This window comes from Polaromonas sp. (genome assembly GCF_030682935.1).
Classification (GTDB): Bacteria; Pseudomonadota; Gammaproteobacteria; order Burkholderiales; family Burkholderiaceae_C; genus Polaromonas.
In genome coordinates this window covers 1-40,795 of record NZ_JAUXNA010000400.1, presented here as the reverse complement: position 1 = coordinate 40,795, position 40,795 = coordinate 1, and the positions used below count along the sequence as shown (strand labels likewise).

The following is a 40,795-nucleotide window of genomic DNA, read 5'->3' as shown; positions in this document are numbered from 1 at the left end:
GTGACCGGCGCCTATGTGCGCGACACGGCCGAAATTTTTGACCACTTTGCATTTGACGATGAAGCCGTGACCGACCAGGCGCGCGCCGCGCTGGAAGACATGCCGGTCTCGGCCATCAAGGTCGGTTTTGTCGGCAACCCGGAAAACATCAGCGCCATTGCCGAAATCGCATCGGATTACGCCGACGTTCCGCTGGTCGCTTACATGCCCAGCCTGTCCTGGTGGGATGAAAGCGAGATTGACAGCTACCTCGACGCCTTTCGCGAACTGCTGCTGCCGCAGACCACCGTGCTGGTGGGCAACCACAGCAGCCTGTGGCGCTGGTTGCTGCCCGACTGGTCCGGCGAGCGTAACCCTTCGGCCCGCGACATTGCCAAGGCCGCCGCCGATCTCGGCGTTTCCTACACGCTGGTCACCGGCATTCCGCTGCCTGACCAGTTCATTGACAACGTGCTGGCCACCCCGCAAGCGGTGCTGTACAGCGAAAAATTCGAGCGTTTTGAAGCTGTTTTTTCCGGCGCTGGCGAGACGCTGTCAGCAGCGCTGACCGCCTTGCTGGCCAACGGCCACGACCTGCAGGCGGCCACCGCGGAGGCACTGACCTACCTGGACCACAGCCTGGACGCCGGTTTCCACCCCGGCATGGGCCACATCGTGCCGGACCGCCTGTTTTGGGCACAAGCCGACGACGATGAAGCGCCTGACGCCGACAGCAGCGACGCACTGACTTCGAATCCCCCTTTTGAACTGCCCCCCCATGGAACCATCAAGCACTAAACCCGACACCTCCCGCAATACCGCGCTGTTTGAGCGCGCCAAACAACTGATTCCCGGCGGCGTCAATTCGCCGGTCCGGGCCTTCAAGGCCGTGGGGGGCACACCACGCTTTGTGCAGCGCGCCCAGGGCGCCTACTTTTGGGATGCCGACGGTCAGCGCTACATCGACTACATCGGTTCCTGGGGCCCGATGATCCTGGGCCACGGCCATCCGGCGGTGGTTGAAGCGGTTCAAAAAGCCGTTCTCGAAGGTTTCTCTTATGGCGCGCCGACCGAGCGCGAAGTGGAACTGGCCGAAGAAATCGTCAAGCTCGTTCCGTCCATCGAGATGGTGCGGCTGGTGAGCTCGGGCACCGAGGCGACGATGAGCGTGATCAGGCTGGCGCGCGGCGCCACCGGGCGCAGCAAGATCATCAAGTTTGAAGGCTGCTACCACGGCCATTCCGATGCGCTGCTGGTCAAGGCCGGCTCGGGTCTGGCGACCTTTGGCAGCCCGACCAGCGCAGGCGTGCCGCCCGAAGTGGTGCAGCACACGCTGGTGCTGGAATACAACCACATCGCCCAGCTGGAAGAAGCCTTTTCCCTGCACGGCAAAGACATTGCCTGCCTGATGATTGAGCCGATTGCCGGCAACATGAACTTTGTGCGGGCCAGCGTTCCGTTCATGAAACGCTGCCGCGAGCTCTGCACGCAATACGGCGCGCTGCTGGTGTTTGACGAAGTGATGACGGGTTTTCGCGTGGCGCTGGGCGGCGCGCAAAGCGTCTATGCGCAAAGCATTCCCGGCTTCAAACCCGACATGACCGCGCTGGGCAAGGTGATTGGCGGCGGCATGCCGATGGCGGCATTTGGCGGAACGCGCGCCGTCATGGAACACCTGGCGCCCCTGGGCGCGGTCTACCAGGCCGGCACGCTCTCGGGCAACCCGGTCGCCACCGCCTGCGGCCTGGCCACGCTGCGCGAAATCCAGAAACCCGGTTTCTATGACGCGCTCGGCGCACGCACGCGCAGCCTTGTTGAAGGACTGACACAAGCCGCCACGCAGGCCGGCGTGCCGTTTTGCGGCGACAGCGAAGGCGGCATGTTCGGCTTTTTCCTGCTTGCTGAATTGCCGCAGAACTATGCCCGCGTGATGACCACCGACAGCCCGTCCTTCAACCGCTTCTTTCACGCCATGCTGGACAGCGGCGTGTACTACGCCCCGGCGCTGTATGAAGCCGGCTTTGTCAGCGCGGCGCACACGGCCGAAGACATCGCCGCCACGGTGGAGGCGGCGGCCCGTTTCTTTGCAGGTAGATAAACCGGGGTTCAGGCGCCTGAATTTGCTATCAATAAAATAGCTTATGGCGCCTAACCCGTAATGGCTAGAGGCTGTTTTAATCAAAAACAGCTGCTAGCCCGCTCAATGCCTGAAATGCCTAACGCCGGTCAGCACCATGACCACTTCGCGTTCGTTGGCAGCGTCAATCACTTCCTGGTCGCGCATGGAACCGCCCGGCTGGATCACGCAGCTCGCGCCCGCATCCACCACCACGTCGAGTCCATCGCGGAACGGGAAGAAGGCATCGCTGGCCACGGCCGTGCCCTTGAGCGACAGACCCGCGTGCTCGGCCTTGATGCTGGCAATGCGGGCAGAATCCAGGCGACTCATCTGGCCGGCGCCCACGCCCATGGTCATGCCATTGGCGCAAAACACGATGGCGTTGGACTTGACGTACTTGGCGACGGTCCAGGCAAACAGCAGATCCTGCAGCTGGGCCGGCGTGGGCTGCAGCTTGCTGACCACCTTCAGGTCGGCCAGCGCGAGTTCGTGGATGTCTGCGGTCTGCATCAGCAGGCCCGAACCGACGCGCTTGATGTCGATCAGGTTGCGGCCCTGCTGCCAGGCAGTGTCGCCACCGGGCGGCAGGTCGATCTGCAGAATCCGCACATTGACCTTGCTCTTGAACACTTCCAGCGCCTCGGGCGTGAACGCCGGGGCCATCAGCACTTCGACGAACTGCTTTGAAATCTGCAGCGCCGCACGCTCGTCCAGCGGGCAGTTCAGGGCAATAATGCCGCCAAAGGCCGAGGTTGGATCGGTCTTGAAGGCCTTGCTGTAGGCTTCAAGCGCATCGACGCCGACGGCCACGCCGCAGGGGTTGGCATGCTTGACGATGACGCAAGCCGCTTCGCTAAAGCTCTTGACGCATTCCCAGGCGGCGTCGGCATCGGCGATGTTGTTGTACGAGAGTTCCTTGCCCTGCAACTGCTTGGCCGTGACCAGCGAGCCCGGTGCGGGGTGCAGGTCGCGGTAGAGCGCAGCCTGCTGGTGCGCGTTTTCGCCGTAGCGCAGATCCTGCACCTTGATGAAGCGGCCGTTGGCCTGGCCGGCAAACAGGCTGTGCGTGCCGTCTGGCTGGATGCTGGAGAGGTAGTCGCTGATCGCGCCGTCGTACTGGCTGATGCGGTTGAAGGCGGCCACCGACAGGGCGAATTTGGTCTTGTCCGTCAGTTTTCCGTCGGCCTTGAGTTCAGCCAGCACGCCCGCGTACTGCGACGCATCGGTCAGCACGCCGACATCTTTCCAGTTCTTGGCGGCCGAGCGCACCATGGCCGGGCCGCCGATGTCGATGTTTTCAATCGCGTCTTCGAGCGTGCAGCCGGGCTTGGCCACCGTCGCCTCAAACGGGTAGAGGTTGACCACCAGCAGGTCGATGGTGTCGATGTCGTGGGTTTTGAGGGCCGCCATGTGCTCGGGCAGGTCGCGCCGGGCCAGCAGCCCGCCATGCACCTTGGGGTGCAGGGTCTTGACGCGGCCATCGAGCATTTCCGGAAAACCGGTATGGTCAGCCACTTCGGTCACGGGCAAACCCGCGTCGGCCAGCAGTTTGGCCGTGCCGCCGGTGGACAGCAGCTTGATGCCGAGCGCGTGCAGCGCCTGGGAAAATTCGAGGATGCCGGTTTTGTCGGAAACGGAAATCAGTGCGTTCATGGTTGTCTTTGTGAGGGAATGCGGGTTCGGGGAGACCGACCCGTCGGGGATTACTTGATGAGCTTGTGCTCGACCAGCTTTTTGCGCAGGGTGTTGCGGTTCAGCCCCAGCCATTCGGCCGCGCGCGACTGGTTTTGTTCGGCATGCCGCATGACCACTTCCAGCAGGGGTTTTTCAACCACGCGGACCATCATGTCGTACATGCCATCGGGTTCGGTACCGTCCAGATCCTGGAAATAGCTTTCCAGACTGGTGCGTACGCACTCTTCTATATGTTGCTTGCTCATGCAGCCGCTTCCTCCTGATTTTTATCGTTGTGTGTTCTGGCCTGCGCCGGGATACGGTCCCTCTGATCGCCCAGGCTGTCAAAAAAGCCGCCGACCGCCGCAAGCTGCGCTGGACAGTCTTCCAGCAGGTTCATCCGGGCGCGGAATGCTTCGCCGCCCGGCAAGGTCTTCACATACCAGCCGATGTGCTTGCGCGCTGTGCGCACGCCGGTAAATTCGCCATACAGGGCGTAGTGGTCGAGCAAATGATCAAGCAGCAGGCGTTTGACTTCCGCCACCAGCGGCGGCGCCAGGTGGGTGCCAGTGGCCAGAAAATGCGCCACCTCGCGGAAAATCCAGGGCCGGCCCTGGGCCACACGGCCCATCATCACGGCATCGGCGCCGGTGTAGGCCAGCACATCTCTCGCCTTTTCGGGGCTGTTGATGTCGCCATTGGCCACCACCGGAATGCGCAGCGCCGCCTTCACTTCAGCGATCGTGTCGTATTCGGCAAAGCCCTTGTAGCCCTGCTCGCGCGTGCGGCCATGCACGGCAATCATCTGCACACCGGCGCTTTCGGCGGCGCGCGCAATCGTCAGGGCATTTTTGTGCGACTGGCACCAGCCGGTGCGCATCTTGAGCGTGACCGGCACGTTGCGCGGCGCGCAGGCGGCCACCACGGCTTCGATGATCTGCAGCGCCAGCGTTTCGTCCTGCATCAGGGCCGATCCGGCCCACTTGTTGCAGACTTTCTTGGCCGGGCAGCCCATGTTGATGTCGATGATTTGCGCGCCGCGGTCCACGTTGTAGGCGGCCGCCTCGGCCATCATCTGCGCATCGGTGCCGGCAATCTGCACCGCAATCGGCGCCGCTTCGCCCTCGTGGTTGGCGCGGCGCGAGGTTTTGAGCGTGTCCCACAGGTCGCGGCGCGAGGTCACCATCTCGCTGACCGCATAGCCGGCGCCCAGCTTTTTACACAGCTGGCGAAACGGCCGATCCGTCACACCGGCCATGGGCGCGACAAACAGGTTGTTCGCCAAAGCGTAAGGGCCGATGTTCATGGAAAGTGGGGGGATTCTGGTTGCGAAAAAAACGAGGTGTGATTGTAACTGCCCAAAATTTCAGCAATTGAAATGTGCGCCCGACGGGCCTGCGTTTGCTTTTGGGGCGCGGCCGCCTGCGCTGCCTATACTCAGGCTTTTTACCTGGATGCCCATGGAAGCCTGGATTCACCACCTGATTGAACTGCTGGCCTTGCCCCAATTTGGCCTGAGCACGGTGTTTGTGGTGTCCTTCATCTCCGCCACGCTGCTACCGCTGGGCTCGGAGCCTGTGGTGTTTGGCCTCGTCAAGCTCAACCCGGACATGTTCTGGCCCGCCATACTGGTCGCCACGGCGGGCAATACGCTGGGCGGCGCGCTGGACTGGTGGCTGGGTTTTGGCGCGCACAGGGTGGTCGACAAGTACTCGCATTCGTCCCATCATGGCCGCGCCGTCCGTTGGCTGGAAAAGCTCGGGCCCAAGGCCTGCCTGCTGGCCTGGCTGCCGATTGTGGGCGACCCGCTGTGCGCCGTGGCGGGCTGGCTCAAGTTTCCGTTCTGGCCCTGTGTGGCTTACATGGCCGTGGGCAAGTTTGCGCGCTACTTTTTGATGACCGGCAGCTTGATCTGGGCTTTTCCGGGCATTTTCGCCAGTTAAAACCGCTCGTACGGCATCAGATAGCGCCACTGCCCGGGCTGCAGCTGGCTCAGCGACATACGGCCGACGCGCAGGCGCTTCATCGCCTCGATCTTGAGCCCCACGCTGTCGCACATGTAGGCAATCTGGCCGGGCACCTCGCCCTTGAGCGCAAAGCGCAGCCGCGCCTCGCTCTGCCAGCTGACTTTAGCTGGCGGCAGCAGCGCGCCCTTGAAGGTAAAGCCGTGGTCAATGCGGTTCAGGCGCTCCAGCCCGCCGGGCTTGATCTCGCCGCTGACCTCGACAATCACCTCATGCTCCAGCACCCGGGCGTCTTCCTGGAGCTTGCGCAGCACGCGCCAGTCCTGGGTGAACACGACCAGGCCGCTGGCCGGCGTGGCCAGCGGCGTGGCCAGTTCCGAGGCGGTGAAATGTTTTTTGAGCGGCCGGATGCCCGAGCGGTCATCGGGTGACCGATTGGCAGCCGTCAGCAGCTGGGCGGCGGTTTTGCCTGCAGACGCATTGCTGGCGCCCGGCGTGTCGCTGGCCCAGTAGCCCGCCGGCTTGTGCAGCAGCAGGGTCACCGGCGTCAGCGCCAGCAGACTGGCGTCGGGCGACAGCGTGATGGTCTGGTGGTGAACCCGGAACTGGGGTTCTTCGACCACCACGCCATCGACGCTGACCCAGCCGCCTTCAATGTACTGCTCGGCTTCACTGCGTGAGCAGCCCCGCATCTCGGCGAGGCGTTTGGCAAGGCGTACCGGTTCGGTCATCGCGGAAACGCTCAAGAGCTGAACAGGAAGTTCATCACATCGCCATCCTTGACGACGTAGTCCTTGCCTTCGGCGCGCATCTTGCCCGCGTCCTTGGCACCCTGCTCGCCCTTGAAGGCGATGAAGTCTTCATACGCGATGGTCTGGGCGCGGATGTAGCCCTTTTCGAAGTCGGTATGAATCACGCCCGCCGCCTGCGGGCCGGTGTCGCCGACATGGATGGTCCAGGCGCGCACCTCTTTCACGCCGGCGGTGAAGTAGGTTTGCAGCCCCAGCAGCTTGTAGGCGGCACGAATCAGCCGGTTCAGGCCCGGCTCGGTCTGGCCCAGTTCTTCGAGGAACATCTGGCGGTCTTCATCGCTCATCTCGGACATTTCGGCTTCCATCTTGGCGCTGATGGCGACCACCGGCGCGTTTTGCGACGCGGCGAAAGTCTTCAGGCGATCCAGGAAGGGATTGTTCTCGAAACCGTCTTCGGCCACGTTGGCCACAAACATCGCGGGCTTGGCGGTGATCAGGAAAAACTGCTGCAGCAGCGGCCGCTCTTCCTTGCTGAATTCCAGCGTGCGCACCGGCTTGGCTTCATTGAGCGCGGCCTGGCATTTCTCCAGAATCGCCACCAGCTTGATCGACTCCTTGTCGCCCGAGCGCGCCAGCTTGGTCACCCGGTGCAGGGCTTTTTCAACCGCGGTCAGGTCGGCCAGGCAGAGTTCGGTCTGGATCACTTCGATGTCGGAAATCGGATCGACCTTGCCGGCGACGTGGATCACGTTGTCGTCTTCAAAGCAGCGCACCACATTGACGATGGCGTCGGTTTCGCGGATATGGGCCAGAAACTTGTTGCCCAGGCCCTCGCCGGTGCTGGCGCCGGCCACCAGGCCCGCGATGTCGACAAACTCGACAATCGCGCGTTGCACCTTTTGCGGGTTGACGATGCCAGAGAGCGCATCGAGCCGCGCGTCAGGCACTTCCACGATGCCCACGTTGGGCTCAATGGTGCAAAAAGGATAGTTTTCCGCCGCGATGCCCGCTTTGGTCAACGCGTTAAACAGGGTGGATTTTCCGACGTTGGGCAAGCCAACAATGCCGCACTTCAAACTCATGACAAACCTTCAAAAACAGGGGGAGAAGTGTATTCCATAGCGCCCGGGCGGGCCAGATCACGCAAACCGGTAGCGGGCGCCGACGGTCTGGCCGACTTTGAGCAGATGGTCCACGCCGTCCAGCACGATGGCATTCATGCCAAAGGTCACCGCGCCATCGACGCGCGCATCCTGGCGATAGGCTTGCAGCATGTCGCCGACTTCCGGGCTGCTGAGGGCGGTGGCCGGGTCGATATTGGGAATCGGGCAGCGCGGGCAGGGCTTGACGGGCTTGAGCTGCACCGGGCCCTGTTCGGTGGCGACCTGCAAGCCATCGAGCCGGTCTTCATCGTGCGGTGCCAGCTCGGGGCCGCCCACCGGGTGGCCCAGCACGATGTTGGGACGAAAGCGTTCCATGCCGACCGCTGCCATCCCGTTAGCGGCCAGCTTGCCGTTGAGCTGCGCCAGCGAAGCCTCGCTGATCAGCAGCAGCGCAAAGCCGTCACTGAACTGGTTGAGCGCTTCGATGCCGCCGGTCCACTGCGGGCTACTGAGGCGTTGGTGCTCGGGGTCAAAGCGCACCAGGCGCGCCGTGGTGCCCAGAAAATCGCTGAACCACTGCGCCGCAAGGGGTCCCATGTCGTAGGCCGGCACCTGGTCACCCCAGATCTGCACGCGCCCAGGGGCCTCGACCCGGTCCAGCGCAATGTGCAGGGCCAGCATGCCGGGGGCGCGCAGCACCATCTCGGTGTGCTTGAGCTGCGGCCGGACCAGCGCCAGGCGCGGCAGTTCGCGCTGCGTGAGGAACTCACCGTGCGCGTTCACCACCATCCAGGCGCGGTCAAATTCCAGGCCGGTCTCGGTCAGGAGGGCTTCCTGCACCTGCACCCCGGCGCAGGACTTCACCGGGTACACCACCAGCTGGGTGATGGGCGCGCTCAAGTCCCAGGGCGCCTCAAAAACGGTTTGCGTTGATGGGTTGTTCAATGAATCGTTCACGGTGCGTCAAGTCCTTGTGAATGCAGAAAATGGAGCGGCGACGGCCTGGTTGCGTGGTCAAAACACCCGCCAGGCACCGATTTTGCACTGCCTCCTAAAATGAGGCATGTCCAAACCCTTTGATGTCTGTATTCGCGGCGACGGCGTGGTGGGCCGCACGCTGGCTTTGCTGCTGGCGCGCGAGCGCTTGCGCGTGGCCCTGGTCAGCCAGCCTGTCATCACGCCGGCGGGGCCAACGGCGGCCGAGGTTCGCACGGATGTGCGGGCCTACGCCCTGAACAGCGCCTCGCGGGACCTGCTGGAAACCCTGAGGGCCTGGCCCGACGCGCCCCTGGCCACCCCCGTGCGGGCCATGCGGGTCTGGGGCGACGACGGCGGCCAGCTCGACTTCACGGCGCAAAGCGTGGACCAGGAGGCGCTGGCCTGGATTGTGGACGTGCCCGCGCTGGAGCAGCAACTGACCCAGGCGGTGCGCTACCAGCCCCAGATTGAAACCGTGCAGGCCCCGGTCAAGGCCGCGCTCACCGTGGTCTGCGAAGGCCAGAAAAGCCGCAGCCGCGATGAATTTGGCGCGCAGTGGAGCGTCAAGCCCTATCCGCAAAAAGCCGTTGCCGCCCGGCTCGAGTCCAGCACGCCCCACGGCGGCATCGCCCGCCAGTGGTTTACCAAAGGCGAGATTCTGGCGCTTTTGCCGATGTCTGGCGCGGACGGGAACTCCTTCGCGCTGGTCTGGTCTGTCTCCGTGGCGCGCGCCAGCGCACTGCAAGCGCTGGCGCCCGAAGAATTTTGTGCCGAACTGCAGGCGGTGGCGGGCCAGGAAGTGGGCCACTTGCGCTTGAGCAGCGAGCGGGCCAGCTGGCCGCTGGCGCTGTCTACGGCCGAGCACTGGGTCGGAGCCGGCTGGGCGCTGGCCGGAGATGCGGCGCATGCCGTGCACCCGCTGGCCGGACAGGGGCTGAACCTGGGCCTGGCCGATGCGGCCTGCCTGGCTGAGGTGATTGCGCAACGTGAATACTGGCGTGCGCTGGGCGACGAAAAACTGCTGCGCCGCTATGAGCGGGCGCGCAAGGCTGACGTGGCCACCATGGGCGCCGTGACCGATGGCCTGCACGGCCTGTTTGCACAGAACGATGGCCCGTGGCGGGCGTTGCGCAACTGGGGCATGAAGGGGTTTGCGCGCAGCGACCTGCTCAAGCGCTGGGTGGCGCGCCAGGCGGCGGGCTTGTGAGCTATTGAATCAACGAATTTTTTTGAACATACCAGGAATGACCATGAAACCAGTGAAATCGATCGTCCGTGCCGGCTTGATGGGCCTGCTGGCCTGCAGCCTGGGTGCCGCGTTTGCGCAGGAAGCCGCCATACGCAAAAACCTGGCCGAACGCCTGCCCAGCTTGGCCAAAATCGATGAAGTCAGCAAGACGCCGATGAACGGCCTGTACGAAATCCGGGTCAACGACAGCGACATTTTCTACACCGATGCCGAGGGCAACTTTCTGATCCAGGGCAACCTGATTGACACCAAGGCCAAGCGCAATCTAACCGAAGAACGGGTTGAAAAACTCAGCGCCATCGACTTTTCCGCACTGCCGTTGAAAGACGCATTCATCCTGGTGCACGGCAACGGCAAACGCAAGCTGGCCGTGTTTGAAGACCCCAACTGCGTCTATTGCAAGCGCTTTGAACGCGACTTGCAAAAAGTGAACGATGTGACGATTTACACCTTTTTGCTGCCGATCCTGAGCCCCGACTCAGTCGAAAAGTCGAAAAACATCTGGTGCGCCAAAGACAAGGGCAAGGCCTGGCTCGACTGGATGGTGCGCGACCAGACACCCGCCAAGGCCAGCTGCGACACCGCCGCGCTGGAGCGCAACCTCGACTTCAGCAAGAAGCACAAGATCACCGGCACGCCGACCGTGTTTTTTGCCGACGGCACGCGCGTGCCGGGCGCCATCAGCGCCCAGCAGGTCGAGAAGTTGCTGGCCAGCGCCAAACCCCAATAGGGTTATCGGGCTGACAGCCGCCGCAAGCGCTTATTATTGATTAATTAGCCGTCCAGCCCATACAGGACGGGCGCTAGCAGCTACTTTTTTATAGCAAACCCAGGGCACAGACTCGGTCTTTACCGGCCAGCGCCTGGCGTATTCTCTGTTCAAGATGCCAAGCCCTTCCCAAAAAACACCCCACACCCCCGCCCCCGTCCACTACCGCGTCGAAATGGGCGAGCTGCACGCCCACCTGTTTCGCGTCACGCTGACGATTGCGCAGCCTGCGGCGCTGCAGCGGGTGTCATTGCCGGTGTGGATACCGGGCAGCTACCTGGTCCGCGAATTTTCCAAAAACCTGCAGGGCTTGCAGGCCCACCAAGGCGCGCGCACACCGGCGCCTTTTGAGCAACTGGACAAATGCAGCTGGCAAATCCAGTGCAACCCCGCCAAAGCACTGGTGCTGCGCTACGAGGTCCATGCCCACGACAACTCCGTGCGCACCGCCTGGCTGGATGCCCAGCGCGGCTTTTTCAATGGCACCAGCCTGTGCCTGAAGGTGGAGGGGCAGGAAAAAACGCTGCATGCGCTGGAACTGCCGGTGCCCACCGCCGTCACCGGATGGTCAGTGGCCACCGGTTTGACGGCGCAAAAAATCAATCCGCAGGGCTTTGGCAGCTATATGGCGGCCGATTACGACGAGCTGGTCGACTGCCCTGTGGAAATGGGCCCATTCTGGAGCGGCAGCTTCAGCGCACGCGGTGTACCGCATCGTCTGGTGGTGGCAGGCGCCGCCGCCAGCTTTGACGGCGCCCGGCTGCTGGCCGACACCCAGAAGATTTGCGAGACGGAAATCCGCTTCTGGCATGGCAACAAAAAGCCGCCCTTCAAAAACTACCTGTTCATGCTCAACGCCGTGGACGACGGTTACGGCGGGCTGGAGCACCGCAACTCGACCGCGCTGATCTGCCACCGCAAAGACCTGCCGCGCGTCGGTGAGCACAAACCCTCCGAGGGCTACACCACGCTGCGCGGGCTGATCAGCCACGAGTATTTCCACACCTGGAACGTCAAGCGCCTGCGCCCCGCCGAGTTCGAAAGCTACCGTTACGAGCGAGAAAGCTACACCGAACTGCTGTGGTTTTTTGAAGGTTTCACCAGTTATTACGACGACCTGCTGCTGCGCCGCGCCGGACTGCTGGACAACGCGGGCTATTTGAAACTGCTCAACAAAACCATCAACCAGGTCATGCAGACGCCGGGGCGGCTGGTGCAGTCGGTGGCCCAGGCCAGCTTTGACGCCTGGGTCAAATACTACCGGCCCGATGCCAACACGCCCAACGCCACAGTGAGCTACTACACCAAGGGCGCGCTGGTGGCGCTGTGTTTTGACCTGATGCTGCGCGCCGAAGGCCGGACCACGCACGGCAAAACACTGGATGACGTGATGCGCGCCCTCTGGCTGCGCTGCAAGGCCGGGCCGCTGCGCGAAGCGGATGTGGCGCAAACGCTGGCGGCGCTGGGCGGGCGTTCGTTTGCGCCAGAGCTGGCGCGCTGGGTCCATGGCCGGGACGAGCTGCCCCTTAAAGCGCTGCTGCAGCGGCATGGCGTGGCGGTGCTGGAAGACCCGGCGCAACTGGCACACCGGCTGGGCCTGCGCGTCAGCGAAGGCCAGGGTGTTCACATTAAAACCGTGCTGCGCGGCGGCGTGGCCGAGCGCGCCGGCTTTGCGCCGGGCGATGAATGGCTGGGACTGGAGCCGGCCACCAAGGCCGAGGCCAGGCTCTCGGGCAGCGGCTGGCGCATGAGCCGGCTCGATGATCTGACGCTGTACGCGGGCGCGGCCAAAAAAATCACCGCGCTGGTATCGCGCGACAAACGCCTGCTGCGGCTGGCGCTGACCCTGCCGCCGGCACTGACCACCTGGCGTCTGGCGGTGCACGATGCAGCGCTGCTCGATCAGTGGCTGGCCCCCCAAGACTGAATCTGTTCCTCAACCTCCAGAAAAAGGATTTCCCATGCATTACGAAATGATTGAAACCCGCACCGAAGGCCCGGATGCACGCCAGGTCGGCATCGTGACGCTGAACCGGCCCAAGCAGCTCAATGCGCTCAATGACCAGCTGATGGATGAACTGGGCCACGCGCTCCAGGCTTTTGAAGCCGACGACAGCGTGGGCTGCATCATTTTGACGGGCAGCGAAAAAGCCTTTGCCGCTGGCGCCGACATCGCCGCGATGGCGAAATTCGGCTTTGCCGATGTCTACAAAAACGACTTCATCACCCGCAACTGGGAACAGATCCGCAGCATCCGCAAGCCGGTGATTGCCGCGGTCAGTGGTTTTGCGCTGGGTGGCGGCTGCGAGCTGGCCATGATGTGCGACTTCATCATTGCCGCCGACAACGCGAAATTTGGCCAGCCTGAAATCAAGCTCGGCATCATCCCCGGCGCCGGCGGCACGCAGCGCCTGCCCCGCGCCGTCGGCAAGGCCAAGGCCATGGACATGGCGCTGACCGGCCGGATGATGGATGCCGTGGAGGCAGAACGCGCCGGGCTGGTCAGCCGCGTGGTGCCGCTGGACCAGCTGATGGACGAAGCGCTGGGCGCGGCCTTGATGATCTGCAGCTACGGCCAGCCCAGCGTCATGGCGGCCAAGGAAGCCGTCAACCGGGCTTTTGAGAGCGGGCTCAGCGATGGCGTGATGTTCGAGCGCCGCCTGTTTCACGCACTGTTTGCGACCCAGGACCAAAAAGAAGGCATGGATGCCTTTTTGAACAAGCGCAAGGCGGCATTCACGAATCGCTGAACCTGGCGTTTTAACTGGCTATAATATCGGTCGCGAGGTGATATAGCTCAGTTGGTTAGAGCGCAGCATTCATAATGCTGATGTCGGTGGTTCAAGTCCACCTATCACCACCAAATTCCAGAAAAGTCCCTTGGGTCAAGCACCTGAGGGACTTTTTTTTTGGTCTGCCCATCCTGTCGTTCCCCTGCGCGCTTGCGTTCGATTCAGGGTCTGAGTCCTATCCCATTGACCAAGGTCAAAATGCGCCAGCGCCAAGAGGCGTAATCTTCCATGCAGTGCGATAGCTCCGCTTCGGGGCTCGCGTCAAAACCCTAGCCGCATGGAACCTTCCACCCGATTTTCCGAAGCAGCCGCCGCTGCCCCCTTAGAGTTAGTTTGCCCCGCAGGCAGTCTTCCTGCCCTGAAAGCCGCCGTGGACAACGGCGCCAGTTGCGTTTACCTGGGATTGCGCGATGCAACCAACGCCCGCAATTTTGCCGGCCTGAACTTTGACGAAGCGGCCATGGCCACGGGCATCCGCTATGCCCATGAGCGTGGCTGCAAGGTGTTCATGGCGCTCAATACCTACCCGCAGGCGTCCAACCCCGGGCTCTGGCGCACGGCGCTGGACAAGGCCGTCGATTTGGGTGCGGATGCCGTGATCCTGGCCGATCCGGGGCTCATGCACTATGCCGTTTCGCGCTATCCCAAGCTGCGGCTGCATCTGTCTGTGCAGGGATCGGCCACCAACTACGACGCCATCAATTTCTACCGCGAGCAATTCGGCGTGGTGCGCGCGGTGCTGCCGCGCGTGCTGTCGCTCACGCAAGTACAGCAGGTGATTGAGAAGACGCCGGTGGAGATCGAAGTGTTCGGCTTTGGCAGCCTGTGCGTGATGGTCGAAGGACGCTGCGCGCTGTCGTCCTATGTCACCGGCGAGGCGCCCAACACGCACGGCGTGTGTTCGCCACCCAAGGCCGTGCGCTGGCAGCAAACACCCAGGGGGCTGGAGTCGCGCCTGAACGGCGTGCTGATCGACCGCTATGCCGATGGCGAAAACGCTGGCTACCCCACGCTGTGCAAGGGACGTTTCGACGTGGGCAATGACGAAAACTACTACGCCCTCGAGGAACCCACCAGCCTGAACACGCTCGAGCTCTTGCCCCAGCTCATGAAAATGGGCGTGCGCGCCATCAAGATCGAAGGGCGCCAGCGCAGCCCGGCCTATGTCGCCCAGGTCACGAAGGTGTGGCGTGAAGCCATTGACCACTGCATCACCAATCCGCACCGCTACGCGCCCAAACCGGTCTGGATGACCAGCCTCGACAAAGTGGCCGAAGGCCAGCAGCACACGCTAGGCGCTTACCACCGGCCCTGGAAATGATGACTACCCACCCCCTGAAAATTGCCCTCGGTCCGCTGCTGTACTACTGGCCGCGGGATACTGTCTTGAGCTTCTACGAGGCCATGGCCACGACGCCGGTCGATGTGGTCTACCTGGGCGAAACCGTCTGCTCGCGCCGCCACGAGCTGCGCCTGGCCGACTGGCTTGACATCGCCGCGCAATTGCGCGACGCAGGCAAGCAAGTGGTGCTGTCCACGCAGGTGCTGCTCGAATCAGGCGCCGAGGTGGGCACCATGCACAAAATTGCAGCGAATGGCGACTTTCTGGTTGAAGCCAACGACATGGGGGCCGTGCAGTGCCTCGCGGGCAAGGTCCCGTTCGTGGCCGGCCCGCATCTGAACCTTTACAACCTGCCGTCTCTGCAATGGATGGCGTCGCTGGGCGCCAGCCGCTGGGTGATGCCCCTGGAAATGAAAAAAGACGATCTGGCCGTGCTGCAGCAAGGTCGCCCCGACGGGCTGCAGACCGAGGTGTTTGCCTACGGCCGCATGCCGCTGGCCTACTCGGCACGCTGCTTCACGGCGCGGCACCGCAACCTGCCCAAGGACGACTGCCGCTTCAGCTGCCTGGAGCATCCGGATGGCCTGCTGCTCAACACACGAGAGCGCGAAGAATTCCTGGTGCTTAACGGCACGCAAACGCAGTCTTCGCGGGTCTACAACCTGGTGGACACACTGGACGACATGCGCGCCCTGGGCGTTGATGTCGTCCGCCTGAGCCCGCAGGCACAGCACACGGCCGACGTGATCGCGCTGTTCGATGCCGCACGTGCGCAAGCGCTGGCCCCGCAGGAGGCATTGGCACGCATGCAGCCGCTCATGCCCGAGCAGGGCTGCAATGGTTATTGGCACGGCCGCCCCGGGCTGGAGCAGGCCACACCGGCCTGAACACCTGAGCACCATGTACCACGGCGAGCGTTTCAACAGCATCAGTCATCTGGCGGGGGCCGGGCTGGCGTTGGTCGGCTCGGTGCTGCTGATCGTGCTGGCGGCACGCCTGGGCGATGCCTGGAAAATCGTCAGCTTCAGCATCTACGGCGCCATGCTGGTGTCGCTGTATGTCTTCTCCACGCTGTACCACAGTGTGCGTGGCCGCGCCAAAAACGTGCTGCGCAAGCTGGACCACTGCGCCATCTACCTCCTGATTGCAGGCAGCTACACGCCGTTCGCGCTGGTGTCGCTGCGCGGTGCCTGGGGCTGGTCGCTGCTGGGCGTGGTCTGGGGGCTGGCGCTGCTGGGCATCGTGCAGGAAATCTGGTTTGCCAACGGCGCGCGCGTGCTGTCGCTCGTCATTTATGTGCTCATGGGCTGGCTTGCGCTGGTGGCCGTGTCGCCGCTGTGGCAAGCGCTCACGCCTGCCGGTTTTGCCTGGCTGGCGGCGGGCGGCGCCTGCTACACGCTGGGCATTATTTTTTACGCCACCGACCACAAGGTGCGCCACGGTCACGGCCTGTGGCATTTGTTTGTGCTCGGGGGCAGCACCTGCCATTTTTTCACCGTGCTGCTTTATGTAGCATGACCGTAGCCTGACTGGACCACCATGACCGCGCCTTCTTCCTTTGTACTGCCCCAACCCGTGGCATCGCTGCTGTCCAGCCTGCCCGCCTACCCGGGTTCGATGCTGCTGGTGACCGCGCTCAACCTGGGTCTGGCACGCCTGCTTCCCGGCGACGTGCGCCAGTTTTTGCTGAACAAAAAGCTGCGCATTCATGTACGCGATGCAGGCCTGACCTTTGATTTTGCGTGGACAGGCCAGCGCTTTGCCGCCTGCCCCCGGCAGCAGGCCACCGACCTGACCCTCAGCGCCAGCGCCCATGATTTCCTGCGCCTTGCGCAGCGCCAGGAGGACCCCGACACGCTGTTCTTCAGCCGGCGCATGTCCATAGAGGGCGATACCGAATTGGGACTGGTGGTCAAGAACGCGCTCGACGCCCTGGAACTGCCCGTGTTCGATCTGCAGCAGTGGACGCCGCACCAGGTGCTGGCACGCATGGCCCAGTGGCGCTCCGCAAAAACAGGTTCGCCAGCGGGAAGATAAAAATGACGCCTCACGCAACCCATCACCCCTTGGTTTATGCCTGTTCCGGCTGTTCCAGCGCCGCGCAACTGGCCAACCACGTCGCGATTCGGCTGGACCGCAGCGGCGTGGCCGAAATGTCGTGCATTGCCGGCGTAGGCGGCGATGTGCCCAGCCTGCTCAAAACCGCCCACTCGGGCCGGCCCGTCATTGCGCTGGATGGCTGCCCGCTGGTCTGCGTGAAGAGCAGCCTGGCACGACACGGTATTGAAGCCGACCGCCACTACCAGCTACAGCACTACGGCGTGAGAAAGCTTCGACACGAAGACTTTGACCCCGGGCAGGCCGCCACGGTGCTGGAGCGCGTGAAAGCCGACCTGCAGGCCGCATCGCCGGGCGCCTCCGGGAAGACTGCGACGGCCGGATGAACACCCCCGCGCCGCGCCGCATCATCGTCGCCATCTCGGGTGCCAGCGGTGCCGTGTACGGTACGCGCCTGCTGCAGGTGTTGCAGGGCATGGCGGACGTCGAGTCGCACCTTGTCGTGTCCGACGCCGGCTGGCGCAACCTGCAACACGAACTCGACATGGATCGCGCGTTCGTCGAAGCCATGGCCGACCACGTGCACGACGCAGCCAACGTGGGCGCGGCCATTGCCAGCGGCTCCTTCAGGTGCAGCGGCATGGTGATTGCGCCGTGCTCGATGCGCACGCTCGCGGCGGTGGCGCACGGCCTGGGCGACAACCTGCTCACGCGCGCGGCCGACGTCATGCTCAAGGAACGCCGCCGCCTGGTGCTGCTGGTGCGCGAGTCGCCCCTGCACCTCACACACCTGCGCAACATGGTCAGCGTGACCGAAATGGGCGGCATCATCTGCCCGCCGGTGCCCGCGTTTTATTTGCGCCCGCAGTCGGTCGGCGACATCGTGGACTACAGCGTGGCCCGCGCGCTTGACTTGCTCGACATCCCCCACACCCTGGCGCCGCGCTGGGAAGGGCTGACACTTCCCGAGGCGGCTTGACTTGCGCCTTGAGCACCGCCCCCGCCTTCTCTTGCGAAGCAGAGGGCGAAGCAATCACCCCACAAGCCAACCCCATGCCCTACCAAGACCTGCGCGACTTCATTAACCAGCTGGAGCAAGCCGGCGAGCTGCGCCGCATCGCCGTGCCCGTCTCGCCCCACCTCGAAATGACCGCCCTGTGCGACCGCGTGCTGCGCGCCGGCGGCCCGGCCCTGCTGTTCGAGCAGCCAACCGGACACAGCATGCCGGTGCTGGGAAACCTGTTTGGCACCCCGGCGCGCGTGGCGCGTGCCATGGGCGTGGCCGACCTGCAGGGGCTGCGTCCATTTGGCGAACTGCTCGCCGCGCTCAAGGAGCCCGAGGCGCCCAAAGGCCTCAAGGACATGCTGGGCCTGGGCGGCCTGCTCAAAACCTTGTGGCACATGGCGCCCAAAGAGCTGCGCTCGGCGCCATGCCAGGAAGTGATTTGGGAAGGCAACGACGTCGATCTGGCGCGCCTGCCCGTGCAGCACTGCTGGCCCGGCGACGTGGCGCCGCTCGTCACCTGGGGCCTGGTCATCACGCAGGGCCCGCACAAGGCACGGCAGAACCTGGGCATCTACCGCCAGCAGGTGCTGTCCCGCAACCAGCTCATCATGCGCTGGCTCGCGCACCGCGGCGGCGCACAGGATTTCCGCGAGCACTGCGCCGCCCACCCGGGCGAGCCCTACCCCGTGGCCGTGGCGCTGGGGGCTGATCCGGCCACCACCCTGGGCGCCGTCACGCCCGTGCCCGACAGCCTGTCCGAGTACCAGTTCGCCGGCCTGCTGCGCGGTGCGCGCACCGAGGTGGTGAAGGCGCTGGGCGTGCCGCTGCGCGTGCCGGCCTCGGCCGAAATCGTGCTCGAAGGCCACATTTACCCCGACGCCAGCCACGCCAGCGGTTACCAGCACGCACTCGAAGGACCGTATGGCGACCACACCGGCTACTACAACGAGCAGGCCTGGTTTCCGGTGTTCACGGTGGACCGCATCACCATGCGCCAAGACCCGATTTACCACTCCACCTACACCGGAAAACCCCCGGACGAGCCCGCCGTGCTGGGCATGGCCCTGAACGAGCTGTTCATCCCGCTGCTGCAGCGCCAGTTCCCGGAAATCACCGACTTCTATCTGCCGCCCGAAGGCTGCAGCTACCGCATGGCGCTGGTGCAAATCAAAAAAGCCTACCCCGGCCACGCGCGCCGCGTGATGATGGGCGTGTGGAGCCACCTGCGCCAGTTCATGTACACCAAGTTCATCGTCGTGGTCGATGACGACGTGAACGTGCGCGACTGGCGCGAAGTGGTCTGGGCCCTGACCACGCGCATGGATCCGGCGCGCGACACCATGATGGTGGAAAACACGCCCATCGACTACCTCGACTTCGCCTCGCCCGTGAGCGGCCTGGGCAGCAAGATGGGGCTCGACGCGACCAACAAATGGCCCGGCGAAACCCAGCGCGAATGGGGCCGCACCATCACCATGGATGCCGACGTGACCGCGCGCATGGACAGCCTGTTTGAGTCGCTCGGGCTGTAAGCTGCGCCCCTCATGGAACTGTTAAAAAAATAGCTGCATCAGCACGCCAGAAAAGCGCCAGCGCCACTTTCTCCCAATGGCCGTCCGGGGCACAAGCAAAACTGCAAGCCTTGCAATACAGCACCTGTCACCTCCGTTGTGACAGTCCGGCCCGCCGCTTCGACAATAGCGAATGGACTTTGCCCACTCCCCAAAAGCACGAGAGCTCAACCGGCGCCTTGAAGCCTTCCTGCAGCGCTACCTGCTGCCCTACAACGCCGCCTGGCACCGCTCGGTGCAGGACGGCATTTACCCGCCACCGTTTATGGAGGACCTGAAGACCCTCGCCCGTGACGAAGGCCTGTGGAACCTGTTCCTGCCCGGTCTCGAGGACGACGAACCCGGCACCCGCCTGTCCAACCTCGACTACGCGCCATTGGCCGAAACCATGGGCCGCCTGCCCTGGGCCGCCGAGGTCTTCAACTGCAGCGCGCCCGACACCGGCAACATCGAACTGCTGCACCGCTTTGCCACGCCCGGGCAGCGCGCACACTGGCTCACGCCGCTGCTTGAAGGCCGGATCCGCTCGGCCTTCGCCATGTCCGAGCCCGATGTCGCTTCGTCCGACCCGACCAATCTGCAGACCACCGCGCGGCGTGACGGCGATCAGCTCGTGCTGAACGGCCGCAAATGGTTCATCACCGGCGCGGCGCACCCGCACTGCAGGCTACTCATCGTGATGTGCCGCAACGAGGAAGCCGCCCCCCCAACACTGCAGCGCCACCACCAGCACAGCATGGTGCTGGTGCCACTCGACAGCCCCGGCGTGCAGGTGCTGCGCAATATTGCCGTGCTGCACCACCACGCGCCAGAGGGCCACTGCGAAATTTTGCTGCGCGATGTGCGCGTGCCGGCCGAGCACCTGCTGGGCGGCTGGGGCGACGGTTTTGCGATGGCGCAGGCGCGGCTCGGCCCCGGCCGGGTGCACCACTGCATGCGCACCATCGGCCAGTGGGAGCTGGCACTGGCGCTGGCTGCCGAGCGCACGCTGGAGCGCCAGACCTTTGGCAAGTACCTCGCCGACTACTCCAACGTGCAGGACTGGATTGCCGAGTCGCGCATCGAGATCGACCAGGCGCGGCTGCTGGTGCTGCACACCGCCTGGCTGCTCGACCAGTGCGAGGCGGCGGACGCGCCGGCAACGCGGGCGCAGGTTGCCGCCATCAAGGTCGTGGCGGCGCGGCTGCAGACGCGCGTGGTCGACCGCGCCATGCAGGTGTTTGGCGCCATGGGCCTGTCGCCAGACACGCCGCTGGCGCAACTCTGGACCTGGGGCCGCGCGCTGCACCTCATGGACGGCCCGGACGAAGTACACCTGCGCACCGTGGCGCGCCATGAACTGGCGCAGGCGCGCACGCGCATGGGCGCATCGAGCGCCTGGTTCACCACGCCCGAGCAGATGCAGGCGCTGCCGCGCATCCGCTGAGTCCAGCTTCGCCACAAGTCCGGCATGCCCTGATCTGGCGCGGCCAAAGTCCAGCGGGTACACTTGAGGGCTTCACGCCGGAGGAGCACCAACTCCCCCGGACGCGCTCCAAAAGCATTCCCGAGCTCTTGATTTTCAGGGGATTTTCTGGTTTCAGTCGCGCCTTCCGGGCTCCCCGCGAAGCGCCGCCAGAATTTCTGCCCAAGACGATTGCTGATTTTTCTTGCCACAGCCTCTGGACAAACACCATGAACCGCTGCACACCGCACCTGATGGCCGCACTGATATTGCTGGCCGCATCGGCCTCTCTTGTATCCCCGTCTGCCCTTGCTCAGACCAGCCAGGCCGGCGAGAGCCAACCCGGCGTCAGGCAATTCCCCAAGGCCGCCCTTCGCGGCGAAATGATGGTGCTCGCACCCCCCATCATTTCCATGGACGGCAAGCCGGACCGGCTGTCGGTGGGCTCGCGCATTCGCGACGCCAACAACCACCTGGTGCTCTCGGGCGCGCTGGTCGAGCAAAAACTGGTGGTGAACTACCTGCGCGAAAACACGGGCCAGGTGCACCAGGTCTGGATACTCAACAGCGAAGAAATCAGGCAGAAACGACCCAACACCAAGGCCTCCTGGTTCAGCTTTGGCAGCGGCGCCACTGAAGCGCCTGCCGATGACGGCAATACGCCCTACGGGCAGTTGCCGGCCTACGCACGCTGACGCTCGCTGTTTCAAGCACAAAACAGGCCTCTAGCCCTTTATCAACGGGCGCTAGAAGCTATCAATAAAGTAGCAAATCATGAGCAAAAAAGTATTCATCAAAACCTTCGGCTGCCAGATGAACGAGTACGACTCGGACAAAATGTCCGATGTGCTGCACGCCGCAGAGGGTTACGAGCCCACGCAAGACATCGACGAAGCCGACCTGATCCTGTTCAACACCTGCTCGGTGCGCGAGAAGGCGCAGGAAAAAGTATTCAGCGACCTGGGCCGCGTCAAGCATTTGAAGGAAAAAGGCGTGCTGATCGGTGTGGGCGGCTGTGTCGCCAGCCAGGAAGGCGCGGCCATCATCCAGCGCGCGCCCTACGTTGACGTGGTGTTCGGCCCACAGACGCTGCACCGCCTGCCGCAGCTGCTGGCCAGCCGTGCCCGTCTCGGCAAGCCCCAGGTGGACATCAGCTTTCCGGAAATTGAAAAGTTTGACCACCTGCCGCCGGCCCGCGTCGAAGGCGCGAGCGCCTTTGTCAGCATCATGGAGGGTTGCTCCAAATACTGCAGTTACTGCGTCGTGCCCTATACGCGCGGCGAGGAAGTCTCGCGGCCTTTTGAAGACGTGCTGGTCGAAGTGGCCGGCCTGGCCGACCAGGGCGTCAAGGAAGTCACGCTGCTGGGGCAAAACGTCAATGCCTACCGCGGCCCCATGGGCGGCACGGCTGAAATTGCCGATTTCGCCACCTTGCTGGAGTACGTGTCCGACATCCCGGGCATAGAGCGCATCCGCTACGTCACCAGCCACCCCAACGAATTCACGCAAAGCCTGATCGACGCCTATGCCAAGCTGCCCAAGCTGGTCAATCACCTGCATCTGCCGGTGCAGCATGGCTCGGACCGCATCCTCATGGCGATGAAGCGCGGCTATACGGCGATGGAGTACAAGAGCACGATCAAGAAGCTGCGCGCCATCCGGCCCGACCTGGCCATGAGCAGCGACTTCATCGTCGGTTTTCCGGGCGAAACCGAGGATGATTTCCAGAAGATGATGAAGCTGGTCAACGAGGTCGGCTACGACACCTCGTTCAGCTTCATCTTCAGCCCGCGCCCCGGCACGCCGGCCGCCAACCTGGCCGACGACACGCCGCACGAGGTCAAGCTCAAACGCCTGCAGCACCTGCAGGCCACGCTGGACGACAGCGTGCGCGCCATCAGTGCCAGCCGCCTGGGTACGGTGCAGCGCATCCTCGTCGAAGGCGCGGCGCGCAAGGACCCGACCGAGCTGATGGGCCGCACCGAATGCAACCGGGTCGTCGTCATCAAGGGCCAGCCACGCCTGATCGGCCAGATGGTCGATGTGACCATCACCGAAACCAGCCAGCGCTCGCTGCGCGGCGAAGTCCTGACGCGGGACGAAGCAGTTCCTGCCTAAGCCCGCTTCCTTGCTCAAACGCCCCAAGCCCATGCTGCAGCGATTTTCGTTCCGGCAGCTTCTGGTCATTGCCTTTTTGCTGATTGCCGCCCTGCTGGGCGCCGCGTCGCTGCGCGCCCTGTTCACGCTGGAAGACCTGACGCTGCAAAGCCGCGACAACGCGGCCCACGCGCTCGAACTCAGCCAAGCAGCCCAGTCCTTGAGCGAACGCAGTATCTCCATGGAGCGGACCTCGCGACAGTCGGTGGTGCTCGATGACCGCGTTCTCAGGGGGAACTTTGGCGATGAGGCCCGCGAGGCCAAACAGATCGTGGCCCGCCTGGCCGCAGTCGGCATTCCCGCTGCCCGGGCGCGGCAGTGGAACACTCACCTGCAAAGCATCGGCAACCTGCTGAGCGGCCCGCCCGATACCGCACTTGATCGCGAACGCCAGCTGGCGCAAGAGTTTCGCGAACTGGAAGGCGTCAATGCCGCTATCGCGGTGCAGGTGCAGCAAGCCATCCAACAGCGCAACAAGGCGCTGGAAGGCAAGCTCGAAACCAGCCGCAGGCGTCTGGCGCAGCAGGTGACCTGGGCCATCGTGCTTGCCGTGGCCATGGCGCTGGCGTTCGGCGTCTGGTTCACCCTGCCGCTCAAGCGCCTGGAAAACGCCATTGTGGGCCTGGGCGAAAACCGGCTGGATCAGGTGATTGCGATTCAGGGCCCGGCCGATCTGGCCCTGGTCGGGCAGCGGCTGAACTGGCTGCGCCTGCGGCTGGTCGAGCTGGACGCCGACAAGTCGCGATTTCTGCGCCACATCTCGCACGAGCTCAAGACGCCGCTGGCGTCACTGCGCGAAGGCGTGTCGCTGCTGGAAGATGGCGTGGCCGGCCCCCTGAGCCACGACCAGCGCGAAATTGCGCAAATCCTCAGGCACAACACCGGCGTCTTGCAGGGCCAGATTGAAGACCTGCTGCGCTTCAACACGGCGGCCTTTGAGGCGCGCCAGCTGCACCGCCAGACGGTCGACCTGCTGCAGCTCATGGAAGAACAGGTCGACGCACAGCGGCTGCAATGGCGCGCTCGCGACCTGTCGGTCAGCGTCGTCGGCGAACCGCTCAACATGGAAGTGGACCCGGAAAAAATCGGCACCGCGCTGGCCAACCTGCTGTCCAACGCCATCCGCTATTCACCACTCCAGGGCCTGATCCGGCTGGAGCTGAGCCGGCTGCCAGGCCTGGCGCGCATCGACATTCACGACCAGGGCAGCGGCGTGGCGCTGGCTGACCGCGAACGGATTTTCGAGCCCTTTTACCGGGGCGAGCGCCAGCCCGCCGATGGGGTGCGCGGCAGCGGCATCGGGTTGTCCATCGTGCACGAATACATTGCCGCGCACGGCGGGCGCATCGTGTTGCTGCCAGACCAACCTGGTGCACACTTCAGGATAGAGCTTCCCCATGTTTTTAAAAACTGAATTTTTCTCGCCCCGCACCTGCTGCCTGATGGCGTCGGTGGCCTTGGTTGTGCTGGCGGGCTGCAGCAGCGGGCCGCCAGGCCACGGCGCCGAAGTCACAACGGGCGGCATGGCGACGCCCTCGCCCTCTGCCGCCAATGACACCGTACGCCCCCGCGACCACGATGCTCCGCCTGCAGCGCCAGCCCGTGCAGCGGATGCGTCCGTGCCCGACGCCGCGCTGGGCATGCTGGCCTATGCGGACCGGCTGCGCCTGATGCCGCCTGCGGCGCTGGGTCCGGAGGTGGCGCGCCTCGGCGAGCTATCCAGCCCTGCCGCGCAGCTTCAGCTGGCACTCGCATTGAGCCAGCTGCGCCAGCTTCCGGAGCTGATTCGCGCCCAGGAACTGCTGGCACGCGTGCTCGGCAATGCCAGCGCGGAGGCCCAGCCCCTGCAGCCGCTGGCCCGCCTGCTGGCCGCGCGTTATGGCGAGCAGCGCCGGCTCGAAGAACAGCTTGAAAAGCAGACCCAGCAAGTACGCGAACTGCAGCGCAAGCTGGACCAGAGCAACGAACGGCTGGAGGCGCTCAAGGCGATTGAGCGTAGCCTGACCAGCCGCCCTGCTGCGCCTGCGACGCCCGCCCGGCGCCGCCCCCCCGCCCCATGACCGCCTCCACCTCACCGCCCCATCTGCTGGTGGTGGATGACGACGCCGACATGCTGCGCCTGCTCACCATGCGGCTCGCGGCGGCGGGCTACCGCGTCACGGCGGTCAGCTCGGCCGAAGCGGCGCTGACCCAGCTGCACATCGAGCGGCCCCAGCTGGTGCTGAGCGATGTGCGGCTGCCCGGCAAGGACGGCCTGGCGCTGTTTGATGACATTCGCGCCCAGCACCCTTCGCTGCCGGTTATTTTGCTGACCGCGCACGGCACCATTCCCGATGCGGTGGAAGCGACCGAGCGCGGCGTTTTCACCTACCTGACCAAGCCTTTTGACGGCAAAGGCCTGCTCGAGAAAATTGCGCAGGCGCTGCAGCTGAGCGCGCCCGCCCATTCGGCCCAACGGGGCAGCCCGCAGGCCTGGCAAACGCGCATCATCAGCCGCTCCAGCCGCATGGCCGAGGCCTTGGCCGAAGCGCAGATGGTGGCGCGCTCGGACGCCAGCGTGCTGCTGCGCGGCGAAAGCGGCACCGGCAAGGAGCTGCTGGCCCAGGCGATTCACCAGGCCAGCGCACGAGCGAACAAACCTTTCATTGCGGTGAACTGCGGCGCCATTCCCGAGGCCCTGCTCGAATCGGAACTGTTTGGCCATGTCAAGGGCGCCTTCACCGACGCGGTGAGCAGCCACAAAGGACTGTTTCAGGCCGCCGACGGCGGCACGCTGCTGCTCGACGAGATCGGCGACATGCCGCCCGCGCTGCAGGTCAAGCTGCTGCGGGTGCTGCAGGAGCGCGAAGTCCGGCCAGTCGGCGCCAGCCAGTCGATTCCGGTCGATGTGCGCATCATCTCGGCCACCCACCGCGACCTGGATGCGGCCATGGCTGCGGGCGAATTCCGGGCTGATCTGTACTACAGGCTCAATGTGGTGACACTGACCCTGCCGCCGCTATCGGAACGCCGCGAGGACATTCCCCTGCTGGCCAACCATTTCCTGCACCAGTTGGCCAAAAAATACGACAAGCGCCTGAGCGGCTTTGCCCCGGAAGCGCTCAAAGCCCTGACCACGGCCGCCTGGCCGGGCAATGTGCGCCAGCTCTACAACGTGGTGGAGCAGGTCTGCGCCCTGTCGACCACGCCGCTGATACCGCTGACGCTGGTGCAGCGCGCCCTGCGCTCGCCCACCGTGCAGGTACTGACCTTTGCCGAGGCCAAACAGCGGTTTGAGCGCGACTACCTGGTCGGCCTGCTCAAACTGACGGATGGCAATGTGGCCGACGCCGCCCGGCTGGCCGACCGCAACCGGACCGAGTTTTACCGCCTGATGCAAAAACACGGTTTGACGCCCGGGCACTTCAAGCCCGACAGCGCCCCGCTGCCGGCTTCTTGAGTCGCTCTCAGGCGACAAGGTAAGCCCTTGATTTAAAAGGACTTTTCAACCTGGGTGGAAATTCTGTCGCTGTCTGGCGACAAAACCCAGGGGTTTTGCCCATTTTCCCCGGGTTTCACCGATGAAAAATTCCGCATCGCTTCCAAGCCTATGATTTAAAAAGGTTTTTTCAAGCTGGCACAGGGTTTGCCCTAGTGATGCCATGCAAGCCTTTTTTCGTCTTTCAAAACGCCTCAGCGGATTCGCGCCGCGAGCGCGTTTCGCCGCCCTGGCCTGCGCAGGCGCACTGGCGCTGACCGCCGCCCAGGCCCACGCCTGGAGTCTGGATGATGTCGCCACACTCGCCAGCCAGCGTGCCAAAACCCCTGTCAAGGAAGCGTCGCATGCCGTTCCGGCCGAGTTGGCCAAAATGGAATACGACGACTACCGCGACATCCGCTTTAAACCGGAAAGCACGCTGTGGCGCGCCGACAAACTTCCCTACGAAGCCAATTTTTTCCACGTTGGCCGTCAGGGCGACTCGGTTCGCGTCCATGAAATCACATCTGCTGACGTCAAGCGCGTGCCCTATGACCCGGCCAGCTTCAACTTTGGCAAAAACAAGCTGTCGCCCAAAAGCTGGGGTGATCTGGGCTACGGCGGTGTCCGCGCTTTCAGCAACCTGAACTCGCCCACCTACAAGGACGAGTTGATCGTGTTTTCCGGTGCCAGCTACTTCCGGGCGCTAGGCGCCGGCCAGCGCTATGGCTTGTCGGCACGCGGCTTGGCCGTGGACACGGCCGGTCCGGCCAAGGAAGAGTTTCCGCGCTTCACCGACTTCTGGCTCGAAAAGCCAGGCGCCGAGGGCGGCCCGCTGACCATTTTTGCCTTGATGGATTCGGAGCGCATGACAGGTGCTTACCGCTTCAATATCAAGCCGGGCGAGCAGACCGTCACGGAAGTGCAGGCCCGCATCTTCATGCGTCCAACCGACAAGCCCGTGGCCACGCTGGGACTGGCGCCGCTGACCAGCATGTTTTTCTTTGGCGAAAACCAGCCCCGGCCCGGCGACTTTCGCCCCGAAGTCCACGACTCGGACGGCCTGATGGTGGCCACCGGTGACGGTGAATGGCTCTGGCGCCCGCTGCAAAATCCGGCCTCCAAGCTGGTCACCTCGTTCAGCATGAAAAGCCTGAAGGGCTTTGGCCTGATGCAGCGCGACCGGGCCTTCCACAACTACGAAGATACCGAAGCGCGCTACGAACTCCGGCCCAGCGCCTGGGTCACGCCCGTGGGTGACTGGGGTGCCGGCAAAGTGGAACTGCTGCAGTTCGCCACGCCCGACGAAACCCACGACAACGTCGCCGCTTATTGGGTGCCCGAAAAAATTCCGGCGCCCGGCCAGTCGATCGACATTGCCTATCAGATTGCCTGGCAGGGCAAAAACCAGCAATTGCCGCCCAACGGCTGGGTCACGCAATCGCGCCGCGGCACCGGCTACTCCAAGCACAGCGCCGACGCGCAAGGGCAGCAGATCCAGTTTGTCATCGACTTTGCCGGTCCTGCCCTGGACGCCCTGCCGGAAGATGCCGCCGTCAAGGCCGTCACGACGGCCAGCGCCAACGCCCGCGTGCTGGAAAGCCTGGCCTACAAAAATCCCGCGACCGGCGCCTGGCGCATGACGCTGCGCGTTCAGCGCCTCCCTTCTGACCAGCCGGCCCAGCCCATTGAGCTGCGCGCCTTCCTGCAACACAACACCAACACCCTGACCGAAACATGGACCAACCTGATCACACCCTGACACCACGCAGCCCCTTGCGCGAAGAACGGCATCCCAATGCGGTCACGGCGCCGCCCGTGAACCGCGGCTCCATGGCGCCGCGTCCGTGGCGCGGCTTCTGGAACAGCCTGGGAACGGCCGCCCTGCTGCCCGTCCTTGGACTTGGACTTGGCGGATCGGCAGCACCGAAAAGCACGCATTCAGAAGCGCTGGAGCCCTGGCAGCAGGCCGCCAAACGCCGCCGGGCCGTTTTCATGCTGCTGACCGTGGTCAGCACGGTGCTGGCCACCAGTTTGTTCGCAGACATGCAGCCCCTCTACGACAACGCCTGGCTGCAATACGGCCAGCTGACCCTGTTTGCCCTGCTGTCGGCCTGGGTGGTGACGGGTTTCATGACGGCGATGATGGGTTTTTACGTCACGCTTTTCGGCGATGCCCACACCCTGTCGGCCAAAAAGGTCCAGCACCACGCACTCGACAAATCCACGCGCACCGCCATCATCATGCCGATCTGCAACGAAGATGTGCGCACCGTGTTTGCCGGTCTGCGCGCCACCTGCGAATCCGTCGCCCTGAGCGGTCATGTGCAGAATTTCGACGTGTTCGTGCTGTCCGACAGCCACAATCCGGCCATCATCCAGGCCGAGCGCGCTGCCTGGGAAGACCTGCGCGCCCAGCTGGTCAGCCAGCCGGACCAGCCGCAAATCGAGGTCTATTACCGCCTGCGCACACGCCGCACCGACCGCAAGGCCGGCAACGTGGCCGACTTCTGCCGCCGCTGGGGCAAGGACTACCGCTACATGGTGGTGCTCGATGCCGACAGCGTGATGAGCGGCGACTGCCTGGTGTCCATGGTCAAGCTGATGGAAGCCAACCCCAAAGCCGGCATCATCCAGACCGCCACCCAGGCCATCGGCCATGTGACGCTGCACGCCAGGGCCCAGCAGTTCGGCTCGCGCGTGACCGGCCGCCTCTTCACGCTGGGCATGCAGTTCTGGCAGATGGGCGAGTCGCACTACTGGGGCCACAACGCCATCATCCGCATTGAGCCTTTCATGCAGCACTGCGCACTGGCGCGCATCGAGGGCACGGGCGGCATGGCCGGCAGCATCATGTCGCACGACTTTGTCGAAGCCGCGCTGATGCGCCGCGCCGGTTACCACGTCTGGCTGGTGGCCGACCTGGTGGGCAGCTACGAGCAGCAGCCGCCCGACCTGCTGGCCGAGCTGCAGCGCGACCGCCGCTGGTGCCAGGGCAACCTGCAAAATTCGCGCCTGATTGCCGAGCCCGGCATTCATCCGGTACACCGCTCCATGTTTGCCACCGGCGCCATGGCCTACCTGTCAGCGCCCCTGTGGCTTTGCTTCATGACGATGGGCACGGCGCTGTGGCTGTCGGGCTCCCCGATGGTGAGCGACTGGGCCGTGCTGCCCGGCGAGCTGGTGTCGCTCTGGGCCTGGACGCTCTCCATGCTGTTTTTGCCACGCATTCTGGGCATCGCCGCCGTGCTGCTCAACCGTCAGCAGCAAGCCTATGGCGGTACTGCCAGCCTGCTGCGCAGCGCGCTGCTGGAAACCCTGATTGCCCTGCTGCAGGCGCCCATCCGCATGCTGGCTCATTCGCTGTTTGTCGTCATCGCGCTGACCGGCCTGAAGCTGGAATGGAAATCGCCCCCCCGCGAAGCGGCTGCCGTGCCATGGCGCCATGCGCTGCAGCAGCTTGCCCCCATGAGCGGCGTGATCGTGGCGCTGGCTGCCGGCATTGCGATGATCGACGCCAGCGCGCTGGTCTGGCTGCTGCCCGTCGGGCTGCCGCTGCTGCTGTCGATTCCGATGACGGTGCTGACCAGCAAGGTGGGGGTAGGCACCGCAATGCGCGCCAATAACTACCTGTTGATCCCGGAAGAAACCCGGTCGCCCGCAGTGCTGCGCCGTGCCTGGCTGCATGCCAGCCAGCTGGCCAAGCCGAGGCTGAAAGCGGCCTGAACGGCCACTACCCCTGAAATGCCAACGGGCTCAATCAGCTATCCAAAAGATAGCTGATTGAGCCCGAATCTATTGGGCTGGAGCCTGTTTTTATCTAAAAATTGGCTTTTCAGAACTTCGGCATGCCCTTCATGCCGCCCATGCGCTTCATCATCTTCATCATGCCGCTGCCCTTCATCTTTTTCATCATGGCCTGCATTTGCTCAAACTCCTTGAGCAGGCGGTTGACTTCCTGAACGTGCACGCCTGAGCCCGCCGCAATGCGCCGTTTGCGCGTCGCCTTGATCAGTTCGGGCTTGCGGCGCTCCAGCGGCGTCATGCTCTGGATGATGCCTTCCTTGCGCTTGATGTCTTTTTCGGCCTTGTCCATGTCAATCGATCCGGCCTTGGCCGCCATCTGCGCGGGCAGCTTGTCGAGCAGGCTGGACAGGCCGCCCATGTTTTTCATCTGCTGGAGCTGGCTCAGGAAATCATTGAGATCAAAGCCGTCGCCGGACTTGATTTTGGCCGCCAGCTTTTGCGCGGCCGCCATGTCGACCCCGGCAGCCACCTGCTCGACCAGGGCGACGATGTCGCCCATGCCCAGGATGCGGCCGGCATGACGCTCGGCGTCAAACACTTCCAGGCCGTCGAGTTTTTCACTGGTGCCGGCGAACTTGATCGGTGCGCCGGTAATCTGCCGCACGCTGAGGGCGGCGCCACCGCGCGAGTCGCCGTCGGTCTTGGTCAAAATAATGCCGGTCAGCGGCAGCGCGTCCTTAAAGGCCTTGGCCGTGTTGACGGCATCCTGGCCCTGCATGGCATCGACCACAAACAGGGTCTCGACCGGGTTGAGCACCGCGTGCAGCTCCTTGATCTCATTCATCAAGGCTTCGTCAATGGCGAGGCGGCCAGCCGTGTCAACCAGCAGCACGTCAAAAAAGTGCTTGCGGGCATAGTCGATGGCGGCCCGGGCAATGTCGACCGGCTTTTGATCCGGCGTGCTGGGGAACCATTCAGCCCCCGCCTGCTGCGTGACCACCTTGAGCTGCTCAATCGCGGCCGGCCGGTACACGTCGCCGGACACCGTCAGCACTTTTTTCTTGCGTTTTTCAATCAGGTGCTTGGCCAGCTTGGCGGTGGTCGTGGTTTTACCCGCACCCTGCAGGCCGGCCATCAAAATCACCGCCGGCGGTTGCGCCGCCAGGTTGATGTCGCTGACGCCCTCGCCCATCGTGGCCGCCAGTTCGCGGTTGACAATGCCGACCAGGGCCTGGCCGGGCGAGAGCGAGCCCATTACCTCCTGGCCGAGCGCTTTTTCCTTGACGCGGGCGATGAAGTCGCGCACCACGGGCAGGGCCACGTCGGCATCCAGCAGCGCCAAGCGCACCTCGCGCAGCATGTCCTGCACATTGGATTCGGTAATGCGGGCCTGGCCGCGCATTTCCTTGACGAGGCGGGATAACTTGTCAGTAAGGGCTGTAGCCATCAATAGGGTCCGGAGGAAAACGTGAAAGGGGGCTCCGCGCGGGGAGCAATAAGGTCATGAACGGCCCGACTAAAGGCTAAACTCGAAGCATGATTTTAGCTTTGAACGCTTGGTGGGGGCTTGCGACGGCGGCAGGCGCCGCGCTGGCCTACGCACTGCTTGCACTGGCCACCCCCCGGCTGGGCTCGGGCACCATCCGTGGCCTGCTGCTGGCGGCCTGGTTGCTGCACGCGCTGACCCTGGCCGAAGGCCTGCTGGGAACGCCTCCCCGCTTTGGTTTTGCACCCGCCCTTTCCATGACTGTCTGGCTGGTACTGACTGTCTATGCCATTGAAAGCCGCCTGCTCCCGCAACTTCGCGCCCACTGGGCACTGGCCGGGATGGGCAGCGCAGTGGTTATTTTGTCGCTTGTTTTTCCGGGCACCAGCTACCATGTGATTGCTTCACCCTGGCTGCCGCTGCACTGGGCTTTGGGCATTGCCTCCTACGGGCTGTTTGCCGCCGCAGTCGTGCATGGCTGGCTTATGACCCGGGCTGAGCGCGCCATCCGGCTGGCCACACAGAGCAACGCCGGCGTGCCGCTGCTGACTCTGGAACGCCTGACCTTTCGCTTTGTCGAAGCCGGTTTTGTACTGCTTTCTGCGACCTTGCTGGTAGGCTGGCTGTTTGCGGAAACCCTGCACGGGCCGGGTCTGGCCTGGAAGTGGAACCATAAAACGGTGTTTTCGGTGCTGGCCTGGCTGGTCTTTGCGGGCTTGCTGGCAGGGCGCGCCCGGCTGGGCTGGCGTGGCCTCAAAGCCATTCGCGTGCTGTACCTGGGCGCGGGCCTGTTGCTGCTCGGTTATGCCGGTTCCAGTTTTGTAATTGAAGTCATCTTGAGGCGCACATGAAATACCTGCTCGTCACAGCGCTGGTACTGGTTGTTTTTTGGCTCTGGCGCCACAATCGGCAGGCCGAAAGAAAGGCCGCGCAAAGCGATAGCACGACCCGCCCAAGTCGCGCCGCCAAGAGCGCCCAAGCCACGGAAGTGGTGGCCTGCGACGTCTGCCAGGTGCATCTGCCCCGGTCTGAGGCTGTGACGGGCCGCAAAGGCCTGTACTGCAGCGAGGCGCACCGCCGCCAGGCCGGAGACTGAATGCCGCCCCAAGTCCACGCTTGGCTCGAATCCGAAGAAAAAAATTCCGGCGCCTGGCAGACCGGGCCCGGCTCAGGCTCTTTCGGCCGCCTCTGGCGTGTGTTCATGACGGCCCGCATCGCCATTGCCAGCGTACTGATCCTGCTGCAAGCGTTCATCTATACCTTCGGCAACACCATCAGCCGCTGGTCCATCGCGGTGTGCATTGCCTACCTGTGCGCCACCCTGGCCGTTCGGCTGTGGGCCCGGCCCCGCCCCGCCGGCAGCACGTTCGATGCGCAATGGGTGTTGACCATTGGGGTGGACGTTGTCACGTTCTCCGTGCTGAATTTCCTGCAGTCCAGTGGAATCAACTACACCCCGCTGTTTGCGCTGCCAGTCCTGTTGTCCTCGGTGCTGGGGCCGATTTTGCTGGCATTTGGCACAGCGGCCAGTGTGACACTGCTGCTGCTCGGCGATGCCTGGTGGAATTCGGTGCAATCGATGGGCGACACCAATGCGCGCTTTCTGCAGTCCGGCCTGAGCGGCTCGGGGTTTTTTCTGGTGGCGTTGCTGGCCAACCAGCTGGCCCTGCGGCTGGCGCGCGAAGAACAGCTGGCCAAAACCAGCCAGTCCGCTGCACGCATGCAAACCCAGGTCAATGAACTGGTGATCGATACGCTGGCAGAAGGCCTTTTGGTGGTCGATGGCAACGGCAGGGTGCATTCGGCCAACCCGGCCTCCAGGCGCTTGCTGGCCACGCAGGATGCCGTTGCCAGTACGCCCTTTCTGCTCACCGCAGAAGCCGCCTGGCAAGCGCTGGCGGACCTGACGCATCGCACCTTTGCAACGCAGTCTCCTCAAGAAGCGGACATCGGCCTCGAATATCCGATAGGCCATGCCAGGCGGCTCCGGGTGCGCACGCGGCTGGCGGCGTCACAAAGTAGCACACAAGAAAGCTTATGCGTGATGTTTCTTGAAGACCTGCGTGAGATGGAAGCCCGTGTGCGTACCGAAAAAATGGCGGCCATGGGCCGCATGTCGGCTGCAGTGGCCCACGAAATCAGGAACCCGCTGGCCGCCATTGCGCAGGCCAATGCCCTGCTGGAGGAAGACCTGCACGATGCCAGCCAGCGCCAGCTGACGGCCATGATCGGGCAAAACGCGCAGCGCCTGGCCAAGATTGTGGATGAAGTGCTGGATATTTCACGCGCGCAGGCCGACCTGCCAGCGCCCCAGACAAGTACGCTGCGGCTTGACGACACGGTCCTTCGCATCGCTGCGGACTGGGCCCGTCAAAACACAGCAGTCCAGCGGATGCAGGTACTCACCAACTCGGCCCATGCGGTGGTATGGTTTGAGCCTGAACATTTGCGGCGCCTGATGATCAACCTGCTGGACAACGCTTTGCGCTACGCCAGTGCGTCAGCCCATGCGATTGAAGTGAGCACCCAAATGATGACGCCGGGGCAAGCCCGGCTGGCGGTGTGGAGCGACGGTCTGCCGCTGGAAAAAACGGTACAGACGCATTTATTCGAGCCTTTTTTCTCTTCCGAAAGCCGTTCCAGCGGCCTGGGCCTGTATATCTGCCGGGAACTGTGCGAACGCTACGGCGCCCTGATTGGCTACCAGCGTGTGCACCGCGCAGGCACGGAGGGCAATGAATTTTTTGTCGTATTCAAAGCCGCTTCACAGCCCTTGAGCGCAGACTCTCTCTCTTTTGATACATTGATTGTCTGAACCCATGAGCCTGAAAGCATCAGCCTCCCCCCCGCCCCGCATCCTCATCATTGATGACGAACCGGATTTGCGCACCTTGTACGAGCTGACGCTGCTCAGGGAGGGCTATCAGGTGGACGCGGCGGGCGATCTGTTGCAGGCACGCGCGCAACTCCAGGAACATCGCTTCGATGCGGTCATCACCGACATGCGCCTGCCCGACGGCTTGGGGCTGGAGTTGCTGCGCGAGCTGGGGGCCCAGCAGCGTGCGGAGCGCTGCGTGGTCATCACGGCCTATGGCTCTGCTGAAAATGCGGTGGAAGCGCTCAAGGCCGGGGCATTTGACTACCTTACCAAACCAGTCGATCTCAAGCAGTTTCGCAGCGTGGTCGCGTCAGCCATACAAGGCACAAAAAATGGGGCGCTGCCCGCCCGGGCCGAGCGTAGTGCCCCGGAGGCTGTCAAATCGGCTGCACTGCCCTCCAGCGAGGCTTCCGCCGCCTTGCAAAAGCTGGTGGGCGAATCGTCGGCCATGCGGGGCGTCAAGTCGCGCATCGCCAAAGCGGCCGGCAGCATGGCGCCGATCCTGATCCAGGGCGAATCGGGCACGGGCAAAGAACTGGTTGCGCGCGCCCTCCACGCTTGCAGCCACCGCGGGATGGGCCCGTTTGTGGCCGTCAATTGCAGTGCAATTCCCGAAAATTTGCTCGAAGCCGAATTCTTTGGCGCGCGCAAGGGGGCTTACACCGGCGCGGTACAGGACCGGCTTGGGCTATTTCAGATGGCCAAGGGCGGAACCCTGTTTCTCGACGAGATCGGCGACCTGCCGCTGGCCATGCAATCCAAGCTGCTGCGGGCCATTCAGGAACGAACTGTGCGCCCGCTGGGCGCGCCACACGAAGACGCGGTCGATGTGCGCATCGTCAGCGCAACGCACAAAGACCTGGCGGCGGAGGTTTTGGCGGGCGTTTTTCGCCAGGATTTGTATTACCGGCTCAACGTGATCGAAATTGCGGTGCCCCCGCTGCGCGAGCGGCGCGAAGACTTGCCAGCGCTCTGCAATGCCCTGCTTTCGAAAATTTGCCAGGAGTCCGGGTTCAGCATGCCCGAACTGACGGATCCTGTCATGGCGCAGCTGGGTTCTCGTCCCTTCCATGGCAATGTCAGGGAACTGGAAAACATTTTGCACCGCGCGGTAGCCCTTGGGGAGGGCAGCACGCTGCATTTCGATGCGCCGCCTGAAGACTATGTCGCCATTCCGGAAAATCTGCAGGATTTCCTGGACCAGCATGAGCGCAGCATCCTCTCCAGGGTACTGCAGGAGACCGGCTTCAACCGGACTGCAGCCGCCGCCAAACTGGGCCTGAGCCTGCGCCAGATCCGCTACCGCATTGCCCGCCTGAATATTGTGACGCCGGGCCATGACGACGCACCCGATGCGCTTGATGACCCCGCCTGAGCGCTGCAGCCCTGCTGCTGATTCGGCCTTGTGGCGGCGCGGCTGGTATCGCTATGCACGCGCGCTGGCTTCGCCCAACTTCGGCCCGCGCCCTGCCAGCGCGCAAATTGACTTGATCATCATCCACTCCATCAGCCTGCCGCCCGGTGAGTTTGGAAATGGCAACGTCCAGCGACTCTTTACCAATCAGCTCGACTGGGAGGAAAACGCTTACTTTCAGGGCATTCGCGGCTTGCGGGTGTCATCGCACTTTTTCATCACCCGATCGGGCGCGTTGTGGCAATTTGTGGCCTGCACCGAGCGTGCCTGGCACGCGGGAGAATCAAGCTACCGGGGGCGGAGCAACTGCAATGACGATTCCATCGGCATTGAGCTGGAAGGACTGGAGGGCGGCACATTTGAGGCGCTCCAGTACGAAACCCTGACAGGGCTGTGCGCGGCACTGATGCAGGCCTACCCCATAGCGCACATTGCCGGGCACGAACATATCGCCGCAGGGCGCAAACAGGACCCCGGACCCGGCTTTGACTGGCCCTTGTTGCAAGATTCGCTGGGGTCGCCGCCTAAGTGTTTTCCCGCAATCACCGGATCAGATGAAAATCCATAAGCGCCCCATTCAAGGGATGTCGCGGCGCTCAAAAAATCACTGGTATTTTTACCACGCAAGCATTAACCGGCGTTTGCGGCAGAAAAGGCCCGGGAAGTCGCGCCCAGACTCTGTTTGCCTCGCCAAGGCCTGATGGGGCAAGGCTGATCAGTTGTTTGACTGCTCATCAAATCGGCCGCTTTGCACCTGCCAGACAGGGTAATAAAAGCCCCCGGAACATAACAACGAATTCTGGGCGCGATACACTACGGGTAGTGGCTTGTGTTCCCCTGATACCCTAGGTATAGTGTCTAAGCCCTCATTCAGTTTGATGTCATCCAGGCCAATTCTGGCAAGAAAACGAGGCAGCCGGCGCATTGACCGGACTGGCCTTCAGCAGACTCCGCCAGTTGCCCTGAAGCGCACATCAAACGCCAACCACCAGTCATCCAGCAAAGCAAGAGAGGAAATCATGCAAACAGCACAGCACGCGGCGCCCGTTCCGTCCAGCGTTTCAGCAGGCGGCGATATCACTGCAAAATCCAGCCCGCTCGCCCACTACCAGATCATTCGCCGCAATGGCGCCGTGGTTCCGTTCGAACCCAACAAGATCGCCGTCGCCATGATGAAGGCTTTTCTGGCGGTGCACGGCACGCAGGGGGCGGCTTCGGCCAGCGTGCGCGAAACGGTGGACACCATGACGCAGACCGTCATTCGCGCCCTGATGCGCTCGCGCCCCAGCGGCGGAACATTTCATATAGAAGATGTGCAGGACCAGGTTGAACTCGGCCTGATGCGTGGCGGCCACCATGAGATCGCCCGCGCCTATGTGCTGTACCGTGAAAAACGCAGCCAGGAACGCGCCAGCCAGCCGCAAGCCCAGATGCCTGTTGCGCCCTTGCTGCATGTGATGGATGGCGGCAAAAAGCTTGCTCTCGATCTGCGCAACCTGCAGGCACTGATTGAAGCGTCGTGCGCCAACCTGGGGGCCGACGTCAAGCCCGATCCGATTGTTTCGGAAACCATGCGTAACCTGTACGACGGCGTGCCCATCGAAGAGGTCTACAAAGCGGCCATTCTGGCCGCCCGTACCCTGATTGAAAAAGACCCGGATTACACCTACGCCACCGCGCGTCTGCTGATGCACACCATCCGCAAGGAAGTGCTGGGCGAGGAAGTCAGCCAGGAAGCCATGGCGATCCGCTATGCGACGTATTTTCCGGAGTTCATCGCCAAAGGCATCCAGAACGAGCTGCTCGACGAAAAACTGCAGCAGTTTGATCTGGCCCGCCTGGGTGCGGCGCTCAAGCCGGAGCGTGACCTGAAGTTTGACTACCTTGGCCTGCAGACACTGTTTGACCGCTACTTTCTGCACGTGCGCAAGCAGCGCATCGAATTGCCGCAGGCGTTTTTCATGCGCGTCGCCATGGGACTGTCGCTCAATGAGAGCCAGCGCGAAGAGCGGGCCATCGAGTTCTACGAAATTCTCTCGTCGTTTGACTTCATGTCGAGCACGCCGACGCTGTTCAATGCCGGCACCCTGCGCTCGCAACTGTCGTCCTGCTACCTCACCACGGTGCCCGACGACCTGGGCGGCATTTACGACGCCATCAAGGAAAACGCCCTGCTGTCCAAGTTTGCAGGCGGCCTCGGCAACGACTGGACGCCCGTGCGCGCCATGGGTGCGCACATCAAGGGCACCAACGGCGAATCCCAGGGCGTGGTGCCGTTCCTGAAAGTGGTCAATGACACTGCCGTGGCGGTCAACCAGGGCGGCAAACGCAAGGGCGCGGTCTGCGCCTATCTGGAAACCTGGCACCTCGATATCGAGGAATTCCTGGAACTGCGCAAGAACACCGGCGATGACCGTCGCCGCACGCACGACATGAATACCGCCAACTGGATTCCCGACCTCTTCATGCGCCGCGTGATGGAAAAGGGCAGCTGGACCCTGTTCTCTCCGTCTGACACGCCGGACCTGCACGACAAGTTTGGCAAGGACTTCGAAAAGGCTTACACGGCCTATGAAGCCCAGGCCGAGCGCGGCGAGCTCCAGCCTTCCCGCACGCTGCAGGCGACAGACATGTGGCGCAAGATGCTGTCCATGCTGTTTGAGACCGGCCACCCCTGGATCACCTTCAAGGATGCCTGCAATATCCGCTCCCCGCAGCAGCATGCCGGCGTCGTGCACTCCTCCAACCTGTGCACCGAAATCACGCTCAACACCAGCGAGACCGAAACGGCCGTGTGCAACCTGGGATCGGTCAACCTGGTCCAGCACTTGAAGGATGGCGCGCTTGACCATGAGAAACTTCAAAAAACCATCACGACGGCCATGCGCATGCTGGACAACGTGATCGACATCAACTACTACGCTGTCCAGAAGGCGCGCGACTCCAACATGCGCCATCGCCCGGTCGGGCTGGGCCTCATGGGCTTTCAGGACTGCCTGTACGAGCTGCGTGTGCCCTACGCTTCGCAGGCTGCCGTTGAATTTGCCGACACGTCCATGGAGGCGATCTGCTACCACGCTTACTGGGCTTCCACCGAGCTGGCCAAAGAACGCGGCCGGTACGCCAGCTACAAAGGCTCGCTCTGGGACAAAGGCATACTGCCGCTGGACACGCTGGACATGCTGCTTGAGGCGCGCGGTGGTTATGTTGAAGTCGACCGTTCCGCCACGCTGGACTGGGAAGCCCTGCGCAAAAAGATTGCCCGGGACGGCATGCGCAACTCCAACTGCGTTGCCATTGCGCCTACCGCCACCATCTCCAACATCATTGGGGTAGACGCCTGTATCGAGCCCTGCTTCGGCAACCTCTCGGTGAAATCCAACCTGTCGGGCGAATTCACGGTCATCAATGGCTACCTGGTCAATGACCTGAAACGCCTCGGCCTGTGGGACGAAGTGATGGTGGTGGACCTCAAGCACTTTGACGGATCGCTGCGCCCGATTGACCGCGTCCCGCAGGACATCAAGGCGCTGTATGCGACCGCATTTGAAGTGGAAACGTCGTGGATCGTAGAGGCGGCCGCCCGCCGCCAGAAATGGATTGACCAGGCACAGTCGCTCAACATCTACATGGCGGGCGCTTCAGGCAAGAAGCTCGATGAGACCTACAAGCTGGCCTGGGTGCGCGGACTGAAAACCACCTACTACCTGCGCACCATGAGCGCCACGCACGTCGAGAAATCCACCGTGAAAGCGGGCAAGATGAACGCCGTTTCATCAGGCCCTGAGGCCGCAAGCGGCAGCATGAGCGCGCTTGAAGCTGCGGCCGCTGCGGCGCAAGCCCAGATGGGCGCATCGCCCGCAACCGACATCAAGTTCTGCGCGATTGACGACCCTGGTTGCGAGGCTTGCCAATAAAAAATTGCCGCATCGCGCGCTGGAATTTATCGCGCGATTCGAGGCAAACCCGACGCAATTGAACAACACTAATTTGCAGCGGTATGAATGAACACTTTTCATTTTTTATCGCCGCTTTCATAATCATGCAATATTGGAAATCACTATGCTGACCTGGGACGAAGAAGTCAAACCATCGTTGCAGAAATCTCTCGCCAACGGTTTGCCCGACAGCCGCTCGATGGCGCTTCCGCCACTGTCCCCTGCTCAGGCCCAGGAGCCAGCGCGCATGCCGCACGATGACGCCTCTGCACCTGCGCAAGCCATCGTTGCACCGGCAGCTACGGCCAGCGAAAATCCTGCGGTAGCACCTGGCAAGGCAAAGCGCATCAAAGCGGCCGACAAACGCATCATCAACGGCCAGACGGACGTCAATCAGCTGGTGCCCTTCAAGTACAAATGGGCGTGGGAAAAGTACCTCGCCTCCTGCGCCAATCACTGGATGCCGCAGGAAGTCAACATGACGCGCGATATCGCGCTCTGGAAAGACCCTAACGGCTTGACCGAAGACGAGCGTCGCCTGGTCAAACGCAACCTGGGTTTCTTTGTGACGGCCGATTCACTCGCAGCCAACAACATCGTGCTGGGAACCTACCGCCACATCACAGCCCCTGAGTGCCGCCAGTTCCTGTTGCGCCAGGCTTTCGAAGAAGCCATTCACACCCACGCCTACCAGTACATCACCGAGTCGCTGGGCCTGGACGAGAGCGAGATCTTCAACGCCTACAACGAAGTGCAGTCCATCAGGGACAAGGACCAGTTCCTGATTCCTTTCATTGAAGTGATCTCGGATCCCCACTTCAAGACCGGCACCCTGGAGACCGACCAGACCCTGCTCAAGTCATTGATCGTATTTGCCTGCCTGATGGAAGGCCTGTTCTTCTATGTGGGCTTCACGCA

36 protein-coding genes and 1 tRNA gene are annotated in these 40,795 nt (G+C 63.2%); 30 read left to right on the top strand and 7 right to left on the bottom strand.

The window, feature by feature from the left end:
- Window positions 1-777 (top strand): bifunctional hydroxymethylpyrimidine kinase/phosphomethylpyrimidine kinase (locus Q8K05_RS18765; RefSeq protein WP_305248263.1); only part of this gene is annotated, 777 nt, incomplete at its 5' end.
- Window positions 758-2,077: a glutamate-1-semialdehyde 2,1-aminomutase gene (gene hemL / locus Q8K05_RS18760; protein ID WP_305248261.1), complete on the top strand. Its 1,320-nt coding sequence runs from the start codon at window positions 758-760 to the stop codon at window positions 2,075-2,077. The genes Q8K05_RS18765 and hemL, both read left to right, overlap by 20 nt.
- Window positions 2,078-2,179: 102 nt before the next feature.
- Here the strand turns inward: hemL and purH are convergent, their stop codons facing one another.
- Genes purH through dusB form a run of 3 tightly spaced genes read right to left on the bottom strand, consistent with a single transcriptional unit; the run spans window position 2,180 to window position 5,078 of the window.
- Entirely contained in the window at window positions 2,180-3,751 is a 1,572-nt protein-coding gene (gene purH / locus Q8K05_RS18755; RefSeq protein ID WP_305248259.1) for a bifunctional phosphoribosylaminoimidazolecarboxamide formyltransferase/IMP cyclohydrolase, read from the bottom strand.
- 50 nt (window positions 3,752-3,801) lie between these two features.
- Window positions 3,802-4,038, bottom strand: a complete 237-nt coding sequence (locus tag Q8K05_RS18750; RefSeq protein ID WP_305248257.1) for a Fis family transcriptional regulator — start codon at window positions 4,036-4,038, stop codon at window positions 3,802-3,804.
- Window positions 4,035-5,078, bottom strand: coding sequence for a tRNA dihydrouridine synthase DusB (gene dusB, locus Q8K05_RS18745; protein WP_305248255.1), 1,044 nt, complete (start codon window positions 5,076-5,078; stop codon window positions 4,035-4,037). The genes Q8K05_RS18750 and dusB overlap by 4 nt, the downstream gene beginning before the upstream one ends.
- Window positions 5,079-5,232: 154 nt before the next feature.
- Between dusB and Q8K05_RS18740 the strand changes: the two genes are divergently transcribed.
- Window positions 5,233-5,715, top strand: a complete 483-nt coding sequence (locus Q8K05_RS18740) for a YqaA family protein (RefSeq protein WP_305248253.1) — start codon at window positions 5,233-5,235, stop codon at window positions 5,713-5,715.
- On the opposite strand, the gene Q8K05_RS18735 is transcribed toward Q8K05_RS18740, so the two are convergent.
- The 3 genes from Q8K05_RS18735 to Q8K05_RS18725 are packed head-to-tail and all read right to left on the bottom strand — an operon-like array spanning window position 5,712 to window position 8,548.
- Window positions 5,712-6,467, bottom strand: coding sequence for an rRNA pseudouridine synthase (locus tag Q8K05_RS18735; RefSeq protein ID WP_305248251.1), 756 nt, complete (start codon window positions 6,465-6,467; stop codon window positions 5,712-5,714). The two genes, Q8K05_RS18740 and Q8K05_RS18735, sit on opposite strands and share 4 nt — an antisense overlap.
- Window positions 6,468-6,478: 11 nt before the next feature.
- Window positions 6,479-7,570 carry a redox-regulated ATPase YchF gene (gene ychF, locus Q8K05_RS18730; protein WP_305248249.1) on the bottom strand — a complete coding sequence of 364 codons (1,092 nt, stop codon included), beginning with the start codon at window positions 7,568-7,570 and terminating at the stop codon, window positions 6,479-6,481.
- 57 nt (window positions 7,571-7,627) lie between these two features.
- Complete coding sequence (locus Q8K05_RS18725; RefSeq protein WP_305248246.1) at window positions 7,628-8,548, bottom strand: MOSC domain-containing protein; 921 nt, start codon at window positions 8,546-8,548, stop codon at window positions 7,628-7,630.
- A 106-nt stretch (window positions 8,549-8,654) separates the two neighbouring features.
- On the opposite strand from Q8K05_RS18725, the gene Q8K05_RS18720 reads away from it, so the two are divergent.
- From Q8K05_RS18720 to mdoH, 20 genes are all read left to right on the top strand, one after another.
- Window positions 8,655-9,776, top strand: a complete 1,122-nt coding sequence (locus tag Q8K05_RS18720) for an FAD-dependent monooxygenase (RefSeq protein WP_305248244.1) — start codon at window positions 8,655-8,657, stop codon at window positions 9,774-9,776.
- A 79-nt stretch (window positions 9,777-9,855) separates the two neighbouring features.
- Window positions 9,856-10,548, top strand: a complete 693-nt coding sequence (locus Q8K05_RS18715) for a DsbC family protein (protein ID WP_370868923.1) — start codon at window positions 9,856-9,858, stop codon at window positions 10,546-10,548.
- A gap of 154 nt (window positions 10,549-10,702) precedes the next feature.
- Window positions 10,703-12,514 carry a M61 family metallopeptidase gene (locus tag Q8K05_RS18710; RefSeq protein WP_305248240.1) on the top strand — a complete coding sequence of 604 codons (1,812 nt, stop codon included), beginning with the start codon at window positions 10,703-10,705 and terminating at the stop codon, window positions 12,512-12,514.
- Between the two features lie 34 nt (window positions 12,515-12,548).
- Window positions 12,549-13,337 carry an enoyl-CoA hydratase gene (locus Q8K05_RS18705; RefSeq protein ID WP_305248238.1) on the top strand — a complete coding sequence of 263 codons (789 nt, stop codon included), beginning with the start codon at window positions 12,549-12,551 and terminating at the stop codon, window positions 13,335-13,337.
- Window positions 13,338-13,373: 36 nt separating this feature from the next.
- Window positions 13,374-13,450: transfer RNA gene (locus Q8K05_RS18700), tRNA-Met, on the top strand.
- A 206-nt stretch (window positions 13,451-13,656) separates the two neighbouring features.
- Window positions 13,657-14,700, top strand: a complete 1,044-nt coding sequence (locus Q8K05_RS18695; RefSeq protein WP_305248236.1) for a peptidase U32 family protein — start codon at window positions 13,657-13,659, stop codon at window positions 14,698-14,700.
- A gap of 14 nt (window positions 14,701-14,714) precedes the next feature.
- Entirely contained in the window at window positions 14,715-15,608 is an 894-nt protein-coding gene (locus tag Q8K05_RS18690) for a U32 family peptidase (RefSeq protein ID WP_305248267.1), read from the top strand.
- A 13-nt stretch (window positions 15,609-15,621) separates the two neighbouring features.
- The gene (locus Q8K05_RS18685) at window positions 15,622-16,239 is read left to right on the top strand and encodes a hemolysin III family protein (RefSeq protein WP_305248234.1); all 618 of its coding nucleotides are present in this window, start codon (window positions 15,622-15,624) and stop codon (window positions 16,237-16,239) included.
- 21 nt (window positions 16,240-16,260) lie between these two features.
- Window positions 16,261-16,758 carry an SCP2 domain-containing protein gene (locus Q8K05_RS18680; protein ID WP_305248232.1) on the top strand — a complete coding sequence of 166 codons (498 nt, stop codon included), beginning with the start codon at window positions 16,261-16,263 and terminating at the stop codon, window positions 16,756-16,758.
- Between the two features lie 2 nt (window positions 16,759-16,760).
- Window positions 16,761-17,165 (top strand): putative zinc-binding protein, encoded by a 405-nt coding sequence (locus tag Q8K05_RS18675; protein WP_305248230.1) that lies wholly within the window; start codon window positions 16,761-16,763, stop codon window positions 17,163-17,165.
- On the top strand, window positions 17,162-17,758 hold the full coding sequence (locus Q8K05_RS18670) for a UbiX family flavin prenyltransferase (protein ID WP_305248228.1): 597 nt from the start codon (window positions 17,162-17,164) through the stop codon (window positions 17,756-17,758). Before Q8K05_RS18675 ends, Q8K05_RS18670 begins: the two co-directional genes overlap by 4 nt.
- A gap of 74 nt (window positions 17,759-17,832) precedes the next feature.
- A complete protein-coding gene (ubiD, locus tag Q8K05_RS18665) occupies window positions 17,833-19,317 on the top strand; it encodes a 4-hydroxy-3-polyprenylbenzoate decarboxylase (protein ID WP_305248226.1) in 1,485 nt (494 codons plus the stop codon).
- Window positions 19,318-19,489: 172 nt separating this feature from the next.
- On the top strand, window positions 19,490-20,782 hold the full coding sequence (locus Q8K05_RS18660; protein ID WP_305248224.1) for an acyl-CoA dehydrogenase family protein: 1,293 nt from the start codon (window positions 19,490-19,492) through the stop codon (window positions 20,780-20,782).
- 248 nt (window positions 20,783-21,030) lie between these two features.
- On the top strand, window positions 21,031-21,495 hold the full coding sequence (locus Q8K05_RS18655; protein WP_305248223.1) for a hypothetical protein: 465 nt from the start codon (window positions 21,031-21,033) through the stop codon (window positions 21,493-21,495).
- Window positions 21,496-21,574: 79 nt separating this feature from the next.
- Window positions 21,575-22,918: a tRNA (N6-isopentenyl adenosine(37)-C2)-methylthiotransferase MiaB gene (miaB, locus tag Q8K05_RS18650; protein ID WP_305248221.1), complete on the top strand. Its 1,344-nt coding sequence runs from the start codon at window positions 21,575-21,577 to the stop codon at window positions 22,916-22,918.
- Between the two features lie 31 nt (window positions 22,919-22,949).
- Entirely contained in the window at window positions 22,950-24,371 is a 1,422-nt protein-coding gene (locus tag Q8K05_RS18645; protein ID WP_305248219.1) for a sensor histidine kinase KdpD, read from the top strand.
- On the top strand, window positions 24,355-25,017 hold the full coding sequence (locus tag Q8K05_RS18640) for a hypothetical protein (protein WP_305248217.1): 663 nt from the start codon (window positions 24,355-24,357) through the stop codon (window positions 25,015-25,017). Before Q8K05_RS18645 ends, Q8K05_RS18640 begins: the two co-directional genes overlap by 17 nt.
- Window positions 25,014-26,396: a sigma 54-interacting transcriptional regulator gene (locus Q8K05_RS18635; RefSeq protein WP_305248215.1), complete on the top strand. Its 1,383-nt coding sequence runs from the start codon at window positions 25,014-25,016 to the stop codon at window positions 26,394-26,396. Before Q8K05_RS18640 ends, Q8K05_RS18635 begins: the two co-directional genes overlap by 4 nt.
- 202 nt (window positions 26,397-26,598) lie before the next feature.
- Window positions 26,599-28,176, top strand: a complete 1,578-nt coding sequence (locus tag Q8K05_RS18630; RefSeq protein ID WP_305248213.1) for a glucan biosynthesis protein G — start codon at window positions 26,599-26,601, stop codon at window positions 28,174-28,176.
- Entirely contained in the window at window positions 28,152-30,140 is a 1,989-nt protein-coding gene (gene mdoH / locus Q8K05_RS18625) for a glucans biosynthesis glucosyltransferase MdoH (RefSeq protein WP_305248211.1), read from the top strand. Before Q8K05_RS18630 ends, mdoH begins: the two co-directional genes overlap by 25 nt.
- A gap of 109 nt (window positions 30,141-30,249) precedes the next feature.
- Here the strand turns inward: mdoH and ffh are convergent, their stop codons facing one another.
- Window positions 30,250-31,608 (bottom strand): signal recognition particle protein, encoded by a 1,359-nt coding sequence (gene ffh, locus Q8K05_RS18620; protein ID WP_305248210.1) that lies wholly within the window; start codon window positions 31,606-31,608, stop codon window positions 30,250-30,252.
- 89 nt (window positions 31,609-31,697) lie between these two features.
- Here ffh and Q8K05_RS18615 point away from each other — a divergent pair, with 89 nt between their 5' ends.
- From Q8K05_RS18615 to Q8K05_RS18585, 7 genes are all read left to right on the top strand, one after another.
- Entirely contained in the window at window positions 31,698-32,498 is an 801-nt protein-coding gene (locus Q8K05_RS18615) for an inner membrane protein YpjD (protein WP_305248208.1), read from the top strand.
- On the top strand, window positions 32,495-32,743 hold the full coding sequence (locus Q8K05_RS18610; RefSeq protein WP_305248206.1) for a PP0621 family protein: 249 nt from the start codon (window positions 32,495-32,497) through the stop codon (window positions 32,741-32,743). Before Q8K05_RS18615 ends, Q8K05_RS18610 begins: the two co-directional genes overlap by 4 nt.
- Window positions 32,744-34,462 carry a PAS domain-containing sensor histidine kinase gene (locus Q8K05_RS18605; RefSeq protein WP_305248204.1) on the top strand — a complete coding sequence of 573 codons (1,719 nt, stop codon included), beginning with the start codon at window positions 32,744-32,746 and terminating at the stop codon, window positions 34,460-34,462.
- Window positions 34,463-34,466: 4 nt separating this feature from the next.
- The gene (locus Q8K05_RS18600) at window positions 34,467-35,900 is read left to right on the top strand and encodes a sigma-54 dependent transcriptional regulator (protein ID WP_305248202.1); all 1,434 of its coding nucleotides are present in this window, start codon (window positions 34,467-34,469) and stop codon (window positions 35,898-35,900) included.
- Entirely contained in the window at window positions 35,887-36,507 is a 621-nt protein-coding gene (ampD, locus tag Q8K05_RS18595) for a 1,6-anhydro-N-acetylmuramyl-L-alanine amidase AmpD (protein WP_305248265.1), read from the top strand. The genes Q8K05_RS18600 and ampD overlap by 14 nt, the downstream gene beginning before the upstream one ends.
- A gap of 451 nt (window positions 36,508-36,958) precedes the next feature.
- Window positions 36,959-39,856 carry a ribonucleoside-diphosphate reductase subunit alpha gene (locus Q8K05_RS18590; protein WP_305248200.1) on the top strand — a complete coding sequence of 966 codons (2,898 nt, stop codon included), beginning with the start codon at window positions 36,959-36,961 and terminating at the stop codon, window positions 39,854-39,856.
- 145 nt (window positions 39,857-40,001) lie between these two features.
- A partial coding sequence (locus Q8K05_RS18585) for a ribonucleotide-diphosphate reductase subunit beta (protein ID WP_305248198.1) occupies window positions 40,002-40,795 on the top strand: 794 nt, incomplete at its 3' end.

What these genes read in the sequence shown, in the direction of transcription:
- dusB (WP_305248255.1), bottom strand. Translation starts at nt 5,078, where the DNA reads ATGAACATCGGCCCTTACGCTTTGGCGAACAACCTGTTTGTCGCGCCC.
- Q8K05_RS18640 (WP_305248217.1), top strand. Translation starts at nt 24,355, where the DNA reads ATGTTTTTAAAAACTGAATTTTTCTCGCCCCGCACCTGCTGCCTGATG.
- Q8K05_RS18635 (WP_305248215.1), top strand. Translation starts at nt 25,014, where the DNA reads ATGACCGCCTCCACCTCACCGCCCCATCTGCTGGTGGTGGATGACGAC.
- Q8K05_RS18750 (WP_305248257.1), bottom strand. Translation starts at nt 4,038, where the DNA reads ATGAGCAAGCAACATATAGAAGAGTGCGTACGCACCAGTCTGGAAAGC.
- Q8K05_RS18675 (WP_305248230.1), top strand. Translation starts at nt 16,761, where the DNA reads ATGACGCCTCACGCAACCCATCACCCCTTGGTTTATGCCTGTTCCGGC.
- mdoH (WP_305248211.1), top strand. Translation starts at nt 28,152, where the DNA reads ATGGACCAACCTGATCACACCCTGACACCACGCAGCCCCTTGCGCGAA.
- Q8K05_RS18735 (WP_305248251.1), bottom strand. Translation starts at nt 6,467, where the DNA reads ATGACCGAACCGGTACGCCTTGCCAAACGCCTCGCCGAGATGCGGGGC.
- ubiD (WP_305248226.1), top strand. Translation starts at nt 17,833, where the DNA reads ATGCCCTACCAAGACCTGCGCGACTTCATTAACCAGCTGGAGCAAGCC.
- Q8K05_RS18600 (WP_305248202.1), top strand. Translation starts at nt 34,467, where the DNA reads ATGAGCCTGAAAGCATCAGCCTCCCCCCCGCCCCGCATCCTCATCATT.
- Q8K05_RS18710 (WP_305248240.1), top strand. Translation starts at nt 10,703, where the DNA reads ATGCCAAGCCCTTCCCAAAAAACACCCCACACCCCCGCCCCCGTCCAC.
- Q8K05_RS18615 (WP_305248208.1), top strand. Translation starts at nt 31,698, where the DNA reads ATGATTTTAGCTTTGAACGCTTGGTGGGGGCTTGCGACGGCGGCAGGC.
- Q8K05_RS18610 (WP_305248206.1), top strand. Translation starts at nt 32,495, where the DNA reads ATGAAATACCTGCTCGTCACAGCGCTGGTACTGGTTGTTTTTTGGCTC.
- Q8K05_RS18590 (WP_305248200.1), top strand. Translation starts at nt 36,959, where the DNA reads ATGCAAACAGCACAGCACGCGGCGCCCGTTCCGTCCAGCGTTTCAGCA.
- Q8K05_RS18670 (WP_305248228.1), top strand. Translation starts at nt 17,162, where the DNA reads ATGAACACCCCCGCGCCGCGCCGCATCATCGTCGCCATCTCGGGTGCC.
- Q8K05_RS18695 (WP_305248236.1), top strand. Translation starts at nt 13,657, where the DNA reads ATGGAACCTTCCACCCGATTTTCCGAAGCAGCCGCCGCTGCCCCCTTA.
- Q8K05_RS18655 (WP_305248223.1), top strand. Translation starts at nt 21,031, where the DNA reads ATGAACCGCTGCACACCGCACCTGATGGCCGCACTGATATTGCTGGCC.
- Q8K05_RS18660 (WP_305248224.1), top strand. Translation starts at nt 19,490, where the DNA reads ATGGACTTTGCCCACTCCCCAAAAGCACGAGAGCTCAACCGGCGCCTT.
- Q8K05_RS18605 (WP_305248204.1), top strand. Translation starts at nt 32,744, where the DNA reads ATGCCGCCCCAAGTCCACGCTTGGCTCGAATCCGAAGAAAAAAATTCC.
- Q8K05_RS18715 (WP_370868923.1), top strand. Translation starts at nt 9,856, where the DNA reads ATGGGCCTGCTGGCCTGCAGCCTGGGTGCCGCGTTTGCGCAGGAAGCC.
- purH (WP_305248259.1), bottom strand. Translation starts at nt 3,751, where the DNA reads ATGAACGCACTGATTTCCGTTTCCGACAAAACCGGCATCCTCGAATTT.
- hemL (WP_305248261.1), top strand. Translation starts at nt 758, where the DNA reads ATGGAACCATCAAGCACTAAACCCGACACCTCCCGCAATACCGCGCTG.
- Q8K05_RS18705 (WP_305248238.1), top strand. Translation starts at nt 12,549, where the DNA reads ATGCATTACGAAATGATTGAAACCCGCACCGAAGGCCCGGATGCACGC.
- ffh (WP_305248210.1), bottom strand. Translation starts at nt 31,608, where the DNA reads ATGGCTACAGCCCTTACTGACAAGTTATCCCGCCTCGTCAAGGAAATG.
- Q8K05_RS18740 (WP_305248253.1), top strand. Translation starts at nt 5,233, where the DNA reads ATGGAAGCCTGGATTCACCACCTGATTGAACTGCTGGCCTTGCCCCAA.
- ychF (WP_305248249.1), bottom strand. Translation starts at nt 7,570, where the DNA reads ATGAGTTTGAAGTGCGGCATTGTTGGCTTGCCCAACGTCGGAAAATCC.
- Q8K05_RS18645 (WP_305248219.1), top strand. Translation starts at nt 22,950, where the DNA reads ATGCTGCAGCGATTTTCGTTCCGGCAGCTTCTGGTCATTGCCTTTTTG.
- miaB (WP_305248221.1), top strand. Translation starts at nt 21,575, where the DNA reads ATGAGCAAAAAAGTATTCATCAAAACCTTCGGCTGCCAGATGAACGAG.
- ampD (WP_305248265.1), top strand. Translation starts at nt 35,887, where the DNA reads ATGACCCCGCCTGAGCGCTGCAGCCCTGCTGCTGATTCGGCCTTGTGG.
- Q8K05_RS18685 (WP_305248234.1), top strand. Translation starts at nt 15,622, where the DNA reads ATGTACCACGGCGAGCGTTTCAACAGCATCAGTCATCTGGCGGGGGCC.
- Q8K05_RS18720 (WP_305248244.1), top strand. Translation starts at nt 8,655, where the DNA reads ATGTCCAAACCCTTTGATGTCTGTATTCGCGGCGACGGCGTGGTGGGC.
- Q8K05_RS18680 (WP_305248232.1), top strand. Translation starts at nt 16,261, where the DNA reads ATGACCGCGCCTTCTTCCTTTGTACTGCCCCAACCCGTGGCATCGCTG.
- Q8K05_RS18630 (WP_305248213.1), top strand. Translation starts at nt 26,599, where the DNA reads ATGCAAGCCTTTTTTCGTCTTTCAAAACGCCTCAGCGGATTCGCGCCG.